The sequence below is a fragment of the Variovorax boronicumulans genome, from assembly GCF_040544675.1.
Taxonomy (GTDB): domain Bacteria; phylum Pseudomonadota; class Gammaproteobacteria; order Burkholderiales; family Burkholderiaceae_C; genus Variovorax; species Variovorax boronicumulans_D.
Map to the genome: position 1 here is coordinate 445,827 of NZ_JBEPKK010000002.1, position 56,127 is coordinate 501,953.

Sequence of the window (56,127 nt, forward strand, 5' to 3'; positions counted from 1 at the left end):
TGGGTGCGGCCTGCGTGTTGGCCTTGGGGTCCTGCGTGGTGGTCGCCTTGCCCCTGTGCTCCGCGCGGCCCTGGGCCTGCGCGTTCGCACTCGACTCGGCGTAGAAGCCGGTCTTGGTCTCGAAGCTGGTGCTGCTGGAACTGCTGCTGTGCGTGTCGCGGGCGGCGCTGCTCAGGATCTGCTCGGCCGACTGGTCCAGGTTGCCCTTCACCACGATGTCGGTGCCGACGTCGGCGATGGTGCCGCGCGCGGTGCGCGTGAGGTTGCCGCCCGCTTCGATCTTCGACACGCTGGCCCTGGTGTCCGTCGTCTGGCTGTTCGACAGCGTGAAGTTGGTGTACGAGCCCACCTCGCCCCGCACGCCCGCGTCCGCCGTCGAGCCCACGGCCGAGCCGGCGCCGGTGGCCGCGCTGGCCTGCGTGTCGGCGCTGCCGCCAGCGCTGGCGTAGAAGCCGCTGGCGGTCTGCATGCTCTGGACCTTCGTCTCGCGCACGTCCTCGGCCGCCCGGGTGATGAGATTGCCGGCCTTCAGCACCATGTCGCCGCCGGAGGCCACGCGCGAACCCTCCACCGTCATCGTGTCGTTGACGTTGGCCTGCAGGCCCTTGCCCGCCGTGAGGTTGGAGCCGACATGCGTCACCGCGCGCGTCTGCGTGTCGACGACGGACTGCTCCATGTAGCTCACGCGGTTGTCGGTCGATGCGCCGACGTTGGCGCCCGTGCCCGCGTTGCCGCCCGGCATGCCCTGGCCCGATGCCGAACTGCTCGCCGTGGCGCCGGTCGAGCCCTGGTTGCCGGTGCTGCTCATGAGCCCGACATTGCTGGTGTTGACGTTGGTGTGCGAGCTTTGGGTGTTCTGCCCGGCCAGCACGTCGAGCCGGTCCGCGTTGACGAGCAGGCTGCCGTCGGAGGCCACGTTGGAGCCCTTCAGCGTGACCGTGCCGCTGGCGTCGATCTGCCCGTTGCCGCCGAAGTGGATCACCGCGGCGAGGTTGCGCGTGTCGCTGGTGTCCGTCACCTTGATCTCGTGCGAAACCGCCGCCACGCCGGCCGAGGCACTGGCGCCGCCGCCGGCGCCCGCGCCTGCGTTGGCCTGCGCGGCGCCCCTGCCTGCGCCCGCGGCGGCCACCGTGCCCGCTTCGGTGCTGGTGCGGGTCGAAGGCCCGCCGACGCTGCCGCCGGCCTGGTTGGAGCCGACGATCTTGCCGATGCCGGTGGTCACGTCGCGCCGGTGCGAGGTGTCGCTGTTGGTGCCGGCCAGCACGTTGACGTTGGTGCCGGCCACGTAGCCGTCCTTCGCGATCGCCAGCACCGAGCCCTGCAGCGTCACGTCGCGGCCGGCCATCACCGCGCCGTCGCCGCCTGTTTCCACGCTGCCGCCGTTGTTGCGCGTCGAGACGTCGCGGATGGTCGTCTTCTGCACGCCGAAGGCGGCGCCGCCCACGCCGATGCCCGAGCGCTTGCGGCTGATGTCGGTGGTGGTGGTGTTGTCGCGCGAGACGATGTTGACGTCGTTGCCGGCCTGCAGCACGGCATTGCCCGCCACCTTCACCTGGCTGCCCGCGATCGTGATGTCGCGGCCCGCGCCCATTGCGAGGTCGCCGCCCACCTCCAGCTGCGAGCCGACCTGCTTCACCGTGGTGACGGTGGTGGTCTTGGTGCTGGAACCGAAGAGGCTGGAGGAGCGCTTGACCGTGGTGCTGCTGCTCTTGTCCTGAAGGGTGTCGAAGGCGATGTTGCCGCCGGCCGCCAGCACCGCGTCGCCGCCGGCCGACACCCTGGCGCCGGCCACCGCGATGTCGCGCTTGGCGCTCAGCACCAGTGAATCGGTGGCCTCGATGGTGGCGGTCTTGCCGATCTGCGTGCTGCTGTTCTTCGCAGTGCCGGTGGTCACCGCCGTGGTGCGGTTGACGATGCTGCCTGCCGAGGAGGCCAGCGCCACGTTCGTGCCCTTGATGGTGCCCGAGACGTTCCGGATGTCGCCCACCGCAACCACCTTCAGCGTGTTCGACGCGACGATGGTGCCGCCGGTGTTGGTGAGCGCGGTGAGGTTCAGGCTGGCGTCCTTCACCGAGATCACGCTGCCCTGGAGCACGCTGCTCTTCGTCGCGGCCGACAGGTACACCACCGGCGCGAGCACGACCTTGCCGCCGATCTCGGTGGCCACCATCCACACCATGTCGTGCTTGAGCGAAGCCTGTTGCTCCGGCGTGAGGGCCACGCCGTAGACAAGCTTGAGGTCGGTGCTCTGCTGCGCGGCGCTGTCCATCAGTCCCTGCATCTGGGCGCCGGCGTTCTGGTAGCCGTCCAGCACGTCCTCGCCGGTGCGCGCAATCAGCTGCTGCTTGACCAGGAAGGCCTCGTAGCTCGCGTCGCCCAGGCGCAGCACGGCCTGGTCGGGGCTGAAGCCGAGCAGGCCGGCAAGGTAGTCGGAGCCGACCGTCGTGGGCGCAACCTGGAACAGCGGGTTGCTCTGCACCAGGTAGCGCGCCTCCGGGTCCCGCGCGATCACGAAGAAGCCGTTGGGGTTGGTCGGCAGCGTGATGCGGATGCCCCCGAACGAGGTGCCCGACACGCCGTTGGCCGCGTTGGCGGCCAGCGTGCCGGCGGTCACCGGCCGGATGGTGGCGGTGCCGCCGGCGGCCACGGTGCCGGACGTGGGCGCGCGGCCGCTGGCGGTGCCCGCGCCGCCGGCGGGGGCGGCGGCTGTGGGGGTGGCGAGGGCACCGCCGCCCACCGACGTGGACGCGCCGGTTTCTGCGGCCACTGCGGTCGCCGTGGGCTCCGGCTTCGGATCGACCGGCCTGGCCGGGCCGGCCGTCATCGCCTTCAGGTTCTGCGCCGTCGGCGCGGGCGTGCTCAGGCCGTTGTTGATGAGCTCGAATCCGCTGCCGATGAGGGTGTCGGCGTAGACCCCGCCGCCCACGGCGATGCCGCTCGGGGGCGTGGCCGGCAATATCCGGCCGTTGAACATGGCCTCTTCCTTCGTGGCCCAGGCTTTGGTCCCCGGGAAGGCACAAAGCGACAGGCATCCGGAGAACCACTGCCCGTTGGACTGGTAGTAGTAGGTCGAGCCGTTCGAAGCGGCGGGCAACGCGAGCGCGTCGTTGGTGAATGCCGCCGCGGCGCCCTGGCCCGTCAGGCTCAGGTTGTTGGCCGACAGCACCGCCCCGAGGTTGAAGAACTTGTTGAACCGCGCCACGACCGAGCCCGCGGTGATCTGCGCCTTGATGCCCGGCGTCGTCGCATAGCCCGGCGCCGACGACCACACCGTCTGATAGACGGCCGGCGGCACGTTGGGTTGGGAGATAAGCACCTCCTGGCCGTAGGTCAGGTTGGTCTGCCGCGTATCGCCGCCCAGCACTTCGTTGCGGATCGTCGTGGCCGTGAGGTTGACGGTGCCCGGCGTGCTGATGGTGCTGTTGTTGACGATGGTCTTCGCGCTCAGCGTGATGCCGGTGCCCGCGTCCATCGTGCCCAGGTACTGGGTCGAGTTGGCCGCGTTGGTGATGGTGCCGGCGGCGGCGTAGCCGTAAAGCGTGCCGCCCGCATACAGCGCGCCCTGGTTCAGCAGGTTGCCCGTGGTGGCGTTGACGGTCAGGTCGCCCAGCGCCGCGATGCCGCCGGTGCTGGTGTTCGTGATCGAGGTTCCGCTCAGGCTGAAATTGCTCGCCGAAAAGATCAGGCCGATGTTGTTGAAGCCGCCCGGGCCGGTCACGGACAGGCCGCTGTAGGTCTGCGCGCCGGTGTCCAGGCTGCCCATCGAGGCCATGATGCGGCTGGTGCTGTCGGCCTGCGTCAGCGTGTCGGTGCTGATGCCCATCACGCCGTTGCTCTGCAGCACCGCGCCCTTGCCGAGCGTCAGGCTGCGCAGCGAGAAATCCATCGCGTTGGCGGTCAGCTGTTGGCCGTCGTTGAGCATGAGGTTCGCACCCGCGAGCCTCAGGGTGCCGGCGGCGTAGAGCTTGCCCTCCGGCGTGAAGTCGAAGAAGGTGCCGCCGGTGCGGCTCGAGATCGACACATCGCCTTCGCTCACGATGCTGCCCGCGCCGTGCACCCCGCCGGCCAGGACACGCAGCGCCAGGTCGCCCGCCGATTGCAGCGTGCCGCTGTTGTCGATGCGCGCGCCGGAGAGCTCCATGCTGCCCGAGGCGGTGGTGCCGAAGGTGATCGTGCCTGCGTTGGTGATGTTGCCGACCGCGAACACGCTGCCCACCGCGGAACTGCCGTTCTGGATCGTGCCTTCGTTGAGCAAAGTGTTGCGCGACTCGAAGTCCAGGCGGTCGCCCAGCATCAGGCTGCCGGCGCCGCTGTTGCGCATGCCGGCCTGCGAGTAGGTCTTGAGCGTGCCGCCGGCCTGCAGGGTGCCGGCGTTGACGAAGCTGTCGGCCGCGCCGGTGTCGGTGTTGGCGCCGATGGTGAGATTGCCGCCCGCGACGATCGTGGCGTTGCCGGCCGGGTCGCCTGGGGCTTGCGTGTTGTCGATGGTGCCCACGCCGAAGGCGGCATGGCCCACGGTCTGGATGTCGCGCGTGTTGGTGAGCGCGCCGCTGAGGGTGACGTACGAATACGAGCTCGCGTCCTCGGAGCCGAGCAGCCACACGCCGTCGTTGCGCAGGCTCGTGCCCGTGATCGTGGTGCCCTTGGCCGACTCGATGCGCGCGCCGGCCGCGTTGACCAGCGCCGCGCCCTGCAGCGTCATGGTGTTGTCGCTGTAGATGGCGCCGGTGTTGTTGAGCGACCCGCTGCCGCCGCCGGCGCGGTCGGCCATGTCGACCAGCTGCTTGCCGTAGATCGTGCCGCTGTTGGCGATGGTGCCGTTCACCCGCAGCGTGACGCCGCCGTCCCGGGCGTTGACGGTGCCTCGGTTGTCCAGGCCGTTGGGCTCCAGGCTCGTGCCGCTGGAACTCAGCGCCACGCTGTTGCCCGCGAGCAAGGCGCCCACGCCGTTCCGCAGGCTGCCGCTGCTCGCCAGGCTCAGCGCCTGGCCGGCCTGGAGGGTGGCGCCGGCCTGGTTGTCGATCGCGCCGGCGGGCGCGTTGACGCTCAGGTTGCCGACGGCGGACACCGTGCCGCCGTTCGTCAGCGTGCCGCTCATGCCCAGGTTGCGCCCGCTTTGCAGCGTGCCGCTGTTGTTCGTGTTCGCGCCGATGGCCAGCGCGTCGTCGACGGCACCGGCCTGCGTCGACAGCAGCCAGGTGCCGGCGTTGTCGACGAAGTTGCCTGTCACCGTGCTGCCGTCGGCGGCCTGGATCCAGGCCTTGCTGGCGTTGCTCACGCTGTTGCTGGCAATCGTCATGCGGCCGCCGGCCAGCAGGCTGCCGGTGCCGGTGTTCAGCAGCTGGTTGACCGCACCCGCGCCCACGCCCGCGATGCCGAGGTCTTGCGCGGCACTGACCGTGCCTTCGTTCTGCACGGTGTTCTGGCTGCGCAGCGTGACGCTGCCCGTGTTGGCCGCGACGGTGCCGTTGTTGAAAAGCGTGTCTTGCGATGCAAGTGCGACCGCGCCCCCGTTGCTCACGATGTTGCCGCGGTTGGTGAGGGCGCGCGTCTGCGCGCTCAGATCCTGCTGCGCCGCGAGGTCACCGTTGTTGACGAGCTCGTCGCCCGCATCGAGCGAAAGCCCGCCCGCCCGCGCCGCGACCACGCCGTCGTTGGCGAGCGTGCCGGTGCTCGCCAGCGCCACGTTGCCGTTCGTGCTCACCAGGTTGCCGCTTGCCGTGTTGGCAAAGCTGCCCGCCCGCGCCCCCAGATTCAGCGCGGCCGTGACGAAGCTGTTGTTGGTGAGCACGCCGCCTGCATCGAGCTGCACCGCGCCGGCGGTGGCGACGATTTCGCCGTCGTTGGTGAGCGCACCGGTCGATCCCAGGACGACGTTGCCGCTGTCGCTCACCATGTAGCCGGCGGCGGTGTTGAGCAGGCCGCCCGCCTGCACGTTCAGCGCCTGCTTCGCGGCAAGGTTGCCGCTGTTGGTGAGCAGGCCGCCGGCCGTGAGCGTGGCGCTGCCCGTTTCGGCGAGCACGGTGCCGACGTTGTCGAAGGCCTTGGCGGTGGTGAGGATCACCGCGCCCTGGCCGCTGCCGATGTCGGCGCCCGCGCGGTTGTCGATGCTGTCGGCCTGGACCTGGGCGGTCTGCGCCGCGCCCACGTAGCCGTTGTTGTCCAGCGCGCCGGCGAGCGTCATGCCCAGCGATCCCGTCACGGCGGAGATCGCGCCCGTGCCGCGGTTCGTCACGTCCGTGGCGACGATGGTGTTGTCGCCTGTCGAGGCTTGCAGGTAGCCGCTGTTGTCGATGCTGCCCGCCTGGATGCCGAGCCCCGCGCCCCCGATGACCTTCGCGCTGTTGTCGAGCAGGCCGGCGACCGTGAGCGTTTGCGCGCCACCGGACTGCATGACATTGCTGTTGCTGAGCGTGGAGGCTTTGGCGTTCAGCGCCTGGCCGGCGAGCATGAGGCCGGCGTTGTCGACGCGCTGGCTCGCGCCGCCCGCGGCATCGGCCAGCGAGAGATCGCGCCCGGCATTGAGCGTGCCGCTGTTGTCGATGGCCGTGCCGGCGCGCACCGCCACGCTGCCCGCGTCGGCGGTGACGATGCCTGCACTGCGCAAGCCCAGGCCGGCATTGATCGCGATGTCGCCGCCGGTGCTTTGCACGCCGCCGTTGCTGCTGGCTGCGATCTGCGTCGCGCCCGCGCTGTCGAGCCGGATGCCGTTGGCGGCCACGATGGCGGCCGTGCCCAGGCCCAGGTCGCCCACCGTTGCACGCGCAGCCAGCGTGTTGCCCGACTGCAGCACCACGCCGTCGCCCAGCGCGACGGTGCCCGCGCCCGCATCGAGGTTGTTGCCGGCCTGCACGCTGCTGCGCGTGAGCAGCGCGCTGCCGAGGCCGCCGGAAACGATCGCGTCGCGCGTTGCGCCCAGCCTGCTGTCGGTAAGCGCCAGCGTGAGCGCGCCCGCATCGGCGGCGGCGGTGGTCACGCGCAGGTCCTGGCCGGCGACGAGCTGGCTGCCGTCGATGGCCACCGCCCCTTGCCCGGCCGCGACCGCGATGTCGCGGTTGGCCGTGAGGCTGGCGCCCGACAGCGCGATGGTCGAGGCGGCCGGCCCGGTGGCTGCAATGGCGATGTCGCGCTGCGCCGAGATGCGATTCACCAGCTCGATGCGGCCCGCCGCCGTGAGCGTGAAGTCGTCGGCCGTGGCCGCGGCTTCGCCGAGCATGCGCACGCCGACGCCGGCCTCGGTGGCGCTGATGCGGATGCGGTTGGCATACATGCCGCCCAGCGCGGTGCTGTCGATGGCGTAGCTGCCGGTGGCGCCGACCGCGCCCGCGTTGCCGGTGACGGTGCGGCTGGCGTAGTCCCAGTTGTTGGTGCCCGCCGCAAGGCCGAGGTCACCGGTGCGCACCGCGCCGTCGATGCGCACCGTGCGCGCCACCAGGTCCAGGATCTGTTGCGCGGTCGCGTTGAGCCCGCTGCCGTTGACGAGGATGTCGCCCTGCTGCACCGAGAAGCCGCGCAGGCTGCCGTCCGCGTTGAGCGTCGGCAGGCCGGTGGTGAGCGTCACGCGGTCGGTGTTGAGAAAGCCGCAGCCCGAGCAGGTGATGCCGTAGGGGTTGGCCAGCACCACGTCGGCCTTGCCGCCGAGCACTTCGGTGAAACCGGCCAGCGTGCTGCGGTTGTTCGAGGTCACCTCGTTGAGGATGATGCGCGCCCCGGCGCCCAGGTTCGGGTTGGCCGCCACCTGGCCGTTGGCCAGCACCGAGGCCCAGGCGGCCTGCGCCGCGTTGCCGTTGTTGAGCACCAGGCCGGCGGCGTTGACGTTGAAGCTCTGGTAGCGGTTGTGCGAGAGCCCGGCTGCATTGGGCGCGTTGATGTTGATCACCGTCGCACCGTTGGGCGCAAGGAAGGCGCGCAACGCGCCGCCCGCGGGAACGGCCGAAGGCTGCGCCTGCGCGTGACAAAGGGCGGGCAGCAGCAGGCCGGCGGCGACGGCGCTCAGCATCGCGGTGCTCGCGCTCTTTCCCTTGCCCCGGCCGCGGGCGGTCTCGCACACGGCGGTCCACAGGCCCAGGCTGGTATTCCAGACGACACGGTAAATGTGATTCATGGCAACACCTCAAAGGGAATAGGAAAGACGCAGGCCGACTTGCGTGGACTCGCGGCGCATGCCGGTGGGCAACCGGATGGCGCGCGAGACGAAGAGGTCGACGCTGGCGCCCGCCGCCTGCACCGAGACGCCCACGGTCGCGCCCGACATCGAGCCCGAAGGCACGCCCGCCGCGCGATTGCTCACACGCCCCACGTCCAGCCCGATGTAGCCGCGCCCGACCACCGGCACACCGCCCAGGTTGTGCGCGAAGGGCAGCCCGAGCTCGTTGCGCCACAGGAGCCCGTTGTCGCCGCTGAGCGTGTTGACCAGCGAGCCGCGCACGCTGCCCGGGCCGCCGATGAGGAACTGCTGCGAGCCGTACAGCGTGTCGAAGGCCCTCTGGGCGCTGAACTGGCTGGACCAGGCGAAGGTGGTGTCGGCCCACTTGAAGCGGCGGTCGAAGCCGAGGTCGAAGTTGAGCTTGTCGAACTGCGCATGCGGCTGGTCGCGCGCCAGGCCCGCCGGGTCGTGCAGCGCGCCCAGGCCCTTGAGGCCGTGCGCCCATGCAAGCCGCCCGTTCAGCACACCGCCGCCCAGCGCAACGAAACCGCCGAGGCTCAGCTCCGAAACGGTGAGCTTGCGGCTGGCAACGCCGAGCAGTTCGCCGCCCACGTAGCTGGTGGTGTCCTGCGTGCCGATGCGCGCACTGGCGTTGAGGCGGCTGCCGGCATCGCGAAACAGCACGCGGTCGACCGAGAAGCCGACGGTGTCGGTGCGGCCTTCGACAAGCAGCGTGTTGCCGCTGGGCTGCGCGATGCGGTTGCCGTAGCTGGTACGGCTGAGGTCGGCGCCGAAGTTCCAGTAGCCCCAGGGCACCGACACCAAGAGCGCCGTGGCCCTGGAGCGATGGTCCGCGTCGTACGGCACCGCGTTGCGCTGGGTGATCGCGATGAGCTCGTTCAGGCCGAGCAGGCTGTCCAGGCTCAGCGTGCCGCTCAGGCTGGTACGGCCGGTGGCGGGCGTGCCGAGGTTGTCGGCCGACAGCAAGAGGCGCGCCGGTGTGCGCGAGGGGTTGCGCACCACGACGACGCTTTCGCCGGGTTGCTGGCCGGGGCGGATGTCGAGCGTGGCGCTGTTCGATGCGAGTCGGTTGAGCTGGTCGGTGCCCTGTTCCAGGTCGCGCAGGTTCAGCAGCTCGCCGGGCGCGGCCGGAAAGGCGCCGGAGAGCGACAAGCCGCCGGGGCGCGCGGCATCGAGCTCGTAGTTCTCGATGCGGCCCTCGACCACGCGGATCGTGAGCGTGCCGGTGCGCAGGTCCTGCGCGGGCAGGTAGACGCGGCTGGTGATGAAGCCCCGGTCGATGTAGCTCTTGGTGACCAGGGCCAGGATGTTCTCGAGCTTCTTCGCGTCCAGGCACTGGCCGGCGTAGTCGGCGTCGATCTGCTCGCGCAGCGCGGCGGGCAACTGCGTTGCGCCTTCGATCGCGATGTGCCGGATGTCGCGGCAGCCGCCCAGGTCGGGCACGGCGATGCGCGGCACCTCGACCTGCGGCTGGGTGCCCGGGCGCGCCGGCGCGGCATTGCGGGCGCGGTCCTGCTCTTCGCGCAAGCGGTCTTCCAGCTGGCGTTGCGCGGCGTCGTTCTGCCGCAGCACGGCGGGCGGCACGACCTGCGCAAAGGCGTGCTGCGACGCAGCCAGCGTGCAGAGCAGGGCGGCAAGGGCGGTTGCGGATGCACGGGCGACACGGGCGAACCCCGGCGCCGACGGCTGCGACTTCTTCATGGGCGTCTCACAGAACCTTGTGTAGACAGCCCACTCGCGAAGGCGATGCGGACCCTTGCGCAGGGCGCGCAAGGGTCGACGGGCTGCTTTACCGATAAGTTCTAAATTGTGAGAATTTGTTGTGGCCGCGTATGTCGCTATCCGTAGCTACACCGGCCTCGTGGCGGCGCCAGGAACGTCAGGCGTCAGGCAGCGGGCGCGCCGGCCCGCGGCCGCCGCACGGCGCGCACCTTGCCGCTGCCGCCGCCGCCGGCATAGAAGAGTCCGGCCCCGTCGTACTCGAGCCCGCTCACGCCGGCACCCTGCGGCATCTGCAGCCGCTCGAGCACCGCGCCGCTGGCGGGGTCGATGCGGCGGATGTCGCTCTCGTCACCTTCCCAGGTGCCGTGCCACAGCTCGCCGTCGACCCAGGTCACGCCGGTGACGAAGCGGTTCGATTCGATGGTGCGCACGACGGCGCCGGTCTCGGGGTCGATCTGGTGGATCTTGCGGTCGCGGTACTGCCCCACCCAGAGGCTGCCCTCGGCCCAGGTCAGGCCCGAATCGCTCCCGTGGCCGGGTGCGGGAATCGACCTGAGCACATCGCCGGTGGCGGGGTCGATCTTGTCGATGCGCTGCTCGGCGATCTGGTAGAGGTGCTTGCCGTCGAAGGCGGTGCCGGCATCGGCGGCGCGGTCCAGGGTGCGCGTGCGCTCGCCGCTCTCGGGGTCGAAGGCGAACAGCCGGGCGCCGCCGGCGGCCCACACGCGCTGGCCGTCGTGGGTGACGCCGCCCACGCATTCCACGCCGTCGAAGGGACCGTACTCGCGCACGATCTCGGCGGCGCGCGCTTCGGGTGCGGCGGGTGCCTTGTTGCTGGTTGTCGTTGTCGTCGTCGTCGCTGTCTCGCTGCTGCTCATGAATGGCTCCTTGTGTGGCGCAACGCGGATCGGCGCCTTGCAGACAACTCTATGCAATAGGCAGCGCGGACGGGAGTAACAAGATCGTCGTGAATCCCGCGAGCGGCGGCGCCAGCCAGCGCTGCGCCCGCGCCCGGCCGATGGCGCGCACCCGCCCGTCGGCCTGGAGCTCGGCAAGGGCGCGCTGCACGGTGCGCTGGCTGGCATCGAGGGCCAGCGCCAGCGCCGAGGTTGACCAGGCCGCGCCGTCGGAGAGCAGCGCCAGCAGCGCGCCCTGGTCGCCGTCGACGGGCGGCGCCAGCACAGCGACGGTGCGCGCGTCGCGCGGCCGCAGCACGAAGCCGCGCGCGGTGGCCTCGATGCGCGCCTGTTCCTTGACGAGCGCACGCAGGCGGCCGATGTCGACGCGCAGCCGCGCGCGGTGGGTTTCGTCGGGATGGCGGGTGCGGAAGGCGGACGCGATCAGCGCGTCGCGGTCGACGTCGCCGGGCCATGCTTCGGCCAGCGCGCGCGCCAACGCAAAGAGCACCGGACGGCGCGCGAGCGGCCGCCATGCATCGCCGGTGCCTACGCCGCGGCGGCAGGCATCGACCACCAGGGCATCCGACGCCAGGAGCGCCGCGACCTCGTCGAGGCGAAGCAACTGTTCGCCGTCGGCCAGCAGTCGGCGGGCGGCGGGGCGGTCGAGCGCGGCGCGCGCTTCGGCCACCTCCGCAAGCAGCGCGGGCACGCGTGCGCGAACGGCCGTTTCATGCGCGCGGGCGAGAGCCTCGCGCGCGGCGGCGATGTGCAGGGAGCGCAGCGCGAGTTCCGCCCGCGCCAATTCCGCCACGGCCGCGAGGGACGGTGACAGGCCTTGCGCATCGAGCGCGGCCAGCGCGGCCAGCGCGGCCCCGGCCTCGCCGAGGCGCCCGATCAGCAGCAGCTTGCGCGCCGCGATGAGCCGCGCCTGCAGCGCATTCGCGTGGTCGGCATGCGTGGTCAGCGTGGCCGCGGCGGCCGACAGCGCGCGCGGCGAGCCGCCGAGGTCGCGCATGGCCAGCGCCACTTCGGCCTCGGCGACGACGCAGCGTGCGCGCGCCAGCGCCTCGTGCGCACCGAAGCCGCGCGCGGCGCGCTTGAGCAGTTCGCGCGCACGCGGGTGCTCGCCGAGCTGGGCCATGGCGATGCCGCGCAGGGCCAGCGCCGGCGGATCGTCGCGCAGGGCCACCCGCTTGAGCGCGCCGAGCGCATCGCCGGCGGCGAGCGCGCGTGCGGAAGCGGAGATCAGGGAGTCCATGGCGACAGGCTACACCGGCCTTGCGGGGCACCTCGCCTGGACATGACCGGCAACGACCTGGCCCAGGGGCGGCTGGTGCGGCTGTTCGACATCGGCATCGGCGTGCCGGGGGACTGCGCCTGCCGGCCGGTCTACCCGGAAGCCGGCAGCGAAGACCCGCGCGTGCTCGCCTTCAGGGCATGGATGCTCGAAGCGGCGCGGCAACCGGCCTGAAGCGCGGGCCGGGCGTCGGCGCAACGGTGCTCAGGGTTTCCGAGCGTCGGCGAGCCAAAAACCTTGCCGGCGCCTGTCACACGGAGGTCATGAGCTATTAAAACAATAGCATTCAGCCTCGATCCGAAGATCGTTCCTCGTAAACGCTATATCTAGCCCGACTCTTGCTAAGCAAAATCCTGGACGGATTTCACGTCACGCAAGATCGAGGACCACACAGCAATGATTCCTGAGCGTCTCCGGCAGCCACTGGCTGCATTGGCACTGGGCGGTGCAGCAGTTCTGGGCACCTTCGGGGCCATGTCTTCGGCCCACGCGTTTTCCAACCCGCCCATCCAGGTGGCGCAGGGCATCGAGTACATGTGCGGCGGCGCCGGAAAAGACGAGGCCGCCTTCATGGAAATGGTGGCGCCGCGCTGGGCCGCCACCATCGAGTTCGGCGTGAACGGCGGCAAGGCCGGCTTTCCGGCCCGCGCAGCGGTCGAGGTGCGCCGCAAGTACACGGGCGAGAAAGTGATGGAGGCGCAGTCGCAGGGCCCCTACATGCTCGCGCGGCTCGACCCGGGCGCGTACGACGTGAACGTCACGCTGGGCGGGCTCACGCTCACACAATCGCTGATCGTGATCGCCGGGCAGCCGAGCCGCGCCAGCTTCTCCTGGCCGTCGAACTTCGACATGGCCTCGGTGGCGCCGCCGCTGCCGCAGGCGCTGGCGCAGTCGAGCGTGGCGCGCTGATCGATTCCGCAACCCGCGCCGCGCTCTCTGGCGCGTGCCGCGGCTTGTTTGCCGGTCAGCCTTGTCTAAGTCGTGCGCCGCACAGTGGCGCCGTGGCTTGTCGCCACACGACCTGGAAAGGATTCAGACCATGAGCTCCCGTTTTTCTTCCTCCACCCGCATGCGGCCGCTGGCGGCCGCCATGGTGTGCGGCGCGCTCCTGCTGGGCGCGCTTTCGTCGGCCCAGGCGGCGGTGAACCCGCCGATCTACATGACCCACGGCGTCGAATACATGAGCGGCGGCATCGGCAGCGACGAAGCCAAGCTGATGGAGACGGTGTCGCCGCGCTGGCCCGCCACCTTCGAGTTCGCGATCAAGGACCGCAAGGGCGCCGACTTCGCGGCCGGCGTGCATGTCACGGTGCGCGACGGCAGCGGTGTCGCGCTGCTGGACAACGTGGTGTCGGGCGGCCCGTTCATGGTGGCGCGGCTGGAGCCGGGCACCTACGAGGTGGAAGCGCGCATCGGCAGCCAGGTGCTCAAGCAGCAGCTGCATGTGCTGCAGGGCGCGCCCGCCAAGGCCGTCTTCGAATGGCCGGCAGGCACCGACATGGCTTCGGCCGGCACGCGCACGGTGCAGTAACCCGGCGGCGCCGGGCGGGGGCGCGTTGCCGCCCCGCGTTGCAGCTTCGCGCCCGCCCGCCCACAAAGCCTGCTATCCGGGCGTCATGCGCTATAGAAAAAATAGCGGTCGGCGCGCTGCTGCCTGTCTTGAACACGCGGCATGCGCCTTGCAAGTGGGGTATCCCGGGTAGTGCCCGCACCCTTTGCCCCGATGCCGATACGCCCCCTGAGCGTCCTGACCGCTCTGCTGCACGCCTACATCGCGCTGCGCCTCCTGCCTGCGCTTGCGGCGCTCACGCCCGCCTGGCCGGTCGTGCTGCTGCTGCTCGTGGTGTCGGCCGCCACCATTCCGCTGCCCTTCCTGCCGTCGGTGTCGCGCCGTGGCGCTGCGCCCAGCAGCGCGTGGCGCCGGGTGCTCGGCCAGGGGCTCAAGTGGGTCGGGCTGATCGGCATGGGCTGGTTCTCGTCGATGTTCGTGCTGACCGTGGCGCGCGATGCGGCCCTGCTGCTCACCTGGGCGGCCGGCGCGCTGGGCGGCTGGCCGGTGCGCTGGAGCGCGCTGCAGCCATGGAGCGCCCTGGCGGTGCTGGCCATGGCCACGGGCACCTCGCTGGTCGGCTTTCTCAACGCGCGGCGCACGGCGGGCGTCAAGCGCGTCGACATTCCGATCCGCGGGCTGCCGGCGGCGCTCGAAGGCTTCACGATCGCGCAGTTGAGCGACATCCATGTCGGCCCGACGATCCGCAGCGCCTACATCCAGCGCATCGTCGATGCGGTGAACCGGCTGGGTGCCGACGCCATCGCGATCACCGGCGACCTGGTGGACGGCAGCGTGCCCGAGCTGCGCGAGCACATCGCGCCGCTGGCGGGGCTGCGCGCGCGGCACGGCACTTTCGTGGTCACGGGCAACCACGAGTACTACGCGGGCGCGCATGCCTGGATCGACGAGCTGCGCCGTCTGGGGCTGAAGGTGCTGCTCAACGAGCATGTGGTGCTGCAGACGCGCAATGTGCGCGGCGCGCAGAACGACGAGGAACTGTTCGAAAGCGCGCTGGTGCTGGCCGGCGTGACCGACTTCACCGCGGGGCATTTCGATGCATCGCACGCCAGCGACCCGCACCTGGCGCTCTTCGACGCACCGCCGCTGGTGCACACGCGCGTGCTGCTGGCGCACCAGCCGCGCAGCGCGACGGTGGCCGCCGCGGCGGGCTACCAGCTGCAGCTGTCGGGCCACACGCACGGCGGCCAGTTCTTTCCGTGGAACCTGTTCGTGCCGATGCAGCAGCCCTTTACCGCGGGCCTGCACCGGTTGCACGACATGTGGGTCTATGTGAGCCGGGGCACCGGCTACTGGGGTCCGCCCAAGCGCTTCGGGGCGCCCTCGGAGATCGCGCTGCTCACGCTGGTGCCGGCGCGGCCCTGAGCCCATCGGGCCGGGCCGTTCGTTCCTTATCTCAGGATTGCAGTTCAGCCAGCCGGCGCGCGTTCGACGTGGCGGCGGCATGAATGGGCTTGAGCCCTTCGCGCGCGATGCGGGCGGCGGTGCCCGAGAGCTGGCCCGCCGTGCTCGCGGTGCGGGCCGCGGTCTGCACGAAGGCATCGCCGCGCGCCGCCGCCTGTGCGGGGGTGACGCTGCCGACCATCAGCACCAGGGCCGTGGTGCTCTGCAGCCACTGCTGCAGCGCCTTGTTGGCCAGCGAGAAATGGCTGCTGTGCCATTGCCTGACCATCGCCATGCCCGACTCGCTCGCCGCGGCGAGCTTCTCCTGGCCCATGAGCTGGAACTCCGCCAGGTCGGCCGGGCTCGGCGTGAGCCCGGCCTTGGCCATGCGCTCGGTGCGCATGCGGATGACCGAACCCGAAGACAGCAGCATCTCGTTGGTCTTGAGGGCCAGGTCGAGCCACTGCATGAGCGGATTGGCCAGACGGGCGGTGGAACTGAGAGATGACATGGGGCCAATGCGTGGGGGGAAGAGAACCCACTATAGGCCTGGGCCGCCGCAATTGCTGCAGCGCAACAAAAACACCTTTGATAAAAGAAAAAAGTCTTGTCCTGACCGCAACACGTGCGCGCTGATCGCACGTTTGTTTAAGTCGCGGCCGATCGCAGGCGCTTTGCGCGCAGTTCGGTGACCAGATATGCCACCAGCGCCACCATCAGCGGCAGCAGGTAGTAAAGGCCTCGATAGGCCAGCAGCGCCCCCAGCAGCTTGGCCTCGGCCACCTCGTGCGAGAGCAGGGCGACGAACACCGCCTCCAGCACGCCAAGCCCCGCCGGCACATGCGTGACCACGCCCGCCACCGCCGCCACCAGCAGCACGGCCAGCACATGCGGATAGCCGACCTGCCCCTGCAGCAGCAGCCAGATCACCCCGCCCATCAGCGACCAGTTGAGGCAGGACATCGCCAGTTGCAGCAGCGCCATGGGGAGCGCCGGCGTCGTGAATTCATGGCCCCGCACGCGCCAGACGCGCCCGGCCGAAAAGGCACACAGCGCCACATAGGCCGCCGACAGCGCCAGCAGCGCCACGCCCAGCACGCGCAGCCCGCCGCTGTCGATCTTCCAGTCCGGCGGCAGCGTCATCGGCCAGAAGCAGAAGGCCACGCCGGCCACCACCAGGTAGCCCAGCCAGTTGGTGAGCATGCTGAAGCCCAGCACGCGGGTGATGGTGTCGTTGTCCAGGCCCAGGCGCGAATAGAGGCGGTAGCGGAACGCCACGCCGCCGACGAGCGAACCGAAGTTCAGGTTGAAGGCGTAGCTGATGAAGGTCACGCCCATCACCGAGCCGGCGCCCAGCGTGTGCCCGGTAAGCCGCCGGCCCAGCAGGTCGTAGGTGCTGTAGAGCAGGAAGCTCGCCGCGGCCAGCGCGCCGGCAGCCAGCAGGGTGGAGGCGGGCAGCGCGCGTATCGCGACGAGCACCTCGTTCCAGTCGATGTTGCGCGCCTGGTTCACGAGGAGCCAGGCGATGAGCCCGAAGAAGCCCCACACCACCGCGCGGCGGGCCCAGGGCCACCAGGATTGGCGGCGTGCGATAGCCAGGGTACTCATCGTGGGGATCCGGTCCGTTGTGGGTGGGGTGTGGGTCGTGTCGGCGGCTTCAAGCCGCTTCGGTGGTCTGCGTCGCGCCGCCGTTGGTGTTGCTGTCGGCGCTGTTTTTCTTCTTCTCGGCCAGCTCGGTTGCTTCGGCCGGCGTGAGGCGCGGCACATGGCGCGGCAGGCGGTTCAGCCAGGCCGGATACCACCGCAGAAAGTGGAAGATGAAGAAGCTGCGCACCAGCCGCCAGCCGCTCCATTCGCTGGCCAGGTCTTCGGCGCCGATCTTCTTGCACGCGTTCTGCATCAGGCCGTCCATGCGCTCCCACAGCAGGTTGTTGAAGGCCTTGTCGCGCACGATGACGTTGGCCTCCAGGTTGAGCGACAGGCTCAGCGGGTCGAGGTTGCTGGAGCCCACGGTGCTCCAGCGGTCGTCCATCAGCGCGACCTTGCCGTGCAGCGGGCGCTCGCAGTACTCGTAGATGCGCACGCCGGCGTGCAGCAGGTGGTGGTACAGCATGCTCGCGGCCGTCTTCACGATCGGCATGTCGGGTTCGCCCTGCAGGATGAGGCGCACGTCCACGCCGCGCCGCGCCGCGCGCCGCAGTTCCTTGATGAGCCGGTAGCCCGGAAAGAAGTACGCATTGGCGATCACGATGCGCTCGCGCGCCGAACGGATGGCGGCGCGGTAGTGGCGTTCGATGTCGTTGGTGTGGCGGCGGTTGTCGCGGGTGACGAACATCGCATCGGCCTCGCCGGCCGTCATCTGGCGAACCGGCGGCGCCTGCTTGAGCCGGCGCCGGAACCAGCCCGCGCCCTTGCCGCCGACCGCAATGGCACGCAGCACGAACTGGTGGATCTGCGCCACGATCGGGCCGGCAAGTTCCACCGCGTAGTCCTGCTTGGCCTTGGGACCGAAATCCAGCAGATGGTCCGCCGAGTAGTTGATGCCGCCCACGAAGGCGCGCTCGCCGTCCACCACCACGATCTTTCGGTGCATGCGCCGGAACACATTGAGCCGCTGGCCCATGACGCGCTGGCCGGTGTCAAACACCCGCACCTTCACGCCCACCGACGTCAGGCCCTCGATGAATTCGCGCGAGAGGTCGGGCGAACCGAAGCCGTCGATCATCAGGTCGACCTTGGCGCCGCGCTGCGCGGCCTCACGCAGCGCGGCGTGCAGGCCCAGGCCCACCTTGTCCTCGAACAGGATGAAGGTCTCGACGATGACTTCGCGCTGCGCGTTGCGGATGGCGTCGAAGACGCGCGGAAAGAACTCCTCGCCGTTCTCCAGAAGCTCGATGCGGTTGCCGGCGGTCCAGTGGTTGTCGTTGCGCATGGTGGGCGTGTTCAAAGGTCGATGTCCGCAACCAGCGGTGCGTGGTCCGACAGATGCGACCAGGGCCTGCGCGGCAGCACCACGGGCGAGTGGACCCCGGCGTTGCGCACGTAGATGCGGTCCAGCGACAGCATTGGAAAACGCGCTGGAAAGGTCTTGGCCGCGCGCCCGTGGGCATGCACGAACACCTCGCGCAGCGAGGCGCCTTTTTCGAGCACCGCGTGGGCGCGGCCGCGCCAGTCGTTGAAGTCGCCGGCCACGATCAGCGGTGCATCGGCGGGCACCTCGTCGCGCACGATGTGGCAGAGCAGCTCCAGCTGCTGCTGCCGGTGCGCTTCGGCCAGGCCCAGGTGCGCGCAGATGGCGTGCACATCGACCGTGCGGCCCGGCAGGCGCAGCACGCAGTGCAGCAGGCCGCGCTTTTCGGGACCGCTCACCGACACGTCGTGGTTGCGGAAATGCACGATCGGAAACTTGGACAGCACCGCATTGCCGTGATGCCCCTTGGGGTACACGGCGTTGCGTCCGTAGGCGAACTGCGGCCACATGGTGTCGGCCAGAAATTCGTAATGCGGCGCCTCCGGCCAGTTGCTGACCTTCTGCGAGTGGCGCGAATGGGTGCCCAGCACTTCCTGCAGGAACACCACGTCGGCCCCCACCGTGCGCACGGCGTCGCGCAGCTCGGGAAGAATGAATTTGCGGTTGAGCGCCGTGAACCCCTTGTGGGTGTTCACCGTCATGACCTTGAGCGAGGTCGGCGCGGGCGCGGCTGCGGATTGAGGTTCTGAAGACATCGGTCCGCAGGTTGTACGTGGCTGCGCGGGGCTGGCCTGTAGGAACGCGCCACCTTCTTTGCCGCGGGCCTCGCGCTGTCCTGCTGCCTGTCGCGCGCGGGCGGTCGGCTCCTACAGGCAGGGTTGCCGCACCCCCACACGAGCGGCTTTGACGCACTCCTACGGTGACTTCAGGGCTTTGAAAAAGAGGCCGCAAGTTTCGACATTTCAAGCAACCAAGGAGCAACACCATGAAGCAGCAACACACGATTCTCCGCGCCACCGTGCTGGCCGCCCTGCTGGGCATCACAGGCGCCGCGATGGCCCAGTCGACGTCCATCCCGGCGCAGCCCGACCCCGCCGTGGGCGGCCAGGCCAGCACGATGACGCCGGCCGGCGTGGCCAACCCGACCCAGCGCCCCGATAACTCGATGCCCAACTCGCGCGAAGCGGTGAAGTCCGAGGCGCGCGTCCAGAACCGCAACAACGCCAACAGCATGGTGCCCAAGGGCGAGGCCTCGACCACGGTCAACCATCAGCCCAACGCGATGCCGCAGCCGACCGGCGCTGTGTCCCGTGCGGAAGTCAGCCAGCAGGGCCGCAAGGTGACGCCGCAGTTCGGCCAGAAGGGCGAGCGTCCGGAGGTGCCGACCAATCCGACCGAGAAGACCGGCACGCCGAAGTAAGCACTTCAGTCCAAAGCAAAAAGCCCGCAACGCTCTGTGCGTTGCGGGCTTTTTGATTTGCCTGCCGCAGTCACCGCCGCACTCAGCGGCGGTGTTTGTTCGTCAGCTCAGCTCTTGACGGGAGCGGCGTCGCTCTTGTGGCCGCCATGGCCCCGATGACCGCGGTGGCCGTGGTCGCCGGCGTGCACCGTCTCGGCGTCGAAGGTCTTCTGCTGCTCGGGCGTCAGCGCGGCATAGAAGGTCTTCGTGGCGTCGGCACGCTTGGCGAACATCGCGCTGCGTTCGGCCTGGCGGGCCTGCATGCGTTCCAGGCGCTGGGGCGTGGTCAGCTTGGCGAACTCGGCGCGGTCCATGCGTTGCGGGCGGGCACCGGCCGGCGGCTGGTTGGCCGTGGTGTAGGTGGCCCACGCGCTTTCCTGGGCGCCGGTGAGCTTGAGCTTTTCCTTCAGCGCGGCCAGGCGCTTGGCACGGTGCTCCTTCATGCGCTCCATGCGCTGGGCGGGGTCCATGCGCTTGTGCTGTGCCTTGGGGGCGGCGGTGGTGTCGGCCTGGGCCACGGCGGCGGCGGGCGCCGGGAGGGTCGTTGCGGCCGGCGCTTGGGCGAAGGCGCCCGAAGAGGCGAAAGCGGCGGAACCCAGCAGGCTGGCCCAGACGATGCGTTGACGAAGAGAAATCATGAGAAGAGCTTCCTTTCGAAGAAGTCCGCCACCGAAGGGCAGCGGGTGAAACGAAGTGTGGAAGACCTCTGTAACGCCTGCGTTAGCCAGGCGTGAGCTTGGGTAAAGAACGGTGAACAGGCCCTAGCCCAGCTTGCCGTTCTGGAAGTCGTGCACCGCCTGCTTGATCTCTTCCTGCGTGTTCATGACGAAGGGGCCGTACTGGGCGATGGGTTCGTTCAGCGGTTTGCCCGCGATCAGCAGCGCGCGCGCCGGGCTGTGGTTGGTGGCGCCCGCACGCAGCACCACGCCGTCGCTGCCGGGGTCGTTGGCCAGGATGGCCATGCGCCGCGTGGGCACCTCGCTGCCTGCGACCCAGAGCGATTCGCGGAACACGTAGACCAGCACGTTGTGGTCCTCGGGCAGCGGCTGCGCGAACTCCGCGCCCGGGGGCAGCGTGACGTCCAGGTAGAGCGGCTCGGTGTGCTCGCGCAGCACCGCGCCGTCGATGCCGTGGCTCACGCCGGCGATCACGCGCACGTGCACGCCGTCGGCGGTGGTGAATTCGGGAATCTCCTCGCTCTGGATGTCGCGGTACCAGGGCTCGCGCATCTTGTCCTTGGCGGGCAGGTTGAGCCAGAGCTGAAAGCCTTCCATCAGGCCTTCCTGCTGCTCGGGCAGCTCGCTGTGCACGAGGCCGCGTCCGGCGGTCATCCACTGCACGCCGCCGTTCTCGAGCAGGCCTTCGTGGCCTGCGCTGTCGCGGTGGCGCATGCGGCCCGCGATCATGTAAGTGACGGTTTCGAAGCCCCGGTGCGGATGGTTCGGAAAGCCGCCGATGTAGTCGCCCGGGTTGTCGCTGCCGAAGGCGTCCAGCATCAGGTAGGGGTCGAGCCGTTTTTGCAGCGTCTGCTGCAGCACGCGGGTGAGTTTGACGCCGTCGCCATCGCTGGCGGAGACACCGGCCACGATGTGGTCGAGGCTGCGGGGCGTGACGACGGGTTCGGTGGGGTGATGGGCGTTCTTCTTCATGTGGCCCATGGTGTCACCAACCGCCAGACCGCGCCACCGGTGGGGATGCCCTTATCGGGGCCACTGCTGGCGTTGCCAATAGCAGTATTGCCAGCGGGTTTCGAAGCCGGCGCGGTGATAAAGCGAAAGCGCCGGATGATTCTGGGCGTCGACCTGCAGGAACACGCGCTCCAGGCCCTTGTTCGACGCCGCTTGCGCAAGCCCCGCCAGCACAAGCCCTGCCAGGCCCCGGCCCCGGTGCGCCTTGTCGGTGCGCATCCCGTGCACGCTGGCCCAGCCGTGGCCGAAAGCCATCGCGCCGGCGGCCACCGTGCGTCCGTTCTCGCGCACGCTGGCGTAGAGCGAACCCTTGGCGCGGGCCAGCGCGCGCACGCGGTACGCGCCGTCCACCGGATCGAAGCCCTCGCCCAGGAACAACGCGGCCCAGGCGTCGTCGGGCGTGCGATCGACATCGGCCAATGCCACGCCCTTGGCCACGATCAGCCGCATCTGCCGCACCGTGCCCACCTGCACGCAGGTGGGGCTGTCCGCCATGTAGTGACGCCGCTCCAGCTCGGCCCGCAGGCTGTCGAAGCATGGGGCGTCGGGCAGCCGAAACGAAGGCACGACATGGCGGCTGTCGTAGCGGTCTTCGATGCGGTCGACGGTGCCGGGCTCCACCGCGCTGCGGTGCAGCGGCACGGCCGACTTGGCACGCTTGACGGTGCCGCCGTCGAAGGGCAGCAGCCAGCCGTCGAGCTCTTCGGTCGCCTCGGGCGCCACCGCCGCGATAGTGGCGCGCTCGATGGCTTCGACGTGTTCGACGGATTCGAAATGGGCGGTGTTCGGCGCGGCGCTCATGGTATGTTGGCCTCCGGTGGATTGAATTTGGCGGCCGCCACGCTCTTCAGCAAGGTCTCGCGCTGGTTGCGGCTGATGCCGCGCACGCCGTCCGCGACCCACTTGGTGCGGTCCGGATCGATGCGCCCGTCGCGCCGCCATTGTTCGAGCACGGCCTGTGGCTTGTGCAGCATGGCCGCGAGCCACACGGCCTGCGCGGGCTCCAGCGTGCGCGCGCTGCGCTTGAAGTAGCGCCGCGCCGCGGCCTCGGCGCCGCAGATGTTGCCGCCCCAGGGCGCGTTGTCCAGATAGAGCTGCAGGATGCGCGCCTTGCCCAGTGTCTGCTCCATCTCGACCGCATAGAGCAACTCGCGCAGCTTGCGCTCGGCCGTGCGGTCGCCGCCGGTGGCCAGCAGCTTGGCGAGCTGCTGCGTGAGCGTGCTGCCGCCGCGCTGGATCTGGCCCTCTTTCTGGTTGTTGTCGATCGACGCGAGGATCTCGGTCAGGTCGTAGCCGGCGTGGCTGAAGAAGCGCTGGTCTTCGGCCGCGATGACCGCGCGCGCCAGCCAGCTGTCGTTGGCCAGCCTGGCGGACGGTCCGCAGCTGGTGCGCGCGCCCAGCAGGGCCTCGGTGCCCAGCCCCTCCACCGTGAACTGGCTGATGACCGGCAGCACCGCGAAGGTGGCCTCGGGCAACACCAGGTGCCCGCTGAGGGCCAGCGTGCCGCCGATGCGTGCGCGCTGCAGCTCGGGCAGGGTGGGCACCAGCACCGCGTACCAGCGGGCGATGGGTGCGTCCTGCACCTTGGCCTCGAGCCGGAGGTTCCTGGGCGCCAGCTTGCCTTCCCAGGTGCCCTGGAGCATGTCCGTCTCCGCGGTGCGGGGCGTGGCTTCGAAGCCGCCGGAGAGCGTGTTGCCGTCGCGGCGCACGGTGGCGACCAGGCGTTCGACCGTCAGGGGCTGCTTGCCGAGCGCCGGCACATCGACGCTGCAGGGCGCACAACGCAGCTCCTGCAGGCCGGTGGCGTCTTTCCAGCTGAAATGCACGGTGCCGAAACGGGTGTCCAGCGAATGGCCGTCCAGCCGGGGCGCAAACCAGGGCGAGGTGGCCAGCCGCACCGCCGTGGGCACGCCGATCTCGAAATCGAGCGGGCCGGCCTTGACCGTGGTGCTCCACTCGCCCGCCGCCGGGGCCAGCGCGATCTTCGCTATCAGGAAAATAGCTACAAGCGCTGTCACAACGAGGGCCAGCAGCCCGAAAAACACAAATCGCAGGGTCTTCTTCACACGCACGTTTCTCACATCGGTCTTGCCACCGTGACGGCTTGCCACGGACCGGTCGACTGCCCGCTCGCCGCCGACCAATACCAGGCTGAAGTGTCGGTGAAAGCCGTGCCTTGGGCATCGACGATGCGCTCGCAAACGCGGATCTTTTGCGCGCCGTGCCGTTGCGCAACAAAACAGCGCCACAAACGCGCCTCTGCATCGCGTTCCAGCCGCGCCTGTTCGATGCGATAGCCGAGCGCGCGGTAGCAGTCTGCGGCCGGATGGAGCATGCGCGTGGGCTGTTTGACCTCGCGCATCACCAGGGTCTGCGTGCCGTCGGTCATGCGGCCGATGGCGCCGGGGAAGCGGTCGGCAAAGCGTTGCTCGACCTCGCTCAAGGCCAAGGGCCGCAATGGAACGCCGTCCCACTGGCTGGGCCACTCGTGCGAGGCCGCCATCTCGCCGGCAACCGCCGGTGCGCGCAGCGCCGCGGCGGTCGACCACAGCATGCACAGCAGCATCGCCAGCGCAAATACCGACTTGTGGCCGATGCGGTTGAGGAAATGGTTGGCGAACCAGCGTTCAAAGAACGGTGTCGACATGGCGGCCTCCTTGGGTGGTGATCAAGCCCTGCACCGGATGCTCCGCAGGCTCCGCCGCCATGCGCGCCGGCACCATCAGCCGCGCGATGCAGCCGCACACGGCGGCCAGCACCACCAGTCCGAGCGCGTTGTGCGCCCAGGGCGCCAGCGCCTGGCCTGCGCCTTCGAATGCAACAAGCACGCTGTTGCGCACGATGTTGCCCGCCAGCACCAGCAGGCCGACCATCGGCAGGCGGCGCACGAAGGCCGCGTCGCTGCGGCGCGTCCACAGCGCGACGGCGCAGGCGGTGAAGTAGCCCAGCCACACCATCTGCACGCCCGAGCAGGGCGCATCGACGATCACCAGGCGGCCGTCCACCATGAGGCTCGCGCCTTCGCGCGCCACGTCGAAACCGGGCACGAGCAGCCAGCGGCTGGCTTCGGCCGTCACCACGCGCAGCGGATAGCCCGCATAGAACTGCAGCGACGACAGCAGCGGCAGCGCAAGCACCGCAAGGCCGGCCACCGGCAAGGCCGCCACGCGCCGGGGCAGGAAGGCGAGCAGCCCGCAAGCCAATGCCAGCACCGCCACCAGGCCCGCGGCCAAGGGCGGCAGCGCAGGCAGGCCACCCAACCCCGAGCGCAGCAGCGTCGCCAGCACGGTGCCGGCACCCGCCAGCGCCAGCCAGCCCAGCCGCGGCGAGGCGCGCAGTTCGCGCCGGCACTGCCATGCGAGGGCCGCGAGCGCGACCAGCGCCACCATGCCCAGGGGATCGTCGGAGCCGTCGCGCATGCGCTGGACCATCCAGGTCCAGGTCGGCGTCAGCGCTGCGCACTGCAGCGCGAGCCAGCCGGCGGCCGGCGCGCGGTCGATGTGGATGCCCCAGTCCACGATGCGCGGATGACGGTGGGCGAGTGTTGCCAATGACATGTTTCTCCTCGCTTGTTCAGGAGGTGAAGCGGCGCGCGTCGTTGCGGCGCGCACGGCGGCGCAGCATGGCGAGCATCGACAGCACCACGGCGATGGCGCCCAGCGTTTCGGGCTCGGGGGTGCTAGGCACTTCGGCGCCGAAGGACGGCACGGCCTGGTCGCTCACGCCTTGCGGCATCGGCAGCGGCTGGTTCACGTCCACACCGTTCTGCGGCGCGAGGTTGCGCACCACCTTGTCCACCGCGATGAAGCTGGTGTACTGCGTGAGCAGGCTGTACTTCAGGCCGAGCTCGGTGATGCGCTCCTTGAAGGCCGCGCTGCCTTCGAGCGCTTCCTGGTCGCTCAGGCTCTGGATGCGATGGCGTGCCCACAGCGTGCGCAGCGCGGCGGTGTCCAGGCGGGTGCGGTCGTCGATGCGCACTTCCTGGCGGTACGGACCGTTGGCGCCCTGGCCTTCGATGATCACCCGGCCCTTGGCCTCGCCCCGCCACTTGCCGAACACGATCACCGGGCGTTCGCCGAGCACGTCGGGCAGGGACTGCGGTTCCACGTCGTACACATCGAGGCTGCCGAAAGTGGCCTTCACGTTGGTGAGCACCGGCGACTCCACCATGCGGCGAAAACGCGCGGCCTGCTCGGGCGCCTGAACCGGGTCGGTGATGATGAAGGGCTCGCCCATGCCGGCGCGTGCAATGCCTTCCATCAGGCTGCGATTCACCGAAGAGCCGATGCCGAAAGCGAACACGTTGGCCTTCGAGAGATTGCTGCGCACCAGCTCGAAGGCTTCGCGCTCGACCGTCACGTAGCCGTCAGTCACCACGACCACGGTACGGGACACTTTTTCTTCCTTAGGTTCGGCGTAGACGCGCTTGAGCGCCGGAATCAGCTCGGTGCTGCCGCTTCCGCTGTAGTTCTTGATGGTGGCGAGCGCCTGCTCGATGTTGGCGCGCGTGGCCGGCACCGACTTGGGCGAGAGCATCTTGTTGCTGCCCGAGAACAGCAGCACGTTGAAAGTGTCGCTCGGGCGCAGCCCGCCGATCAGGCGTTCGAGCACGGTCTTGGCGGTGTCCAGCGGAAAGCCGTGCATCGAGCCGGAGATGTCGACCACGAAGATGTAGTCGCGCGGCGAAACGGCGCTGGCGGCCACGGCCTTCGGGGGCTCGATCATCGCGAGGAAGAAGTTCTCGGCGCTTCCATCCGAGTTTTGGCCCTGGCCTTTGTAGAGCATCAAGCCCGATTCGATTTTTTCGCCCGCCAGGCGGTAGTCGAGCACGAAGTCGCGGTTGTCGGCGGGGCGGCCGTCGGCCGTGAGCGTGATGTCGGCGTGCTGGTCTTCGTCGCTCTTCTTCACGTCGATGGCGTGCGTGGCCGAACGCACTTCCTTCAGGCCCATCGGCGTGTCGATGCTGGCCTTGAGCTTGAAGGTGGTGCCCGTTGCAACGCCTGCGCGCAGCGTGGGTTGCGCGACCCACCTGGCTGCTGCGTTCTCCGACTGCGGGCTGTTGTAGCGCGGGCCGACCACGGTCGGGAACACGAACTGGTAGTTGCCCGACTGCGGCACCAGCAGTTCGGTGTAGCGCAACTCCACCTTCACCTCGTCGCCGGGCAGGATGTTGGCGACATTCATCTGGAACACGTTGGGCAGGTGCTGCTCCAGCAGCGCGGCCGTCTTGCCTTCCTTCTTGGCGGTGTCGTACTCGATCCGAGCCTGCTGCTTCTCGCGGATCTGCGCGGTGATCAACCGGTCGGCCAGGCGCACGTTGAGGCCGCTCACCGCCGCCTTGGTCGAACCGGGGAATACGTATTTGGCTTCGATGGCGCGCTGGCCTTCGTTGCGGTACGTTTGCGTGACCGTCACGTCGGCGATCACGCCTGAAATCTTCACGGCCACTTCCGTGCCCTTGAGCGGCAGGCGGTCGACCGAAGGGTCATCGCTCTTGACGAAGAAGTACGGGCTTTCCGTCTTCAGCCGCGGACCGGTGGGCGCTTCCTGCGCGTGCACCGGGCGCAGGCCCATGGCGATGAAGCCCGCGGTCGCCAGGCTCACGGTAGCGAGCCAGAGCCAGCGGCCGGGGCGGGGGGTGGAGGTGGCATCCATGGCGGGGTCCTTGTCCGTGCGAACTTGCACAGCCGCAACTTTGGCCACCGCGAGAGAAGGCAGTTGGAAGCCTCCTTGAAGTCGCCGGCGGCGAATGCGCCGCTGTGTGAAGCCTGTGTGAAGTGAGGCACCCGGGCGCTTCACACGGCCTTCGGGTCGCGCGGCGAGCATCGCCGCTTCGCTACAGACGAGGAGAAAAAACATGCCTGCGTTCTTCAAGGCTCTTCAAAATTCCGTGCTGGTCAAGGTGGCCGGCCTGTTCTTCCTGGTGCTGCTGCTTTGCATCCCGCTTGCGGAGATCGACTCGATCAACCGCGCACGCGGCCAAAGCCAGCGCGAGGCGGCCGGCGAACTGGCCGCCACCTATGCCGGCCGCCAGACCATGGTCGGCCCGCTGCTGCTGGTGCCCTATGTGGAGCGCTGGATGGAGCCGCTGCGCAATGCGCAGGGCAAGGTGATCGGCCAGGAAGCGCGCAGCAAGGAAATGACCCATGTGGTCTTTCCCGACAAGCTGCACATCGAAGGCACGATGGCGCCGCAGGAACGCTACCGCGGCATCTTCAAGATTCCGTTCTACACGCTCAACGCCACGCTCACCGGCAACTTCGCGGCCTACGACCCCAAGGCCGTGGCGCGCAGCGAAGCCGATTCGAAGATCGAATTCAGGACGCCTTTCGTGGCCTTCAACGTGAGCGACCTGCGCGGCCTGGACGGCTCGCCGGCGCTCGCGATGAACGGCGAGACGCTGCGCTTCAGGCAGCGCGTGCCGGGCCTTGCCAACGACGCCTGGTTCGCCGACGGCATCCACGCGCCGATCACCGGCGCGGCGTTCGCGGCATGGCAAGCGGGCTCGCCGCTGCCCTTCGACATGAAGCTCGGGCTGGTCGGACAGGACACGCTGGCGATCACACCCGTGGCCGAAGAAACCACCGCGCACCTCGCCTCGCCCTGGGCGCACCCGAGCTTCGGCGGCCGCTTTCTTGCCGTGCAGCGCAACGTGACGCCGCAGGGCTTCGATGCGCACTGGCGCGTGTCCTCGCTGGTGACCTCGGCGCGCGAGCAGGTGCGCGCAGGGCTCTCGGGCCGCAGCAACGCCAGCGCCAGCGCCGACGACGGCAGCTCGGTGCGCCCGCGGCGCGAACTGGGCGCGCTGCAAACCTTCGATGTGTCGCTTGCGCAGCCGATCAACGTCTATTCGATGAGCACGCGCGCCGGCAAGTACGGCATGCTTTTCATCGGGCTGGTGCTGATGGCCGCCTTCATGTTCGAGCTCTTTCGCAAGCTGCGCCTGCACCCGGTGCAGTACGGGCTGGTCGGTCTGTCGATCGCGCTGTTTTTCCTGTTGCTGCTGGCACTGTCGGAGAAGTTCGCTTTCTGGCTCTCCTACGCCGGTGCGGCCGGCGCCAGCGTGGCCTTGCTCGCGGTGTATTTCAGCGCGGTGCTGGGCGGTTGGCGGCGCGGCCTCTCGTTCGCAGCCTTTGTCGCATTGCTGTATGGCGCGCTCTATGGCCTGCTGGCCTCCGAAAGCAATGCGCTGCTGCTGGGTGCGCTGTTGATCTTCGGCATGCTGGCCACGCTGATGCTGGTGACGCGCAAGGTCGACTGGTATGCGCTGTCGCGGCGCAGCGAGCCCGTGCCTGCAGCGTCCGCTGCACCCGCTGCAACAGGCGCATGAATCGCATGCGGTTCGCGCTCGACGTCCTGGGCTGGCAGATCCATGCCGCGCAGTACTCCGCCGCCGTGCTGCGCACACCGGTCGCACTACTTGCAACACATGACGGGAAGCCGTTTCAAGACGTGTCGAAAAACTCGAACATGGCGATCATGTTCCGCCATGTGGTGGTTCCAGAGCCCCACGCAGTGCATCCGGCCGCTTTCTCGCGCAAAATCGCGCGGCGGTCGGTTCGTGGCGAAAGGGGCTGTCAAGGCCTCGTCGTCACCGACGATCCGACGATGGGCGCGGCTTGCAACCGCGGGCTGTGCGACACCACCGTGCACGCCCTGGATGCCAGTGTGGACCTGTTGGTGATCGCCTTCGACCACGACAACAAGTACTTCGGCGCCATGCATTGCGCACCACAGGCAGCGCGCCGCGGCGCACGCGATCTGCAACTGCTGGAACGCAGCAGCGCCCGCCGGCTCCAACCCTTTCGCCAGTAGCCCCTCAGCAGCTCCTTCTTCCCGGTTTTTCCGCTTTTCCCGTTCTTCCATGTTCAAACGTTCAAGCCCATCCCGACCCGACGACGACGGCGCCACGCCCGACAACGAACGCAACGCCCGCTTGAAACGCATCGGCAAGTGGGGCGCCATCGCGGCGGGCTCTGGCGCGCTCGTGCTGCTGGTGGCGGCCATCGTCACGGTGGTCGTCATCTACCCGAAGCTGCCCGACATTTCCGAGCTCGCCGACTACCGGCCCAAGCTGCCGCTGCGCGTGTACTCCACCGAAGGCACGCTGATCGGCGAGTTCGGCGAAGAGCGCCGCAACCTCATGCCCTTCGCGAGCATTCCCAAGGTCATGAAAGATGCCGTGCTGGCGGTGGAAGACGCGCGCTTCTACGAGCACGGCGGCGTCGACTACAAGGGCTTTGCGCGCGCCGCGGTGGCCAGCCTCAAGGGCGGCCGAAAGCAGGGCGCATCGACCATCACGATGCAGGTGGCGCGCAACGTCTACCTGAGCTCGGAGCGCACGCTGAGCCGTAAGACCTTCGAGATCATGCTGGCCTTCAGGCTCGAGCAGCAACTCACGAAAGATCAGATTCTGGAGATCTACCTCAACCAGATCTACCTGGGCAATCGCGCCTACGGCTTTGCCGCCGCGTCCGAGGCGTATTTCGGCAAGCCCCTGCAGAACGTGACCATCGCGGAGGCCGCCATGCTGGCCGGTTTGCCCAAGGCGCCCGGAGCGAACAATCCGGTGGCCAACCCGCGCCGCGCGCGGGCCCGCCAGCTCTATGTGATCGACCGCATGCAGGACACCGGCTTCATCACCGCCGAGCAGGCGGCCGAGGCCAAGAAGGAAGAGCTGCATCTGCGCGACGCCGCCGACCCCAACCGCCTGCATGCCGAGTACGTGGCCGAAACCGTGCGCCAGATGATGTACGCGCAGTACGGCGACAGCATCTACACCAGCGGCATGAAGGTCTACACCTCGCTGGTCGCGGCCGATCAGGCGGCGGCTTACAAGTCGCTGCGCAAGGGCATCATGGATTACGAGCGGCGCCAGGTCTATCGCGGCCCGGAGAAGTTCGTCGACCTGCCCGCCGACCCCAAGGAGCTCGACGAAGCAGTGGACGATGCGCTGGCCGAACACCCCGACAACGGCGACGTGATCGCGGCCGTGGTGCTCGAGGCCAATGCCAAGCAGATCAGCGCCGTGCGTGCAAACGGCGAAACGATCCAGATCACCGGCGAGGGTCTCCGGCCCGCGCAGTCCGGCCTGGCGGCCAAGGCTCCGCCCAACATCAAGATCCGCCGCGGTGCCGTCATCCGCGCGGCGAAGACGCCCAAGAACACCTGGGAGATCACGCAGTTGCCCGAAGTGGAAGGCGCCTTCATCGCCATGGACCCGCGCACCGGCGCCATCAAGGCCCTGGTGGGCGGCTTCGATTTCGGCAAGAACAAGTTCAACCACGTCACGCAAGCCTGGCGCCAGCCGGGTTCCAGCTTCAAGCCCTTCATCTATTCGGCAGCGCTTGAAAAGGGCTTCACGCCCGCCACCGTGGTGAACGATGCGCCGCTGTACTTCGATGCGGCCGCCAACGGCGGCCAGCCCTGGGAGCCGAAGAATTTCGAAGGCACCTACGAAGGCCCGATGCCGCTGCGCACCGCGTTGATGAAATCCAAGAACCTCGTCACGCTGCGCGTGCTGCAGTCGATAGGCGCGCCGTACGCGCAAGACTGGATCACCAAGTTCGGCTTCGACAAGGACAAGCAACCCGCCAACCTGCCGATGGGCCTGGGTGCCGGTTCGGTCACACCGATGCAGATGGCGGTGGGCTATTCGGTGTTCGCCAACGGCGGCTACCGCGTCAATCCGTACCTGGTCACGCGCGTCACCGACATGAAGGACAAGATCATCATGGAAACCGAACCGCCGGCGCTCGACGAAGCGCGGCGTGTCATTCCCGAGCGCAACGCCTTCATCATGGATTCGCTGCTACAAAGCGTGGTGAAGGGCGGCACGGCCTTCAAGGCGCACCAGGCCCTGAAGCGCGACGACCTCTACGGCAAGACCGGCACCACCAACGACTCCTTCGACACCTGGTTCGCGGGCTTCCAGCCCACGCGCGTGGGCATCGCATGGATCGGCTACGACACGCCGCGCCAGCTCGGCGTGCGCGGCGAAACCGGCGGCAGCCTGAGCCTGCCGATCTGGATCGGCTACATGCAGTCGGCACTGCAGGGCGTCCCGGTGACCCAGCCGTCCGAACCGGCCGGGGTGGTGAACATCGACGGCGAGTGGTACTTCGACGACTTCACGCCGGGCCACAACGTGGCCAGCCTGGGGCTGGACAACGTCGAGGCGCTGCCGCCGCCGGTGGAAGAACTCACCGGCGCGCCCATCGGCGCACCGCCGCCGCCCGAAGAGCGCAATCGCATCCTCGATTTCTTCCGCTAGCGGCGACGGCCTGGGGGGAGTACGCCGGGGTCTCTACACTCGGTGCCGTCCCCACATCTCCCCTTGGCCGAACGCATTCATGGAAATTCTCACGCTGGTCGCGCTGCTCCTTGCCGGCGCGTACATCCTCAAGTCCAGAGACCAGCGCCAGCGCATCGCGCTGCTGGGAAGCCACCTGGGCAAGTTCCAGATCGAGAAGCTGATGGAGAGCCTGACCCAGGGCTATCTGCGGTGCCTCGGCGAGGAAGACGCCGAACGGCGCAACCAGATCTGGCAGCTGCTCGATTCGACCGAAGAAAAGCTCTCAGCCCAGTTCGACAGCTTCGCCGCCACCTTCGCACGGGTGCCTGAAGCGGACACCCGCATCAGCAAATTGCCCATCGCCATTCCGTATGCCCACAAGCTGTTGCCGTCCGAGACCTTCGACCTGCGCGAAGCGCTGAACATCCATGCGCGCGGCATTGCCGGCGTGATGAAGAACGGATCGAACCGGTCGCCCAAGTCCAAGGCATTCACCATGTCGGCCGAGCTGTTCCTCATGCAGCACACCTGCCACTGGTTCTGCAAGTCGAAGACGGTCGCATCGGCCCGCATGCTGGCGCGGCACCAGACCTCATACGAACAGTTGCTCGATGCGGTGAGCCCCGAGACGCGCCGCGCCTACGGCGCCTTGACGGGCCAGTGACCCATCCAATTCAATGATGTGACAACAGCGGCAGCGTGAGCGTCGCGACCGCACCGCCCAGCGCCGCCCCGCCCCTCCCCGCCGAATTGCCCAGCTCGATGCGGCCGCGGTGCAATGCCGCGATCTCCTTGACGAACGCGAGGCCCAGCCCCGTGCTTTTCTTCTGGCTGTGCGGGCGCGCGAGCGAATAGAACTTCTGGAACACCTTGTCCTGCGCGTACTCGGGAATGCCGGGGCCGTGATCGCGCACGCTCACGCGCGCGAGCTTCGACGTGGTTTCCAAGGTCAACAGCACCTCGCTGTCGGGCGGTGAGAAGTCGATCGCGTTGTCCAGCAGGTTGCTGATGGCGCGGCGCAAGAGGAACGGGTCGCCCTCGGTGCTGGCTTGGGCGCGAATGTTGACCTTGAGGCGAATGTTCCGCTTGGCCGCCGCGGGCTGCGCGCTGATGGCGATGTCTTCGATCAGCGGCGCCAGCGCCACCGGCTCGGTGCGCTCCAGCGCGCGCCGCGTTTCGAGTGCGGTGAGCTCCATCATGCGGTCGACGATTTCCTGGATGCGCTGTGTCTCGCGTTCGATGTTCTTGAGGAAACGCTCGCGCTCCGCATGCGGCATCGATGGCTCCTGCAGCAGTTCGGCCGCGCCGCGGATGGCCGACAGCGGGCTCTTGACCTCGTGCGTGAAGGTCTGCACATAGTCGGCCACGTAATTGCGCCCGGTGAGCGCATCGCGCATTTCGCTGAAGCCTGTGCGCACCGCATCGACCGCGCGGCGCGCCATGCGCGAAGCGCTCAGGCTTTTTTGAGCGCGCACCCAGGTCCAGTAGTCCGAGATCAGACCGAAGGGCCGCACCAGCCACACCGAAACGATCACCGCCAGCAGCAACAGCGCCAGGCCCGAGCCCACGCCCACCCACAGCGTGCGGGCCCGCGCGTCCTCGATGAACTGGCCGAAGCTCTGCACCGGCTTGCCGACGCTGACCATGCCCACGATCTCGTTGTTCCAGCGGATCGGCGCGCCCACGTACATGACCGAGGTGCGCGGGTCGCCGTCGACGTCGCGCGAGGTGCGCGCGCCGTAGAGGCCGCCGAGCGTGCGGCGCACGTCGCTCCATTGCGAATAGTCGGCGCCCAGGTGCCTGCCGAGCGAATCGAACATGACGCGGCCGCTGCGGTCGGTCACATAGACGCGCAATTCGACGCGCCGCTTGTGCAGGTTGTAGATCTGCGCGGAGAACTCGCGCGCATACACCGAGCGAAACAGCGGCTCCAGCCGCGCGGTGTTGATGGCGCCGGCGATCACCTCCTGCTCGACCAGGCTGGCCATGAGCTGCGAGGTTTCGACCAGCGATTCCTCGGCCGACTCGCGGTAGCGCGGATCGATGTCCGACACCACGCGGTACAGCAGAAAGGCAATGCCCGCCGTGTAGATCAGCAGGATGCCGATAAAGATGCGGGTGCGTCGGGTCAAAGCCTGGCTCTCCCCCAGGCTTGCCCACTTCGTGTGGCCTCCAACCCCCTCGCCGGGGGCAATACCTGCGGCCCGGCGAAGCCGGTTCCGCGGTATTCCCCGAAAAGGCAAACCGGGACCGGTGTCATGCCTTCGATGGGAGTTCTTCGTTCAGCGCATAGCCGGTGCCGCGCAGCGTGCGGATCGGCTCCACGTCGGGCGCCACCGCCTTGAGCTTGGCGCGCAAGGTCTTGATGTGCGCATCGACCGTGCGGTCGAAGCTGTCGCTCGCGTCGTCCCAGACCAGTTCGAGCAGTTCGTCGCGCGTGAAAACGCGGCCGGGTCGCTGCACCAGCAGCCGCAAAAGGCCGTATTCGTAGCGCGAAAGCTCAAGCAGCCGCCCGTAATACCGGATCTGCATGCGCTCGTTGTCCAGCGCAAAGGGCATTGCGGGGGTCTGTGGCGCCGCTGAAGGCGCCGCGGGCGAAATTTGAGGGGGTACCCCGGTCCCGGCGGCAGCGGGCGCTGCAGCAGTTCCGGGCGCGGCAGGACTGTTTCTCGCGCTGCGCCGGAGGATGGTCCTCACCCGCGCAACCAGTTCCCGCGGCGAAAAGGGCTTGGCGATGTAGTCGTCGGCGCCCAGTTCCAGACCCACCACGCGGTCGATCTCGTCGCTGCGCGCGGTCAGGAACAGCATCGGGATCTCCGGTCCGCCCTGCGACTGGTTCAGCGCCCGCAGGCGCTTGAAGAGCTCGAAACCGTTCAGGTCGGGCAACCCGATGTCCAGGATGGCCAGCGCCGGCGGCTCCTGCGCGAACTGCGCGATGGCTTCCTCGGCGGTGGCGCACCAGACCGGCGTGAAGCCGTCGCTTTTCAGGACGTACTGCAGTGTGTCGGCGATGCCCGATTCGTCTTCGGCGATCAGGATCCGGGGTTTGAAGCTCATCCGCGAATGTTACCGACGGGGAGGAGGCCGGCGATGCCTGTTCGGGCCGGAGGCGCCGGGGACCGGCGCGGCCTTTCGCGGCTTTTTTTTTGGCGCGGCGCTCTTTGTGTCTTCTATTTCTTATTCTTCTTATTCAAATTAGTAGTAGTAGATAAGGGAAGCCCTCTTCTGTGGGCAAGCCTCTTTTTCCGTTATGTGACAACGACTTGTCACAGCTCTGTCACTGTGCGCAGCTGCGCTTCCGAGGTGTACCGCCAAAAGGGACAACATCGGGTGACCCGTCCGCCCTGTGGATAACCCATGGTTTGTGCCGAAACTCTCCCCAGAGTTGTCCTTTGACAGCCCTCCGCAAATCTGCCAAAGGCGGTTTTCGGTGAAAGAAATTCAGTGCCACTTATTTGGGCAATATGTAGATTTCCTTTTGGAATCAAGCACTTGCAACACCCCTACACGGAAGTGCCGAGGTTATCCACAGAGTTGCCCCAGTTTTGTGGGGAGAACGGGCGAGGAACCTTCAAGGCCCGTGGCAACCCAACGCCGTCCTTCACATTGCGAAAATATCGAACATGACACCTTCAGAAACCAAGGCCATCGTGACCCTGAGCCTGCTGGCTGCCTTTGTCGACGGCGACAAGCACGAACGTGAGCGCGCCGAGATCAAGCGCATTGCGGAGGGCCTGTCGCAAGCCGACGGCGTCAACCTGCCGACGCTTTATCAGGACGTGCTGATGAAGCGCGTGTCCCTGGCCTCGGTGGCGAGCCACCTGGGCAGCAGCGAAGCCCGGCAGCTGGCGTATGAGATGGCGGTGTGCGTGTGCGATGCGGACGGCACCCAGTCGGATGCGGAGCGCATGTTCCTGATGGATGTGCGCACCTCGCTGGGCCTGGACGCCTCGGCGGCGCGCTTTTCCGAGCAGGCCGAGGAAATTGCCGCGGTGCCCGTGGCGGCCCCCGTGGCAACCGGCGCCCTGGCGGCGACCGCGGCGGCGACGGCCATTGCAGCGCCGAACGCCCCCGACAGCGCCGAGCTCGACAAGTCGATCCTCAACGCCGCCATCCTCAACGGCGCGCTCGAGCTGCTGCCCGAGACGTTGTCGACCATGGCGATCATTCCGCTGCAGATGAAGCTGGTCTACCGCATCGGCCAGGCGCACGGCTACCAGCTGGACAGCGGCCACATCAAGGATTTCCTGGCCACCGTGGGCGTGGGCCTGACCTCGCAGTACCTGGAGCAGGCGGGGCGCAAGCTGCTGGGTGGCCTGCTCGGCAAGATGGGCGGCGGCCTGCTGCGCGGGCTGGGCAATCAGGCCGTGAGCTCGGGCATGAGCTTCGCCTCGACCTATGCGCTGGGCCATGTGGCCAAGCGTTATTACGCTGGCGGCCGCACGCTCTCGACGCAGATGCTCAAGGAAGCGTTCTCGGGCGTGGTGAAGGAAGGGCAGAGCCTGCAGACGCAATATCTGCCGGCCATCCAGGAAAAGGCCCGCACGCTGGATGCAGGCAAGGTGCTCTCGCTCGTACGAGGCGCTTGAACAGGCACTCCCCCAGGCTTCGCGCACTGCGTGTCGCTTCGCCAACCCCCTCGCCGGGGGCAACACCTGCGGCCCGGCGGAGCCGGTTCCGCGGTGTTTCCCGAAGGGGAGCGTTGGTTACTAGGCCTTGCTGAGGTCGTCGAGGATGGGGCAGTCAGGACGCGCATCGCCGTGACAGCAATGCACCAGGTGCGCGAGGGTGTTGCGCATCGATTGCATGTCCGCGATGCGCTGCTCCAGTTCGGCCAGGTGCTTCTGCGCGACGCGCTTGACGCTGGAACTCGCGCGCCTTCGGTTGTGCCAGAGGCTTACCAGCTCCGCGATTTCTTCCATCGAAAAGCCCAGGTCGCGTGAGCGCTTGATGAAGCGCAGCGTGTGCACATCGGCTTCGCCGTACTGGCGGTAGCCGCTTTCGGTGCGCGCCACCGCGGGCAACAGGCCCAGCCCCTCGTAGTGCCGCACCATGCGGGCCGACACGCCGGAGAGGCGCGCGGCCTCGCCGATGGCGACCTGTTGTGCCGTCATTGAACGGCGTAGCCCGCGTTCTCTATCGCGGCCACGAGGTCCTTGCGCGGTTGTTCGCTCAGCACGTCGACGTGGCCGGTTTCGAGGTCCACCGTGACCTGCGCCTCGGGGTCCACCGCCTGCACCGCGTTCTGCACTGCGTTCACGCAATGGCCGCAACTCATGCCCGATACCTGGAATTTCTGGCTCATTGTTCTGACTCCTTCTTTGGTGGATGAATGGAATGAGCCGCCAGTCTGAACCCTCTCACGATGTCAATGTCCAGCGAAGGGGCACTTTGAATTCAGCCTTGACCTTGCCATGGTGTGAGGCTTTAGTCTTCGGCCCATGGAAACCCTGCAGCAACATCCCTCGGCAGCCACCGCCACGCTGGACCTCTCGGTCGGCGGCATGACCTGCGCCTCGTGCGTGATGCGCGTGGAGCGCGCCCTCAAGAACGTGCCCGGCGTGCAGGACGTCAGCGTGAACCTGGCCACCGAATCCGCCCGCGTGGTGACCACCGACGGCGACGGCATGGACGCGCGCCTGCGCCGTGCGGTGCGCGCCGCGGGCTACGAGCCGCGCGTGGCTGCTGCTACCGCGGCCGACGAAGCGGCGGCGCTTTCGGCGTGGCACGGCTTCGGTCCGGTGGCCGTCGGCCTTGCGCTGTCGATTCCGCTGATGGCACCCATGCTGGGCGACCCGTTCGGGCAGGACTGGATGTTGCCGCCGTGGCTGCAGCTGCTGCTGGCGGCGCCCGTGCAGTTCTGGTTGGGTGCGCGCTTCTACCGTGCGGGCTGGCACGCGGCCAAGGCCCGCACCGGCAACATGGACCTGCTGGTGGCGCTGGGCACCAGCGCGGCCTTCGGGCTGTCGCTCTGGCTGTGGTGGCGCGCGGCCACCGGCGCGCACGCCGGCCACGGCGAGATGCCGCATCTGTATTTCGAAGCCTCTGCCGTGGTGATCACGCTGGTGTTGCTGGGCAAATGGCTGGAGGCGCGCGCCAAGCGGCAGGCGACCTCCGCGATCCGTGCACTGCAGCAGCTGCGGCCCGAAGTGGCGCACCTGGTGGGTGCGCGCGGCGAAAGCGATGTGCCCCTCGCCGAGGTGATGGTGGGCGACCGCCTCGCGGTGCGGCCCGGTGAACGGGTGCCGGCCGATGCGCGCGTGATCGAAGGGCAGTCCGAGGTCGACGAATCGATGCTCACCGGCGAACCGCTGCCGGTGGCCAAGGGACCGGGCGATGCGCTGACAGGCGGCGCGGTCAACGGCGACGGCCGCATGGTGGTCGAGGTGCGCGCCATCGGCGCCGAAAGCGTGCTGGCACGCATCATCCGGCTGGTCGAGGACGCGCAGGCCGCCAAGGCGCCCATTCAGCGGCTGGTGGACAAGGTGGCGGCGGTGTTCGTGCCGGTGGTGCTCGCGATCGCGCTGCTCACGCTTGCGGCGTGGCTTGTCGCAGGCGTGGGCATCGAGACCGCGTTGATCCATGCCGTCGCCGTTCTGGTGATCGCCTGCCCCTGTGCGCTGGGTCTTGCCACGCCGGTCGCGGTGATGGCCGGTACCGGCGTGGCCGCGCGGCACGGCATCCTGATCAAGGACGCACGCGCGCTGGAGATCGCGCACCGCGTCGACACGGTGGCCTTCGACAAGACAGGCACGCTGACGCTGGGCCGCCCGGTGCTCACCGCGCTGTTGCCTGTGGCGGGTGCCCATGCGACCGACGACCAGCTGCTGGCCACCGCCGCCAGCCTGCAAGGCGGCAGCGAGCATCCGCTCGCGCGCGCCGTGATGGCCGCTGCGGCAGAGCGCGGCCTGCAGGCGCCGCCCCTGGGCGCCATGCAGGCCATGCCCGGCCGCGGCGTGCGCGGTGAAGTGAACGATGCCACCTGGGCCATCGCGAGCCTGCGCTGGTGCAAGGAGCTCGACGCCATGCCCGCGGCCGCCGATGTCGAAGGCCTGCAGGCCCGAGGCGCCACGGTGTCCGCGCTGCTGCGTTTCGACGAAGCGGGCGCCGCGCAAGTGCAGGCCCTGCTCGCCTTCGCCGACGAACCCAAGCCCGAGGCGGCGCAGGCGATCCGCACGTTGCGTGGGCGGGGCCTCCGCGTGGTGATGATCTCGGGCGACAACCTGCGCGCAGCGCAGGCGATGGCGGCGCGCCTCGGTATCGCCGCCGAAGACGTGCGCGCCGATGTGCTGCCGGCCGACAAGGCCGCGCAGGTCGGTGCCTTGCGCGGCGACGGGCATGTGGTCGCCATGGTCGGCGACGGCGCGAACGATGCGCCCGCGCTGGCTGCGGCCGATGTGGGCATCGCGATGGCGCCTTCGGGCGGCGGCACCGACGTGGCGATGGAAGCGGCCGGCATCACGCTGATGCGCGGCGACCTGGCGCTGGTGGCCCAGGCCTTCGAGCTTTCGGCGCGCACGGTGGCCAAGATCCGGCAGAACCTGTTCTGGGCCTTTGCCTACAACGTGGCCGGCATTCCGCTCGCGGCCTTCGGGCTGCTGAGTCCGGTGGTGGCCGGTGCGGCGATGGCGCTGTCGAGCGTGAGCGTGATGGCCAATGCGCTGCTGCTGCGCCGCTGGAAGCCCTGAGCCGTTTCAGTCGACCAGCAACGCCATCATGTGGTCGTCGATGGCCTCCGCATCGCCGGCCCGCTTGTAGAACTTGCGCAGCGTGCCTTCGTGCTCGAAGCCCAGTTTTCGATAGAAGCGCAGGGCGGTTGCGTTGTCGCTCTCCACGCAGAGTTCGATGCGCTTGACGCCTGCCGCCTTCAGTTCGTCGATGGCCTGGCTCACCATCGCGAGTGCCACGCCCTGGCCGTGCAGTGCCGGATCGACCGCCAGCGTGCCCAGGCTGGCCACGTGCCGCACCCGGCCTGGATAGCGCGTGGCGCTGTAGAAGCCCGCGACCCGGCCGTTCAGCTCGTAGATGAAGAAGCGGCGGCCCTCGACCAGCTCCTGGTAGATGGGGCGAAAGTCTTCGAGCGGCATCGGGTCGTAGCCGAGATAGGGCACGACCTTCGCGTGCATGTAGAGCGTGTAGACGGCGTGAAGGTCTTCGGGCGTGGCGAGCCTGCGCATGGATGAAAGTCCAGTAGCGATGGAAGCGCCGAGCATAGCCAGCCTCAGCGCGGCAGCACCAGCAACAACAAGGAAAGCGGCAACAGCACGCATTGCGCACTCCAGGCCCAGCGCAGGCGAAGGCGCGAATCGAGCACCGCGCCGATGGTCCAGAAGCCCGCAACGGCCAGCGCGAGGACTTCGAGGCCGGTGCGGAACGCAAGATCGTCGGCGCCCCACAGAAAAGCCAGCGTCACGCCGATCCATCCGGTGAAGTGGACCGATGCCGAGACGATCTGCGCGCGCGTCAGCATCGGATCGTGGATGCGCATCGCCTCGTCGAGCGAGAACGGCGCTTCCGGAAAACGCGCCGCCACATCGGCCGGCCGCCAGCCCGGCGGCTTGAACCACACGGCGAGCTTGTCGCGCCAACTGCGTGTGTGCCAGCTGTCGCGCACCAGCGGCGCATACGGCCCGAGGATGGCCCGCAGCGGATCGAAGCTCGCCAGCGCCTTGCGCGTGCCGTAGACGCAGCGCTCGGTTTCTTCGGCGAAGGTGCCGAACATCCGGTCCCACACCACCAGCATGCCGCCGTAGTTGCGGTCCACATAGCCGTCGTTCACCGCGTGGTGCACGCGGTGGTTCGAGGGCGAGGAGAACACGCGGTCGAACCAGCCGAGCGTGCCGATGTGCTCGGTGTGGATCCAGAACTGGTAGACCAGCACGATGAGCCCCGCGATGCCGAACTGCTCGGGTGGCACGCCGACCACGGCCATCGGCAGGTAGAAGGCCCAGCCGAGAAGGGCGACGGTGCTCTCCTGGCGCAGCGCGGTCGAGAAGTTGAACTGCTGGCTCTGGTGGTGCACCGAGTGCGCGGCCCAGAACACCGCCGACTCGTGCCCCGCGCGGTGCAGCCAGTAGTCGCAGAAGTCGAACAGCAGCACCGCGCCGATCCATCCGGCGGCGCTGTTCCAGAAGGCGGGCCGTGTCCAGATCGCAACGGCCGGATAAGCCATCGCGTAGAGACCGATCTGGAAAAGCTGCGTGCACACCGCGAGCGCCTGGCTCAGCAGGCCCTGGCTCAGGCTGCCCAGCGTGTCGCTGAAGCGGTAGGTGTTGCGGCCCTTGAACCACCCCCATGCGAATTCGCACGCCATGAGCAGCGCGAACACGGGCACGACGAGAACGACCAGCCGATGCACCGTGTTCTGTTTTCAGCAGGCCTTTGTTGCGAACCGTCGGCGATGACCGGCGCTATGCCGCGCGGCCGGCCACGATCACCGCGTTGGTGCCGCCGAAGGCGAACGAGTTGGACATCGCGTAGCGGATGCCCCTGGCCTCGCGCGCCTCGCCGCGCACGAAGTCCAGGTCGAAGGCGGCATCGGGTGTCTGCAGGTTGGCGATGGGCGGGAGCGACTCGCGCGCCAGTGCGCGCAGCGCGGCGATGAGCTCGATGGCGCCGCCGCCGCCGAGCACGTGGCCGTGAATCGCCTTGGTCGCGCTCACCGGCACGGCGTGGCCGAACACCTCGCGGATCGATGCAGCCTCGGCGGCATCGCCGGCCGAGGTGGCGGTGCCGTGCGCGTTGATGTGGCCGATGTCCGAGGCGGCGATGCCCGCGTCGCGCAGCGCGGCGCGCATGGCACGCACCTGGCCCGCGCTGTCGGGGTTGGTGATGTGCGTGCCGTCGCAGTTGGTGGCATAGCCCGCGAGCACGAAGGGCGCCCCTTCGTTTGCGGGGGCGCCGCGCGCCAGTGCATGCGCTTCGGTTTCGATCACCAGCGCCGCCGCACCCTCGCCGATCGCAAAGCCCGCGCGGTCGCCTGAAAAGGGCCGGCAGGCGGAGGAGGGCGCACCGGCCGGCGGCGGCGCCATCACGCGCATCGCATGCCAGCTGGCCATCACGCCGGGCGTGAGCATGGCGTCGTGGCCGCCGACGATGGCCACGTCGATCCAGCCGCCGCGAATGGCGCGCATCGCTTCGCCGATGGCCACGGCCGAGGAAGCGCAGGCACACGCATAGGCAATGGCCGCGCCGCGTGCGCCGAAGTGCAGCGCAAGCTCCGCCACGGCCGCGTTCGGCATCACGGTGAGCACGGTCGTCGGGCGCACGCGCTTGTGCTCGCCGTAGAGCGCGCTGGTGGTGGTGTCGAAGCTGCCGGCGCCCGCGAGGCCGCTGCCCCAGAAGATGCCCAGGCGGTCGGGGTCCACGCTGTCGGTCCCCAGGCCCGCCTGCGCGGCCGCGTCCTCTGCGGCGGACAGTGCCATGGCGGTGCCGCGGTCCAGCGGCAGGCGCGAGGTGCTGCGCACGCCATTCGATTCGAAATCGCAGGCGGCAACGGCCAGCGACATCGGGTCCATGCCCTCGATCGCCAGTGTCTGCGCGCGCACTACGGAGCGGCCCGTGAAAAGCGCTTCGTCGAAGGCCTGGACGGTGCGGCCGATGGGTGTGATGAAGCCGATGCCGCTCACGCGCAGCGGTACGGACGCGGCCCGTTCCGCAGATGCGGCCAGCACCGAGTGGGCGGCGCCGCTGCTCATGCGAGGGCCAGCTCGGCCGACGACAGTGCCGAAGGCCCGGCGAGCGCGCCGCCGCTTTCGGCGTCTATCACTTCGCACAGGCGCTGCAGCGTGATGCCGGCTTCGCGCGGGTCCAGCCGGTCTTCGGGAATGCGCAGGTGAAAGGCGTCTTCCACCGCGAAGACGAACTCCATGAGCGCGAGCGAATCCAGCCCCAGGTCGGTCAGCACGGTGCCCGGCGAGATGGCGCCGCGCGCCACCTTGAAGTCGGCTTCCAGGATGGCCGCGATGCTGTTGAAGGTGGGCGAAGAAGACGATGGCGATGCGCAAGAAGACATGGCGGTGCTTTCCTTTTTTACAGACAGAGGGGGTGCTCGGGCATCGCGCCATGCGCCAGCGCATCGGCGAACGACACGGTTTCGCGCACGACCTGCTGGCGGTCGTTGTCGATGGTGATCATGTGGTAGCTGTTGGCCAGCACCACGGTGCGAAATCCGCGGCAGCGCAGGCCCCGCGCGAGGATGTCCAGGTTGCTCACGCTGGCCACCTCGTCCTGCTGGGCATGCAGTGCGAGCACGTGGTCGCATTGCACGTTGTGCAGGTTGCGGCGCACATGGCGCATGAGCCGGTCGTGCTCGCGCAGGTGGCCCACGCCGATCACCGAGCTGCCGGCGCGCGAGATCTTGCGGTGGCGCAGCTCGCGCTCGATCCAGCTGCGCACGCGCTCGTTCTTCACGCCGTAGGGCGGGCGCTCGCGGTACTGCCAGAAGCGCCCCAGCGGCGTGTAGAAGGCCAGCGGCAGCAGGCACTGGGTGCGCGGAATGGCCCAGCCGTCGAAGCGCAGCGTGGTCGACATCAGCACCAGCGCATCCACCTCGCGGCCGCAGCGCACGGCCGCGCCCAGCGCCAGCGAGGAGCCCGCCGAGATGCCCACCAGCATCACGCGCAGGTGCTCCCGGCGCAACGCCGAAACCTGCGCCTGGATGGTGTCGATCCAGCGTTCGTAGGGCACGGCCTGCTGCATCGGCGCAGCGGCGTCGAAGGAGTAGCCGGGTATCGACATCGGGTGCACCGCATAGCCCCGCGCACGCAAGGCCGATTGCACGGTCAGCAGCTCGTCAGGTGTGCTGCATAAACCATGGAGCAGGACCACCGCGGTGCGTTGCACCGCGGGAGGGACCATGCTCAGTTGATCGGACGGATCGCGCGCGCTCATCGCGTGGTGCAGGCCATGAAAGTGGCCTGTGTCGGATGCTGCTGTCGTATGCTCATGCCGCGTTTATCGCTGCGAGCCACTGACCTGCCGCTGACCCTTTTTTTCACCTGGGCAGTCACCAATCGAGTCATACACACCATGCGAATCCTGCTTGTCGAAGACGACGCCGTCCTGCGCGACGTGATGCTGCGCAGCCTGGCCGATGCGGGCCACCGGGTCGACGTGTCGACCAACGTCGAAGACGCCGACCACCTCTGGCGGGTGCAGCCCTTCGATGCGGTGCTGCTCGACCTGAACCTGCCGGCCACCGCCAGCCCGACCAGCGGCCTGGCAAGCGGCCTCACCGCGCTGCGGCAGGCACGCGCGCGCGGCGACCGCACGCCGGTGCTGGTGCTCACCGCGCGCGGCCGCACCGAAGAACGCATTGCGGGCCTGGATGCGGGCGCCGACGACTACCTGGGCAAGCCTTTCGACCTGGCCGAAGTCGAAGCGCGCCTGCGTGCGCTGGTGCGGCGCGCCAAGGGCACCGAAGACATCGTGCTGCTGGGCCAACTCAAGCTGGACCGCAAGGCGCGGCGCTTCTCCACCGCGGGCGGTCCGCTCGACCTGCCGGCGCGCGAATTCGAAGTGCTGTGGGAGCTGATGAGCCCGCCGGGCCGCACGGTGAGCAAGCGCGCGCTGTCCGACAAGCTCTCCAGCTTCGACGAATCGCTGGGCGACAACGCGCTGGAGGCCTTCATCTCGCGGCTGCGCAAGAAGCTCGCCGGCACCGGCGCGAGCATTCGCACGCTGCGCGGCATCGGCTATCTGCTCGAAGCCGAGGTGTGACGCACGACGCCAAGGCCCCCGTGGCGCCCACGGCCCCCGTCGCGCCCTCGCTCACGCGGCGGGTGCTGCGCAATGTGCTGCTGCCGCTGGCGCTCACATGGATGATCGGCGCGGTGATCGCGCTGGTCATTGCCAACTACTTTTCCGAACAGGCCTTCGACCGCGGCATGCTCGACGACGCCTATGCGCTGTCGGCCAATGTGCAGGCCGGGGAGCGCGGCATCGAGCTGCTGCTGTCGCCGCGCGAAGTGGCGACGGTGCTCTTCGACCAGGTCGACAAGGTCTACTTCTCGGTGCAGCGGCTGGACGGCACCTTGATCTCGGGCCAGTCCGACCTCCGCGCGCCGCTGCCCGCCGGCGATGCGCGCTACCGGTTCTCCGACCTGGACTACCAGGGCAAGGCGATGCGCGCGGTGGTGCTGGAGCACGATGCCGAGCCCGGCATCGGCATGCCCTACCGCGTGGTGATCGCGCAGACCACGCTCAGCCGCACGGCGCTGGTGCGGCAGCTGCTGGGCTTTGCGCTGGCGCCGCAGATCCTGCTTCTGGTGTTGCTCGCCGTGTGGCTCTGGTACGGCATCCGCAGCGACCTGCGTCCGCTGGCCGACCTGCAGCAGGCGCTGGACCGGCGCGATGTGCGCGACCTGTCGCCGGTGGCGGTGGCGCAAACGTCCCGCGAGCTGCAGCGCCTGGGCAATGCGGTCAATGCGCTGTTCGACCGGCTGGGCCACAGCCTGCAGGCGCAGCGCGAGTTCGTGGGCAATGTGGCGCACGAGCTGCGCACGCCGCTCGCGGGCATTCGCGCACTGGCCGAGTACGGCCTGGCGCAGCACGATTCCAGGGTATGGCGGGAGCAGCTCGTGCGGGTGTCCGAGCGCCAGGCGCGCGCCAGCCATCTGATCGACCAGCTGCTCGCGCTCGCGCTGGCCGAAGAGGCGCGCACCGGCCTCGCACGCCAGCCGGTGCGGCTCGATGTGCTGGCCGAGCAGACGGTGCTGCGCCACCTGGGGCGCGCGGATGCGCGGGGTGTGGACCTCGGTGCGCGCGGCCTGGACGACGGCGTCACCGTGCTGGCCAACGAGGCGCTGGTCGAAGGCATCCTGGACAACCTGATCGACAACGCGCTGCGCTACGGCGGCCGCACGATCACGGTCGAGCTGGCCGGCCGCACGCTGAGCGTGATCGACGACGGCCCGGGCATTCCGCTGGATGCGCAGCGCGACCTGATGCAGCGTTGGGCGCAAGGTCCGGCCGGCGAGAAGCTGGGGCAGGGCTCGGGGCTGGGGCTGTCGATCGTGTCGCGCTACGCCGAGCTGCTGGGCGCCGAACTGCGCATTGAAGCGGCGGAGCCTACGGGCCTGCGCGTGAGCGTGGCCTTCGGCGAGGTGGCGTAGCGCTGTCTTGCGCCTTCCCCTCCCGGGGGAAGGCGGGGATGGGGGCTTGCGGCGCTTGAGAAGGCTGTGCGTGCGTGGAGGCCGATGCCCCCACCCCAGCCCTCCCCCGGGAGGGGAGGGAGCAAGACCGATGCTCACTTCAACGGCTTGCGCAGGAACACGCGCGTGCGTTCCGCGAGCACCGCGCGCTTGTATTCGACATAGCCGATGCGCTCGTAGAGCGCGCGGTTCTCGCTCATCTTCTCGTTGGTGAAAAGGTAGATCGAATCGTGGCCCTGCCGCAGTGCTTCGCGTTCGGCGAGTTCAAGCAACGCGCGGCCCGCGCCGGTGCCCTGGTGCTGCGGCCGCACCGCGATCACGTCGATCAGGAAGCCTTCTTCGGTGATGTCGAGCACCAGTGCGGCGATGGTTTCGCCTTGCTGCGTGGCGACCCAGACCTGCGCGTGCGCGATGGCGGCGGCGTAGTCCCTGGTCATAGGGATTGGCGTGAGGCCCAGGCGCGGAATGTAGTGGGCGAAGGCTTCGACGGCGCACGCGCTGACGGACGCGGCATCGGCCGCGTCGGCCCGTCTCAGCGTCCACGGGGCGGTGCTGCGGCTCATGCGTCGAACTCCACTTCGCCCTCGATCTCGACCGGGATGTTGAACGGCAGTTCCGCCATGCCCACCGCGCTGCGCGCATGCGCGCCCACGTCGGGGCCGAAGAGTTCGAGGATCAGGTCGGAGAAGCCGTTGATGACCGCGGGCTGTTTGTCGAAGCCGGGCGCGGAAGCCACCATGCCGAACACGCGCGTCCAGGCGGTGATGCGGTCCAGGTCTCCGAGGGCGCGTTGCAGGCTGCCGAGCATGGCGAGCGCCGTGAGCCGGGCCGCTGCGTAGCCTTGCTCGACGCTGAGGTCATGGCCCAGCTTGCCCAGCGGCACGGCGAGGGTGCCGTCCGGGTTGAGCGGGCCGTGGCCGGAGATGAGTGCGCGCCGCCCGGCGATGCGCACGAAATCGAAAGGCAGCATCACGCCCGGCGGCGGCATGATGGACGGTGGCAGCGCGAGGCCGAGTGCTGCCAGTCGTTGCGCGATGCGGGCCATGGCGTTTTCTCCTGCGGCGGACTGAAAAAAGTCCGCCGCATCTTGCCATGGCTCAGGGTGCGCGCGTGCCGTGCGGAATGCTTGCTTAGGCGAGCGCCGGATAGTCCGTGTAGCCCTTCGCACCGCCGCCGTACATGGTGGCCTTGTCCAGCTCGTTGAACGGTGCGTTCTCGCGCAGGCGGCGCACCAGATCGGGGTTGGAGATGAAGGGCTTGCCGAAGGCCACGAGGTCGTCGCCTTCCTTGACGGCTTGATCGGCCAGCGGCTTGTCGTAGCCGTTGTTGACCATCCATGCGCCCTTGCCGCCGGCTTCGCGGTAGGCGGCCTTGAGGGCTTCGTAGTCGAAGGGGCGGTCCTCGATCTCGCGAGGGCCGCCGGTGGCGCCTTCGATGATGTGGACGTAGGCCAGGTTCAGCTGTGCGAGCTGCTTGACCACGTAGGTGAACAGGGGCTGCGGGTCGCTGTCGTGCGCGTCGTTGGCGGGCGTGACGGGCGACAGGCGGATGCCGGTCTTGCCGCCGCCGACGGCGTCGACCACGGCGCGCGTGGCTTCGAGCAGCAGGCGGGCACGGTTCTCGATGCTGCCGCCGTAGTCGTCGGTGCGCTTGTTGCTGCCGTCCTTGAGGAACTGGTCGAGCAGGTAGCCGTTGGCGCCATGCAGTTCCACGCCGTCGAAGCCGGCGGTCTCGACCGCGCTGCGCGCCGCCACCGCAAAGGCGTGCACGATGCCCGGCAACTCGCCGGCGTCCAGGGCGCGCGGCTCGGAGGTTTCCACGAAGGTCGGCACGCCGTTCTTGATGAGCACGGTCTTGGTCTTGGCGGTGATGGCCGAAGGCGCGACGGGCTTTCCGCCATCGGGTTGCAGTTCAGTGTGCGAGACGCGGCCCACATGCCAGAGCTGCACGACGATCTTGCCGCCCTCGGCATGCACCGCGTCGGTCACGCGCTTCCAGGCGTCCAGCTGCTCGGTGCCGTAGAGGCCCGGCACGTCGGCGTAGCCCTGGCCCTGGTGGCTGATGGCGGTGGCTTCGGTGATCAGCAGGCCGGCGGTGGCGCGTTGCGCGTAGTAGGTGACGGCGAGCTCGGTCGGTACGGCATTGGGCGAGCGGTTGCGCGTCAGCGGCGCCATCACGATGCGGTTGGCGAGCTTCAGGTCGCCGGCTTGTACGGGGTCGAAAAGGGTGGTCATCGTGGACGGGGGAGCAGAGTTGAAACAGGCGCAAGGCTAAGCGCCCGGCCTCAACCCTGCTGTCGCACGGTTGTCGCGTTTGGTGATAAAGGGCGACAGACGGCGAAGCATTCAGGGCAGCAAGGCCAGCATCGCCGGGCTTGCGCGCACCGGCAGCGCGAGCAGGATCTGCCCCATGCCCTTGCCCAGCGGGTCGTTGCGCAGCGACGCCATGCCGCCGCCGCCCAGCGCCTCTTCGCAGACGAAGTTGAAGGCATCGATGCCGGGCACCTCGTAGCGCGTGACACGGCCCTTGACGAGGTGCGCCAGCCATTCGGCCACGCGGGCTTCGGTGAGCTGCTCGCGCAGCACCGGCAGCAGCGCGGGGTGGCGCGCGATGACGCCGATGTTCGAGGTGTCGCCCTTGTCGCCGCTGCGGGCCCAGGCCAGGCGGATGAGGAGCACTTCGACGGTGTTCGGGTGCCGGGGTGCGGGGTCTGCGGGCACGGCCTGGAGCGGCTGCGGAGAAGGCGCGCTGGCGTGCGGCGGCGCTTCGGTGCGCGGCACCTCGATGGGTTGGCCGTCCACGGTGGCGCGCGCCTCGACCTGCGACTTGTCCAGCAGGAACGCGTACTGCCGTATCGACGGTGACACCGATGCCCGCCCGCCCCCCGCGCCGGTGGTGCCCGGAGACCACGAGGTGCCGGCCGGCGCCACCTCGCGCGCGAACAGTTCCAGTGCCTCCTTGCGCGGATGCGTGACCGCCAGGCGCAGCACCGCTTCGCGCGTCTGCTGCACCTGTGCATTGGCATGCGGGCCGTAGCAGGACTCGGCACCCAGCACTTCGAGATGCGTGCCGCTGTAGGGGCCGAAGCCGGACTGCGTGAAGAGTTCAGCCGTGCGCGTGAGGATCGCCTCGCCCGTGCGCCTTGCCTTCGCGGCCGCATCGAAGCCCACGATGGTGAGCTGCGCGCCGGTCTTGAAGCCGTCGACGTAGGTTGCGCTGACCTTGTAGCTCGCGCTGGGCGCACGGCCGCGCGCGCCGTGCACGCGCACCCGGTGCTCGCCGGCCTGTTCGATGCGCACCTGCGTGAAGTCGGCCGTCACGTCGGGCAGCAGGTAGGCCGCGGGGTCGCCGATTTCGTAGAGCATCTGCTCGCCCACCACCGCGGGCGTGAGCTTCCCGCCGGTGCCCGCGGGCTTGGTGACGACGAAACTGCCGTCGGCGCTGCACTCGACGATGGGGTAGCCGATGTGCGGCCAGTCGGGCACGGTGTCCCAGTCGGTGTGCAGGCCGCCGGTGGCCTGGCAGCCGCACTCGATGATGTGGCCCGCGAGGCTGCCGGCGGCGAGCAGGTCGTGTTCGCCGGGCTGCCATTCGAATTCGTGCATCAGCACACCGAGCGTGACCGCCGAGTCCACGCAGCGGCCGGTGATGACCACCTGTGCGCCCGCATCGAGCGCAGCCTGGATGGGCCGTGCGCCGAGGTAGGCGTTGGCGGTGAGCACGCGTTCGGGCAGAGCGGCGCCGCTCTGCAGTTCGTGCACGGGCGGCTGGGCCTGGCGCAGTTGCGGCAGCAGCGGGGACACATCGTCGCCGCTCACCACCGCGATCTTCAGTTCGATGCCTTGCTCTTTGGCGAGCGCGGCCAGTGCGTCGGCGCAGCCTTGAGGGTTCACGCCGCCCGCGTTGCTCACCACGCGGATGCCTTGTTTCACGACATCTTTCAGCACGGACTTCATCGCGACGGAAACGAAATCGGTCGCGTAGCCCAGCTCCGGTTTCTTGAGCCGCGCGCCCGCGAGGATGGACATGGTGAGTTCGGCGAGGTAGTCGAACACCAGGTAGTCGATCTGCCCGCTGGCCACGAGCTGCGGCGCGCCCACGCTGCTGTCGCCCCAGAAGCCCGAGGCGCCGCCGATGCGGACGATGCGTTCGTTGTTGCCGGTGTTGCTCATCGGCCGCTCCACTGCGGCTTGCGCTTCTCGCGGAAGGCGAGCTGGCCCTCGGCTGCATCCTCGGTGAGCGCGAAGAGGCCGATCTGGCTTTCGGTGAAGGCCATCGACTCCTCGAAGGCCATCGCCTCGATCTTCTTCATCGTGTAGAGCCCGCGGCGGATGGCGGCGGGCGACTTGTCGAGCATGCGGGCCAGCAGCCAGTCGACGCTTTCGTCGACGTCGTCGCTTACGCGGTTGATGAGGCCGTGTTCGAGCGCCTGCGCGGCAGTGATGGGTTCGCCGGTGATGCACATCTCGGCCAGCACGCGGCGCGGCAGGAGGCCGCCGAGCACGCTGAGCACTTGCGCGGGGAAGAGCCCGACCTTCACCTCGGGCAGCCCGAACACCGCGTTGCTGCCGGCCACCGCCATGTCGCACATCGCCATGATCCCCATGCCGCCTGCCATGCAGGCGCCGTTGACGCGCGCGATCAGCGGCACGGTCGATTGGCGCGCCTGGCGGAACAGGTTGGCGAAGCCCTGGTAGGGCGCGGCGTAGTCGAACTTGAACGACGTGCCGCTTTGCAGGTCGGCGCCCGCGCAGAAGGCGCGCGTGCCGGCGCCGGTGATGACGACGGCGCGCACGGCGGGGTCGCCGTCGGCGCGCCGCAGCGCATCGCCCAGGCCTGCGAGCACGGCGCCGTTGATCGCATTGCGCCGCTCCTCGCGGTCGATGGTGAGCCACATGACGGGGCCGCGCATCTCCTCGCGCAGTTCGACGGTGGGAGGGATTTCAGCCATGGCGCTGGGTTCCTTCGATGGTCTGGAGGTCTGCCCGTAGCGTGACGCGAAAAAAAAGCCGCATCGTGCGGCTTGTGGCTGAAGCGGCCGGGGTTTTCCCGTAGGACTCCCCGGCCGCTTCACTGCTTCTGTGAGCTTCGGTCTACTTCAGCAGGCCTTCGGCCTTCATTGCTTCCTGCACGGCAGGACGCGCACCGACGCGCGCATGCCAAGCCTGCACGTTGGGGTAGGCCGAGAGGTCGACGCCGGTGGGCTTGGCCCAGTTGGTCACGGTGAACAGGTAGCCGTCGGCCACGCTGAAGTGCTCGCCCATCAGGAACTCCTTGCTGGCGAGTTCGCCGTCAAGCCACTTGAAGCGGGTGGCGAGCTTGTCCTTGGCGATGGTCTTGGCTTCTTCCGGCATGGCGGGGTTGAACAGCGGGCTGAAGCCCTTGTGCATTTCGGTGCCGATGAAGGTCAGCCACTCCTGCAGGCGGTAGCGCTGCATCGTGCCGTTGGCGGGCGCGAGGTTCTTGGTGGGGGCGAGGTCGGCAATGTATTGCAGGATGGCCGGGCCTTCGCGCAGGCGCGCGCCGTCGTCCAGTTCCAGCATGGGCACGTAGCCCAGCGGGTTGATGCCGTAGTAGTCCGTGCCGTCCTGCAGCTTGTGGCTCTTGGTGCTGGCCAGCACGGGTTCGAAGGCCAGGCCGGCCTCGTGCAGTGCGATATGGGGCGAGAGGGAACAGGCACCGGGCGAGTAGTAAAGCTTCATGCGAAATGACTCCAATGGATAGCGAGGGATGGGTAGCGTCGGACGATTGTTGCTGCGACCGAGGCGGATGCTAGCGGGTTTGGCGCCATCGCGTTTTTGTCCTACGGCGGCTCGCGCATGCCGACTATCAGCAACCGGGCAGCCGATTTTTAAAGTCGCTGCACGGTGGGCAAGTGCCCGTTGCAAGGAGCTCTTCATGCTGAAGTACGCGATTATTTTTGCTGTCATTTCCCTCCTGGCCGGCGTGCTGGGTTTCGGCGGCGTGGCCGCAGGCGCGGCCGGCATTGCCAAGCTGCTGTTCGGCCTGTTCCTCGTGCTGGCGGTGCTGTTCGTCGTGCTCGCCGCATTGGGTGTGGGCGCGGTGAAGAAGGCGCTGGACTGAGCGCGCTTTTCGCATTCGATAGGCATCCCACAGGGCACCCATGCACATTTCCCATATCGACGCCCAGCTCGAATACGAGGTGACGGCGCCCGCGCACATGCTGCTCAACATCGAGGCGGCGCGCGCCGGTGCGCAAGCGGTGGTGGAGGAAACGCTCACCATCGAGCCGCCGACCGAGATGAAGGTGTTCTGCGACGAATCCAGCGGCAACCGTTTCATTCGTTTCGATGCCAAGCCCGGTCCGCTGAAGATCGGCTACAAGGCGACGGTGCAGCGATCGCAAGTGGATGTGCCCCTGGACCTGCGCGAAATGCCGGTCAACGAGGTGCCCGACGAAGTGCTGCACTACATGATGCCGACGCGCTATTGCGAGTCGGACCTGATGTCTCGTTGCGCCCAGCAGCTCTTCGGCGACCTGCCGCCCGGCATCGGGCGCGTGCAAGCCATCGTCGACTGGATCCACGAAAGCATTGCCTACGAGCCCGGCAGCAGCGACTCGACCACCACCGCGCGCGAGGTGTTCGTGGAACGCGCCGGCGTGTGCCGCGACTTCGCGCATCTGGGCATCACCTTTTGCCGCGCGCTCAACATTCCGGCGCGGCTGGTGGTGGGCTATGTGTGGTTCGATGAACCGCCGCAGGACTTTCACGCCGTGTTCGAAGCCTGGCTCGGCGGCCAGTGGGTGCTGTTCGATCCGACGCGCATGGCGCCGGTCGACCGCCTGGTGCGCGTGGGCACGGGGCGCGACGCGAAGGACGTGGCCTTCTGCACGATCTTCGGTGCGGTGCGCATGACCGACAAGAAGCTGGTGATCCGCGAGTTGCAGGACGAAAGCGTCGAACCACCGGCGGCGCCCGCGCCCAGCGGCGCTTTGGTGGGCATCGAGAAGCCGGTGCCCGTGCCAGCTGCCAAACTGACGGAAACGACCGCCTGACAAGGATGGTTTGCTATTAAATATATAGCAATGTGAGTTTTTGGCCGTTGGGGGGCGAGCGGCGCGGCGTTGATGACCGGCTTGCCCACACAACGGGCGCAAGGTGGCATCGCCGACTAAAATCGGTGCCCCCTTCAAGCGCCGCGCACGCGTCAGTAGTGCGCCCCCTCTCCAATGCTGTACCCCGAAGAATTCGATTGTGTAGTCGTCGGCGGTGGCCATGCCGGCACTGAAGCCGCGCTCGCCGCCGCGCGCATGGGCGCCAAGACGCTGCTGCTCTCCCACAACATCGAGACGCTGGGGCAGATGAGTTGCAACCCCTCGATCGGCGGTATCGGCAAGGGTCATCTGGTGAAAGAGGTGGACGCGCTCGGCGGTGCGATGGCCATTGCCACCGACGAAGCCGGCATCCAGTTCCGCATTCTCAATTCGAGCAAGGGGCCGGCCGTGCGTGCGACTCGCGCGCAGGCCGACCGCGTGCTGTACAAGGCCGCGATCCGCCATCGCCTGGAAAACCAGCCGAACCTGAGCTTGTTCCAGCAAGCGGTCGACGACCTGATGGTGGAGGGCGATCGCGTGGTCGGTGCCATCACACAGGTGGGCATCGCCTTCCGCGCACGCACCGTGGTGTTGACAGCGGGCACTTTTCTCGACGGCCGCATCCACGTCGGGCTGGACAACTACCAGGCCGGGCGCGCGGGCGATCCGCCGGCCATCAGCCTGTCGGCGCGGCTGAAGGAACTGAAGCTGCCGCAAGGCCGCCTCAAGACCGGTACGCCACCGCGCCTCGATGGCCGCAGCATCGATTTCTCGAAGTGCACCGAGCAGCCCGGCGACGGCATGCCCGGTGGGGCAGGGCCGATGCCGGTGTTCAGCTTCATGGGCCGCACCGACATGCACCCGCGCCAGATGGCCTGCTGGATCACGCACACCAATGCGCGCACGCACGACATCATTCGCTCTGGCTTTGACCGCAGCCCGATGTTCACCGGCAAGATCGACGGCATCGGTCCGCGCTATTGCCCGAGCGTGGAAGACAAGATCAACCGTTTCGCCGACAAGGAAAGCCACCAGATTTTTCTGGAGCCCGAAGGCCTGACGACCAACGAGTACTACCCGAACGGGATCTCGACCAGCCTGCCGTTCGACATCCAGCTTCAGCTGGTGCGCTCCATGGCGGGGTTGGAGAACGCCCACATCCTGCGTCCGGGCTACGCGATCGAGTACGACTACTTCGATCCGCGCGAACTCAAGAGCAGCTTCGAGACACGTTCGGTCAAGGGACTGTTCTTCGCCGGACAGATCAATGGCACCACCGGCTACGAAGAAGCAGCGGCCCAAGGCTTGTTCGCCGGTATCAATGCCGCGCTGCAATGCCGTGGCGAAGACGCTTGGCTGCCGCGCCGCGACGAAGCCTATCTGGGTGTGCTGGTCGACGACCTGATCACCAAGGGTGTGACCGAGCCGTACCGCATGTTCACCAGCCGGGCAGAGTTCCGGCTGCAGCTTCGCGAGGACAACGCCGACATGCGCCTGACCGAAGCAGGGCGCAAGCTGGGCCTGGTCGACGATGCGCGCTGGGATGCTTTCAGCCGCAAGCGCGATGCTGTTTCACGTGAAACAGAGCGGCTCAAGTCGATCTGGGTGAACCCGCGCAACCTGCCGGCCGCGGAGTCGGAGCGGGTGCTGGGCAAGGCCATCGAGCACGAATACAACCTGGCTGACCTGCTGCGCCGGCCCGATGTGAACTACGAGACGCTGATGTCGCTGGACGGCGGCAAGTACAGCGCCGCGTCGGCGTTGAGCGAAACCGAGATCGAGCAGATCGAGATTTCTGCCAAATACTCCGGCTACATCGAGCGCCAGCACGACGAGGTGGAGCGCGCCGCCCATTTCGAGAGCCTGCGCCTCCCGGCTGACTTCGACTACGGACAGGTCAAGGCACTGAGCTTTGAAGTGCGCCAGAAGCTGGACAAGCACCGGCCCGAAACGCTGGGCCTGGCTTCGCGCATCTCTGGCGTGACGCCGGCAGCCATCTCGCTCTTGATGATTCATCTCCGAAAGGGCGGGCACAAAGCCTTTGCCCGGGATGCCATCCCCGCGACCCCGGAAGCAGCCACCGAGCCGCAGTCCGCCGAATGAGCGCGCCCATCGATACGCTGCGGCAGGGCGCAACGGCGCTCGGCGTCTCCCTGTCGGATCTTCAAGCCGAGCAACTGCTGGCCTATGGCACGCTGATGCTCAAGTGGAACAAGGTCTACAACCTCACGGCGGTGCGCGATCCGGCCGGCGTGATGACGCACCACCTGCTGGACAGCCTGGCCGTCATCTCGCCGTTGAAACGGCAGTATCCGCAGCAGGGCAAGCTGCTCGACGTGGGTTCGGGCGCCGGACTGCCGGGCGTGATCATCGCGATCATGCGGCCGGACGTCGATGTGAGCTGCCTGGATGCGGTGGCCAAGAAGGCCGCATTCGTCCAGCAGGTGGCGGCCGAGTTGGAGTTGCCCAACCTGCGCGGCCTGCACGCGCGGGTCGAGTTGCTGGAAGGTAGCTACAACGTCATCAGCTCGCGCGCCTTCGCTTCGCTGCCGGACTTCTTCAATGGCTCCAAGCATCTGTTGGCGGAAGAGGGCGTGTGGCTCGCCATGAAGGGCAAGACCCCCAGTGAAGAACTGGCGGCGCTGCCTCCCGAAGTGGCGGTGTTTCACGTGGAACAACTGACGGTTCCGGGCCTGGATGCCGAGCGCTGCATCATCTGGGCGCGCAAGCAGCCCGCCTGATTCGGTAAAAAGAAGCCGCGGCTCGGGCAAAAGCCGCCGCTTGAGCAGCCTGCGTCGCGCTGGCCTCGCTTAGACTCGACGCCTCCCCCTTGGCTCTTCTTCGAGGCAAATCCCATGTTCGGCATCGCTGACTACGGCGCGTTCGTCGCCGCCATCGTTCTCTTCCTCCTGGTTCCCGGTCCGGGCAACCTGGCGCTGATCACCTCGACCAGCAAAGGCGGAGTTCGCGGCGGTTTGGCGGCAACGGCGGGCTTGATCATCGGCGACCAATGCTTGTTGTGGGCGGCGGTGGCGGGGGTTTCGGCGGTGCTGGCCGCGTACCCAACCGCTTTCAAGGCAGTGCAATGGCTGGGCGCCGCATATCTCGCGTGGCTGGGCTTCAAGATGCTGCTGGCCAAGCCGGGCTCGGCGCCGATCCTCAACATCCGCCCCAGCCACTTTCTTCGCCAAGCGTTCACCATCACCTTGCTGAACCCCAAGGCCATCGTGTTCTACATGGCTTTTTTTCCGCTGTTCGTTGATCCGGCCCGTCACCAGGGCCTGGTTACCTTCGGCGCCATGGCCCTCACGATTGCCGCGCTGACCTTTGTGTATGGCCTGACCTCGACCTTGCTCACGCATTTCCTCGCCGAGCGCATTCGCGCCAACCGCCGCATCTCGGGCACGCTTGAAAAGCTGGCCGGTGTTTTCCTGATCGCCTTCGGCGTCAAGCTCGCGATCTCGCGT

Annotated in this window: 48 protein-coding genes (2 of these 48 running past the window's edge); 18 read left to right on the top strand and 30 right to left on the bottom strand. The window is 68.3% G+C overall.

Going from position 1 to position 56,127, the window contains the following annotated elements:
• From ABIC90_RS05150 to ABIC90_RS05165, 4 genes are all read right to left on the bottom strand, one after another.
• On the bottom strand, positions 1-8,104 hold the 5' portion of the coding sequence (locus ABIC90_RS05150; protein WP_354352978.1) for a two-partner secretion domain-containing protein. It extends 1,940 nt beyond the left edge of the window; only the first 8,104 of its 10,044 coding nucleotides appear in the window; its start codon is at positions 8,102-8,104; its stop codon lies beyond the left edge, outside the window.
• Between the two features lie 9 nt (positions 8,105-8,113).
• A complete protein-coding gene (locus ABIC90_RS05155) occupies positions 8,114-9,868 on the bottom strand; it encodes a ShlB/FhaC/HecB family hemolysin secretion/activation protein (protein ID WP_354352979.1) in 1,755 nt (584 codons plus the stop codon).
• A 185-nt stretch (positions 9,869-10,053) separates the two neighbouring features.
• Positions 10,054-10,767 (bottom strand): Vgb family protein, encoded by a 714-nt coding sequence (locus tag ABIC90_RS05160; protein ID WP_354352980.1) that lies wholly within the window; start codon positions 10,765-10,767, stop codon positions 10,054-10,056.
• Between the two features lie 49 nt (positions 10,768-10,816).
• Positions 10,817-12,046: a helix-turn-helix domain-containing protein gene (locus ABIC90_RS05165; protein WP_354352981.1), complete on the bottom strand. Its 1,230-nt coding sequence runs from the start codon at positions 12,044-12,046 to the stop codon at positions 10,817-10,819.
• 42 nt (positions 12,047-12,088) lie between these two features.
• Here ABIC90_RS05165 and ABIC90_RS05170 point away from each other — a divergent pair, with 42 nt between their 5' ends.
• The 4 genes from ABIC90_RS05170 (at position 12,089) to ABIC90_RS05185 (ending at position 15,020) form a co-directional block, all read left to right on the top strand.
• Positions 12,089-12,259, top strand: a complete 171-nt coding sequence (locus ABIC90_RS05170) for a hypothetical protein (protein ID WP_354352982.1) — start codon at positions 12,089-12,091, stop codon at positions 12,257-12,259.
• 222 nt (positions 12,260-12,481) lie between these two features.
• On the top strand, positions 12,482-12,994 hold the full coding sequence (locus ABIC90_RS05175) for a hypothetical protein (RefSeq protein ID WP_354352983.1): 513 nt from the start codon (positions 12,482-12,484) through the stop codon (positions 12,992-12,994).
• Between the two features lie 130 nt (positions 12,995-13,124).
• On the top strand, positions 13,125-13,616 hold the full coding sequence (locus ABIC90_RS05180; RefSeq protein WP_354352984.1) for a hypothetical protein: 492 nt from the start codon (positions 13,125-13,127) through the stop codon (positions 13,614-13,616).
• Between the two features lie 192 nt (positions 13,617-13,808).
• On the top strand, positions 13,809-15,020 hold the full coding sequence (locus ABIC90_RS05185; RefSeq protein WP_354352985.1) for a metallophosphoesterase: 1,212 nt from the start codon (positions 13,809-13,811) through the stop codon (positions 15,018-15,020).
• A 31-nt stretch (positions 15,021-15,051) separates the two neighbouring features.
• Here ABIC90_RS05185 and ABIC90_RS05190 read toward each other — a convergent pair whose 3' ends face one another.
• The 4 genes from ABIC90_RS05190 to ABIC90_RS05205 form a co-directional block, all read right to left on the bottom strand.
• The gene (locus tag ABIC90_RS05190) at positions 15,052-15,549 is read right to left on the bottom strand and encodes a polyhydroxyalkanoate granule-associated phasin (RefSeq protein ID WP_354352986.1); all 498 of its coding nucleotides are present in this window, start codon (positions 15,547-15,549) and stop codon (positions 15,052-15,054) included.
• A 137-nt stretch (positions 15,550-15,686) separates the two neighbouring features.
• Complete coding sequence (locus tag ABIC90_RS05195) at positions 15,687-16,646, bottom strand: lysylphosphatidylglycerol synthase domain-containing protein (RefSeq protein ID WP_354352987.1); 960 nt, start codon at positions 16,644-16,646, stop codon at positions 15,687-15,689.
• A 49-nt stretch (positions 16,647-16,695) separates the two neighbouring features.
• Positions 16,696-17,970 carry a cardiolipin synthase ClsB gene (gene clsB, locus ABIC90_RS05200; RefSeq protein WP_354353137.1) on the bottom strand — a complete coding sequence of 425 codons (1,275 nt, stop codon included), beginning with the start codon at positions 17,968-17,970 and terminating at the stop codon, positions 16,696-16,698.
• Between the two features lie 11 nt (positions 17,971-17,981).
• Positions 17,982-18,764, bottom strand: coding sequence for an endonuclease/exonuclease/phosphatase family protein (locus tag ABIC90_RS05205; RefSeq protein WP_354352988.1), 783 nt, complete (start codon positions 18,762-18,764; stop codon positions 17,982-17,984).
• A 230-nt stretch (positions 18,765-18,994) separates the two neighbouring features.
• On the opposite strand from ABIC90_RS05205, the gene ABIC90_RS05210 reads away from it, so the two are divergent.
• Positions 18,995-19,429: a serine/threonine protein kinase gene (locus tag ABIC90_RS05210; RefSeq protein ID WP_354352989.1), complete on the top strand. Its 435-nt coding sequence runs from the start codon at positions 18,995-18,997 to the stop codon at positions 19,427-19,429.
• 107 nt (positions 19,430-19,536) lie between these two features.
• On the opposite strand, the gene ABIC90_RS05215 is transcribed toward ABIC90_RS05210, so the two are convergent.
• The 7 genes from ABIC90_RS05215 to ABIC90_RS05245 form a co-directional block, all read right to left on the bottom strand.
• Entirely contained in the window at positions 19,537-20,106 is a 570-nt protein-coding gene (locus tag ABIC90_RS05215) for a Spy/CpxP family protein refolding chaperone (RefSeq protein WP_354352990.1), read from the bottom strand.
• A gap of 123 nt (positions 20,107-20,229) precedes the next feature.
• Positions 20,230-21,126 (bottom strand): pirin family protein, encoded by an 897-nt coding sequence (locus ABIC90_RS05220; RefSeq protein ID WP_354352991.1) that lies wholly within the window; start codon positions 21,124-21,126, stop codon positions 20,230-20,232.
• A 42-nt stretch (positions 21,127-21,168) separates the two neighbouring features.
• On the bottom strand, positions 21,169-21,957 hold the full coding sequence (locus ABIC90_RS05225; protein ID WP_354352992.1) for a GNAT family N-acetyltransferase: 789 nt from the start codon (positions 21,955-21,957) through the stop codon (positions 21,169-21,171).
• Complete coding sequence (locus ABIC90_RS05230) at positions 21,954-23,222, bottom strand: biosynthetic peptidoglycan transglycosylase (protein ID WP_354352994.1); 1,269 nt, start codon at positions 23,220-23,222, stop codon at positions 21,954-21,956. Before ABIC90_RS05230 ends, ABIC90_RS05225 begins: the two co-directional genes overlap by 4 nt.
• 11 nt (positions 23,223-23,233) lie before the next feature.
• The gene (locus tag ABIC90_RS05235) at positions 23,234-23,803 is read right to left on the bottom strand and encodes a hypothetical protein (RefSeq protein ID WP_354352995.1); all 570 of its coding nucleotides are present in this window, start codon (positions 23,801-23,803) and stop codon (positions 23,234-23,236) included.
• Positions 23,784-24,713 (bottom strand): exosortase Q, encoded by a 930-nt coding sequence (gene xrtQ, locus ABIC90_RS05240; protein ID WP_354352996.1) that lies wholly within the window; start codon positions 24,711-24,713, stop codon positions 23,784-23,786. Before xrtQ ends, ABIC90_RS05235 begins: the two co-directional genes overlap by 20 nt.
• Positions 24,714-24,729: 16 nt before the next feature.
• Positions 24,730-26,811: a VIT and vWA domain-containing protein gene (locus ABIC90_RS05245; protein ID WP_354352997.1), complete on the bottom strand. Its 2,082-nt coding sequence runs from the start codon at positions 26,809-26,811 to the stop codon at positions 24,730-24,732.
• Positions 26,812-27,013: 202 nt separating this feature from the next.
• Here ABIC90_RS05245 and creD point away from each other — a divergent pair, with 202 nt between their 5' ends.
• From creD to ABIC90_RS05265, 4 genes are all read left to right on the top strand, one after another.
• The gene (gene creD, locus ABIC90_RS05250) at positions 27,014-28,486 is read left to right on the top strand and encodes a cell envelope integrity protein CreD (RefSeq protein WP_354352998.1); all 1,473 of its coding nucleotides are present in this window, start codon (positions 27,014-27,016) and stop codon (positions 28,484-28,486) included.
• Positions 28,483-28,971 (top strand): glycoside hydrolase family 3 N-terminal domain-containing protein, encoded by a 489-nt coding sequence (locus ABIC90_RS05255; protein ID WP_354352999.1) that lies wholly within the window; start codon positions 28,483-28,485, stop codon positions 28,969-28,971. The genes creD and ABIC90_RS05255 overlap by 4 nt, the downstream gene beginning before the upstream one ends.
• A 49-nt stretch (positions 28,972-29,020) precedes the next feature.
• The gene (locus ABIC90_RS05260; RefSeq protein ID WP_354353000.1) at positions 29,021-31,429 is read left to right on the top strand and encodes a penicillin-binding protein 1A; all 2,409 of its coding nucleotides are present in this window, start codon (positions 29,021-29,023) and stop codon (positions 31,427-31,429) included.
• 79 nt (positions 31,430-31,508) lie between these two features.
• Positions 31,509-32,114, top strand: coding sequence for a hypothetical protein (locus tag ABIC90_RS05265; protein WP_354353001.1), 606 nt, complete (start codon positions 31,509-31,511; stop codon positions 32,112-32,114).
• Positions 32,115-32,124: 10 nt separating this feature from the next.
• Here ABIC90_RS05265 and creC read toward each other — a convergent pair whose 3' ends face one another.
• Positions 32,125-33,582: a two-component system sensor histidine kinase CreC gene (creC, locus tag ABIC90_RS05270; protein WP_354353002.1), complete on the bottom strand. Its 1,458-nt coding sequence runs from the start codon at positions 33,580-33,582 to the stop codon at positions 32,125-32,127.
• 124 nt (positions 33,583-33,706) lie between these two features.
• Positions 33,707-34,507, bottom strand: coding sequence for a two-component system response regulator CreB (gene creB, locus ABIC90_RS05275; protein ID WP_354353003.1), 801 nt, complete (start codon positions 34,505-34,507; stop codon positions 33,707-33,709).
• A gap of 566 nt (positions 34,508-35,073) precedes the next feature.
• Here creB and ABIC90_RS05280 point away from each other — a divergent pair.
• Positions 35,074-36,039, top strand: a complete 966-nt coding sequence (locus ABIC90_RS05280) for a YcjF family protein (RefSeq protein WP_354353004.1) — start codon at positions 35,074-35,076, stop codon at positions 36,037-36,039.
• 120 nt (positions 36,040-36,159) lie between these two features.
• Here the strand turns inward: ABIC90_RS05280 and cueR are convergent, their stop codons facing one another.
• Entirely contained in the window at positions 36,160-36,564 is a 405-nt protein-coding gene (gene cueR, locus ABIC90_RS05285; protein ID WP_354353005.1) for a Cu(I)-responsive transcriptional regulator, read from the bottom strand.
• A complete protein-coding gene (locus ABIC90_RS05290; protein WP_354353006.1) occupies positions 36,561-36,755 on the bottom strand; it encodes a heavy-metal-associated domain-containing protein in 195 nt (64 codons plus the stop codon). Before ABIC90_RS05290 ends, cueR begins: the two co-directional genes overlap by 4 nt.
• A 136-nt stretch (positions 36,756-36,891) precedes the next feature.
• Between ABIC90_RS05290 and ABIC90_RS05295 the strand changes: the two genes are divergently transcribed.
• Positions 36,892-39,138 (top strand): heavy metal translocating P-type ATPase, encoded by a 2,247-nt coding sequence (locus ABIC90_RS05295; protein WP_354353007.1) that lies wholly within the window; start codon positions 36,892-36,894, stop codon positions 39,136-39,138.
• A 6-nt stretch (positions 39,139-39,144) separates the two neighbouring features.
• Here the strand turns inward: ABIC90_RS05295 and ABIC90_RS05300 are convergent, their stop codons facing one another.
• The 5 genes from ABIC90_RS05300 to ABIC90_RS05320 are packed head-to-tail and all read right to left on the bottom strand — an operon-like array spanning position 39,145 to position 43,342.
• Positions 39,145-39,627, bottom strand: coding sequence for a GNAT family N-acetyltransferase (locus ABIC90_RS05300; RefSeq protein WP_354353008.1), 483 nt, complete (start codon positions 39,625-39,627; stop codon positions 39,145-39,147).
• Positions 39,628-39,671: 44 nt separating this feature from the next.
• The gene (locus ABIC90_RS05305) at positions 39,672-40,808 is read right to left on the bottom strand and encodes a sterol desaturase family protein (protein ID WP_354353009.1); all 1,137 of its coding nucleotides are present in this window, start codon (positions 40,806-40,808) and stop codon (positions 39,672-39,674) included.
• Positions 40,809-40,860: 52 nt separating this feature from the next.
• Positions 40,861-42,147 carry a beta-ketoacyl-[acyl-carrier-protein] synthase family protein gene (locus tag ABIC90_RS05310; protein WP_354353010.1) on the bottom strand — a complete coding sequence of 429 codons (1,287 nt, stop codon included), beginning with the start codon at positions 42,145-42,147 and terminating at the stop codon, positions 40,861-40,863.
• Positions 42,144-42,464 (bottom strand): phosphopantetheine-binding protein, encoded by a 321-nt coding sequence (locus ABIC90_RS05315; RefSeq protein WP_354353011.1) that lies wholly within the window; start codon positions 42,462-42,464, stop codon positions 42,144-42,146. The genes ABIC90_RS05310 and ABIC90_RS05315 overlap by 4 nt, the downstream gene beginning before the upstream one ends.
• Positions 42,465-42,481: 17 nt before the next feature.
• The gene (locus ABIC90_RS05320) at positions 42,482-43,342 is read right to left on the bottom strand and encodes an alpha/beta hydrolase (RefSeq protein ID WP_354353012.1); all 861 of its coding nucleotides are present in this window, start codon (positions 43,340-43,342) and stop codon (positions 42,482-42,484) included.
• 138 nt (positions 43,343-43,480) lie between these two features.
• Here ABIC90_RS05320 and ABIC90_RS05325 point away from each other — a divergent pair, with 138 nt between their 5' ends.
• The gene (locus ABIC90_RS05325; RefSeq protein WP_354353013.1) at positions 43,481-44,170 is read left to right on the top strand and encodes a response regulator transcription factor; all 690 of its coding nucleotides are present in this window, start codon (positions 43,481-43,483) and stop codon (positions 44,168-44,170) included.
• Positions 44,167-45,564, top strand: a complete 1,398-nt coding sequence (locus ABIC90_RS05330) for a sensor histidine kinase (protein WP_354353014.1) — start codon at positions 44,167-44,169, stop codon at positions 45,562-45,564. Before ABIC90_RS05325 ends, ABIC90_RS05330 begins: the two co-directional genes overlap by 4 nt.
• Before the next feature lie 134 nt (positions 45,565-45,698).
• Here ABIC90_RS05330 and ABIC90_RS05335 read toward each other — a convergent pair whose 3' ends face one another.
• From ABIC90_RS05335 to gstA, 6 genes are all read right to left on the bottom strand, one after another.
• On the bottom strand, positions 45,699-46,166 hold the full coding sequence (locus tag ABIC90_RS05335) for a GNAT family N-acetyltransferase (RefSeq protein WP_354353015.1): 468 nt from the start codon (positions 46,164-46,166) through the stop codon (positions 45,699-45,701).
• Positions 46,163-46,648, bottom strand: coding sequence for a RidA family protein (locus ABIC90_RS05340; RefSeq protein ID WP_354353016.1), 486 nt, complete (start codon positions 46,646-46,648; stop codon positions 46,163-46,165). Before ABIC90_RS05340 ends, ABIC90_RS05335 begins: the two co-directional genes overlap by 4 nt.
• A gap of 85 nt (positions 46,649-46,733) precedes the next feature.
• Complete coding sequence (locus ABIC90_RS05345; RefSeq protein ID WP_354353017.1) at positions 46,734-47,837, bottom strand: alkene reductase; 1,104 nt, start codon at positions 47,835-47,837, stop codon at positions 46,734-46,736.
• Positions 47,838-47,948: 111 nt separating this feature from the next.
• A complete protein-coding gene (locus tag ABIC90_RS05350; protein ID WP_354353018.1) occupies positions 47,949-49,775 on the bottom strand; it encodes an acyclic terpene utilization AtuA family protein in 1,827 nt (608 codons plus the stop codon).
• A complete protein-coding gene (locus ABIC90_RS05355; RefSeq protein ID WP_354353019.1) occupies positions 49,772-50,554 on the bottom strand; it encodes an enoyl-CoA hydratase/isomerase family protein in 783 nt (260 codons plus the stop codon). The genes ABIC90_RS05350 and ABIC90_RS05355 overlap by 4 nt, the downstream gene beginning before the upstream one ends.
• Positions 50,555-50,696: 142 nt before the next feature.
• A complete protein-coding gene (gene gstA / locus ABIC90_RS05360) occupies positions 50,697-51,305 on the bottom strand; it encodes a glutathione transferase GstA (protein ID WP_354353020.1) in 609 nt (202 codons plus the stop codon).
• Positions 51,306-51,501: 196 nt separating this feature from the next.
• On the opposite strand from gstA, the gene ABIC90_RS05365 reads away from it, so the two are divergent.
• The 5 genes from ABIC90_RS05365 to ABIC90_RS05385 form a co-directional block, all read left to right on the top strand.
• Positions 51,502-51,687 (top strand): DUF1328 family protein, encoded by a 186-nt coding sequence (locus tag ABIC90_RS05365; protein ID WP_354353021.1) that lies wholly within the window; start codon positions 51,502-51,504, stop codon positions 51,685-51,687.
• A 40-nt stretch (positions 51,688-51,727) separates the two neighbouring features.
• Positions 51,728-52,621 (top strand): transglutaminase-like domain-containing protein, encoded by an 894-nt coding sequence (locus ABIC90_RS05370; RefSeq protein ID WP_354353022.1) that lies wholly within the window; start codon positions 51,728-51,730, stop codon positions 52,619-52,621.
• Positions 52,622-52,795: 174 nt separating this feature from the next.
• Positions 52,796-54,763: a tRNA uridine-5-carboxymethylaminomethyl(34) synthesis enzyme MnmG gene (gene mnmG / locus ABIC90_RS05375; protein ID WP_354353024.1), complete on the top strand. Its 1,968-nt coding sequence runs from the start codon at positions 52,796-52,798 to the stop codon at positions 54,761-54,763.
• Positions 54,760-55,401, top strand: a complete 642-nt coding sequence (gene rsmG / locus ABIC90_RS05380) for a 16S rRNA (guanine(527)-N(7))-methyltransferase RsmG (RefSeq protein WP_354353025.1) — start codon at positions 54,760-54,762, stop codon at positions 55,399-55,401. The genes mnmG and rsmG overlap by 4 nt, the downstream gene beginning before the upstream one ends.
• A gap of 114 nt (positions 55,402-55,515) precedes the next feature.
• Positions 55,516-56,127, top strand: the 5' portion of a protein-coding gene (locus tag ABIC90_RS05385) for a LysE family transporter (protein ID WP_354353026.1). It continues 3 nt past the right edge of the window; the window shows 612 of its 615 coding nt (coding positions 1-612); its start codon is at positions 55,516-55,518; the stop codon falls past the right edge of the window.

Coding starts and splice junctions, on each gene's coding strand:
- ABIC90_RS05160 (WP_354352980.1), bottom strand. CDS start 10,767: ATGAGCAGCAGCGAGACAGCGACGACGACGACAACGACAACCAGCAAC.
- ABIC90_RS05220 (WP_354352991.1), bottom strand. CDS start 21,126: ATGGGCCACATGAAGAAGAACGCCCATCACCCCACCGAACCCGTCGTC.
- ABIC90_RS05205 (WP_354352988.1), bottom strand. CDS start 18,764: ATGTCTTCAGAACCTCAATCCGCAGCCGCGCCCGCGCCGACCTCGCTC.
- gstA (WP_354353020.1), bottom strand. CDS start 51,305: ATGAAGCTTTACTACTCGCCCGGTGCCTGTTCCCTCTCGCCCCATATC.
- ABIC90_RS05260 (WP_354353000.1), top strand. CDS start 29,021: ATGTTCAAACGTTCAAGCCCATCCCGACCCGACGACGACGGCGCCACG.
- ABIC90_RS05325 (WP_354353013.1), top strand. CDS start 43,481: ATGCGAATCCTGCTTGTCGAAGACGACGCCGTCCTGCGCGACGTGATG.
- rsmG (WP_354353025.1), top strand. CDS start 54,760: ATGAGCGCGCCCATCGATACGCTGCGGCAGGGCGCAACGGCGCTCGGC.
- ABIC90_RS05320 (WP_354353012.1), bottom strand. CDS start 43,342: ATGAGCGCGCGCGATCCGTCCGATCAACTGAGCATGGTCCCTCCCGCG.
- ABIC90_RS05290 (WP_354353006.1), bottom strand. CDS start 36,755: ATGAGCCAGAAATTCCAGGTATCGGGCATGAGTTGCGGCCATTGCGTG.
- ABIC90_RS05335 (WP_354353015.1), bottom strand. CDS start 46,166: ATGAGCCGCAGCACCGCCCCGTGGACGCTGAGACGGGCCGACGCGGCC.
- ABIC90_RS05300 (WP_354353008.1), bottom strand. CDS start 39,627: ATGCGCAGGCTCGCCACGCCCGAAGACCTTCACGCCGTCTACACGCTC.
- ABIC90_RS05370 (WP_354353022.1), top strand. CDS start 51,728: ATGCACATTTCCCATATCGACGCCCAGCTCGAATACGAGGTGACGGCG.
- ABIC90_RS05175 (WP_354352983.1), top strand. CDS start 12,482: ATGATTCCTGAGCGTCTCCGGCAGCCACTGGCTGCATTGGCACTGGGC.
- ABIC90_RS05340 (WP_354353016.1), bottom strand. CDS start 46,648: ATGGCCCGCATCGCGCAACGACTGGCAGCACTCGGCCTCGCGCTGCCA.
- ABIC90_RS05190 (WP_354352986.1), bottom strand. CDS start 15,549: ATGTCATCTCTCAGTTCCACCGCCCGTCTGGCCAATCCGCTCATGCAG.
- ABIC90_RS05180 (WP_354352984.1), top strand. CDS start 13,125: ATGAGCTCCCGTTTTTCTTCCTCCACCCGCATGCGGCCGCTGGCGGCC.
- cueR (WP_354353005.1), bottom strand. CDS start 36,564: ATGACGGCACAACAGGTCGCCATCGGCGAGGCCGCGCGCCTCTCCGGC.
- creD (WP_354352998.1), top strand. CDS start 27,014: ATGCCTGCGTTCTTCAAGGCTCTTCAAAATTCCGTGCTGGTCAAGGTG.
- clsB (WP_354353137.1), bottom strand. CDS start 17,970: ATGCGCAACGACAACCACTGGACCGCCGGCAACCGCATCGAGCTTCTG.
- ABIC90_RS05310 (WP_354353010.1), bottom strand. CDS start 42,147: ATGAGCAGCGGCGCCGCCCACTCGGTGCTGGCCGCATCTGCGGAACGG.
- ABIC90_RS05345 (WP_354353017.1), bottom strand. CDS start 47,837: ATGACCACCCTTTTCGACCCCGTACAAGCCGGCGACCTGAAGCTCGCC.
- mnmG (WP_354353024.1), top strand. CDS start 52,796: ATGCTGTACCCCGAAGAATTCGATTGTGTAGTCGTCGGCGGTGGCCAT.
- ABIC90_RS05155 (WP_354352979.1), bottom strand. CDS start 9,868: ATGAAGAAGTCGCAGCCGTCGGCGCCGGGGTTCGCCCGTGTCGCCCGT.
- ABIC90_RS05265 (WP_354353001.1), top strand. CDS start 31,509: ATGGAAATTCTCACGCTGGTCGCGCTGCTCCTTGCCGGCGCGTACATC.
- ABIC90_RS05170 (WP_354352982.1), top strand. CDS start 12,089: ATGACCGGCAACGACCTGGCCCAGGGGCGGCTGGTGCGGCTGTTCGAC.
- ABIC90_RS05280 (WP_354353004.1), top strand. CDS start 35,074: ATGACACCTTCAGAAACCAAGGCCATCGTGACCCTGAGCCTGCTGGCT.
- ABIC90_RS05210 (WP_354352989.1), top strand. CDS start 18,995: ATGAAGCAGCAACACACGATTCTCCGCGCCACCGTGCTGGCCGCCCTG.
- ABIC90_RS05165 (WP_354352981.1), bottom strand. CDS start 12,046: ATGGACTCCCTGATCTCCGCTTCCGCACGCGCGCTCGCCGCCGGCGAT.
- ABIC90_RS05350 (WP_354353018.1), bottom strand. CDS start 49,775: ATGAGCAACACCGGCAACAACGAACGCATCGTCCGCATCGGCGGCGCC.
- ABIC90_RS05315 (WP_354353011.1), bottom strand. CDS start 42,464: ATGTCTTCTTGCGCATCGCCATCGTCTTCTTCGCCCACCTTCAACAGC.
- creB (WP_354353003.1), bottom strand. CDS start 34,507: ATGAGCTTCAAACCCCGGATCCTGATCGCCGAAGACGAATCGGGCATC.
- ABIC90_RS05215 (WP_354352990.1), bottom strand. CDS start 20,106: ATGATTTCTCTTCGTCAACGCATCGTCTGGGCCAGCCTGCTGGGTTCC.
- ABIC90_RS05235 (WP_354352995.1), bottom strand. CDS start 23,803: ATGTCGACACCGTTCTTTGAACGCTGGTTCGCCAACCATTTCCTCAAC.
- ABIC90_RS05295 (WP_354353007.1), top strand. CDS start 36,892: ATGGAAACCCTGCAGCAACATCCCTCGGCAGCCACCGCCACGCTGGAC.
- ABIC90_RS05225 (WP_354352992.1), bottom strand. CDS start 21,957: ATGAGCGCCGCGCCGAACACCGCCCATTTCGAATCCGTCGAACACGTC.
- xrtQ (WP_354352996.1), bottom strand. CDS start 24,713: ATGTCATTGGCAACACTCGCCCACCGTCATCCGCGCATCGTGGACTGG.
- ABIC90_RS05255 (WP_354352999.1), top strand. CDS start 28,483: ATGAATCGCATGCGGTTCGCGCTCGACGTCCTGGGCTGGCAGATCCAT.
- ABIC90_RS05365 (WP_354353021.1), top strand. CDS start 51,502: ATGCTGAAGTACGCGATTATTTTTGCTGTCATTTCCCTCCTGGCCGGC.
- ABIC90_RS05245 (WP_354352997.1), bottom strand. CDS start 26,811: ATGGATGCCACCTCCACCCCCCGCCCCGGCCGCTGGCTCTGGCTCGCT.
- ABIC90_RS05355 (WP_354353019.1), bottom strand. CDS start 50,554: ATGGCTGAAATCCCTCCCACCGTCGAACTGCGCGAGGAGATGCGCGGC.
- ABIC90_RS05195 (WP_354352987.1), bottom strand. CDS start 16,646: ATGAGTACCCTGGCTATCGCACGCCGCCAATCCTGGTGGCCCTGGGCC.
- ABIC90_RS05185 (WP_354352985.1), top strand. CDS start 13,809: ATGCCGATACGCCCCCTGAGCGTCCTGACCGCTCTGCTGCACGCCTAC.